General features: G+C 67.0%; 46 protein-coding genes and 4 pseudogenes (1 of these 50 running past the window's edge). 25 read left to right on the top strand and 25 right to left on the bottom strand.

What is annotated here, in order from left to right; genetic code table 11:
- The first annotated feature begins 700 nt into the window (after window positions 1-700).
- Complete coding sequence (locus tag ACIQI8_RS43170; protein WP_402364094.1) at window positions 701-1,654, top strand: AraC family transcriptional regulator; 954 nt, start codon at window positions 701-703, stop codon at window positions 1,652-1,654.
- A gap of 1,244 nt (window positions 1,655-2,898) precedes the next feature.
- Here ACIQI8_RS43170 and ACIQI8_RS43175 read toward each other — a convergent pair.
- The gene (locus ACIQI8_RS43175) at window positions 2,899-3,075 is read right to left on the bottom strand and encodes a hypothetical protein (protein ID WP_402364097.1); all 177 of its coding nucleotides are present in this window, start codon (window positions 3,073-3,075) and stop codon (window positions 2,899-2,901) included.
- A gap of 778 nt (window positions 3,076-3,853) precedes the next feature.
- Here ACIQI8_RS43175 and ACIQI8_RS43180 point away from each other — a divergent pair.
- From ACIQI8_RS43180 to ACIQI8_RS43195, 4 genes are all read left to right on the top strand, one after another.
- A complete protein-coding gene (locus ACIQI8_RS43180) occupies window positions 3,854-4,681 on the top strand; it encodes a FadR/GntR family transcriptional regulator (protein ID WP_402364100.1) in 828 nt (275 codons plus the stop codon).
- Window positions 4,682-4,898: 217 nt separating this feature from the next.
- On the top strand, window positions 4,899-5,702 hold the full coding sequence (locus ACIQI8_RS43185; RefSeq protein ID WP_402364103.1) for a hypothetical protein: 804 nt from the start codon (window positions 4,899-4,901) through the stop codon (window positions 5,700-5,702).
- A 234-nt stretch (window positions 5,703-5,936) separates the two neighbouring features.
- Window positions 5,937-6,695 (top strand): DUF998 domain-containing protein, encoded by a 759-nt coding sequence (locus ACIQI8_RS43190; RefSeq protein ID WP_402364106.1) that lies wholly within the window; start codon window positions 5,937-5,939, stop codon window positions 6,693-6,695.
- 131 nt (window positions 6,696-6,826) lie between these two features.
- Window positions 6,827-7,663, top strand: a complete 837-nt coding sequence (locus ACIQI8_RS43195) for an oxidoreductase (RefSeq protein WP_402364109.1) — start codon at window positions 6,827-6,829, stop codon at window positions 7,661-7,663.
- A gap of 554 nt (window positions 7,664-8,217) precedes the next feature.
- Here the strand turns inward: ACIQI8_RS43195 and ACIQI8_RS43200 are convergent.
- The 4 genes and pseudogenes from ACIQI8_RS43200 to ACIQI8_RS43215 all read right to left on the bottom strand — a co-directional run bounded on the left by ACIQI8_RS43200 (window position 8,218) and on the right by ACIQI8_RS43215 (window position 9,927).
- A complete protein-coding gene (locus ACIQI8_RS43200) occupies window positions 8,218-8,586 on the bottom strand; it encodes a helix-turn-helix transcriptional regulator (RefSeq protein WP_402364112.1) in 369 nt (122 codons plus the stop codon).
- A 174-nt stretch (window positions 8,587-8,760) separates the two neighbouring features.
- Window positions 8,761-9,087, bottom strand: a pseudogene (locus ACIQI8_RS43205) (hypothetical protein); the annotation flags it as partial.
- Window positions 9,018-9,179: a cupin domain-containing protein gene (locus ACIQI8_RS43210; RefSeq protein ID WP_402364114.1), complete on the bottom strand. Its 162-nt coding sequence runs from the start codon at window positions 9,177-9,179 to the stop codon at window positions 9,018-9,020. The gene ACIQI8_RS43210 and the pseudogene ACIQI8_RS43205, both read right to left, overlap by 70 nt.
- A gap of 133 nt (window positions 9,180-9,312) precedes the next feature.
- A complete protein-coding gene (locus tag ACIQI8_RS43215; protein ID WP_402364117.1) occupies window positions 9,313-9,927 on the bottom strand; it encodes a helix-turn-helix domain-containing protein in 615 nt (204 codons plus the stop codon).
- Between the two features lie 85 nt (window positions 9,928-10,012).
- Between ACIQI8_RS43215 and ACIQI8_RS43220 the strand changes: the two genes are divergently transcribed.
- Entirely contained in the window at window positions 10,013-10,918 is a 906-nt protein-coding gene (locus ACIQI8_RS43220) for an oxidoreductase (protein WP_402364120.1), read from the top strand.
- A 125-nt stretch (window positions 10,919-11,043) separates the two neighbouring features.
- On the opposite strand, the gene ACIQI8_RS43225 is transcribed toward ACIQI8_RS43220, so the two are convergent.
- The 3 genes from ACIQI8_RS43225 to ACIQI8_RS43235 all read right to left on the bottom strand — a co-directional run bounded on the left by ACIQI8_RS43225 (window position 11,044) and on the right by ACIQI8_RS43235 (window position 13,619).
- Window positions 11,044-11,751, bottom strand: coding sequence for an alpha/beta hydrolase (locus tag ACIQI8_RS43225; protein ID WP_402364123.1), 708 nt, complete (start codon window positions 11,749-11,751; stop codon window positions 11,044-11,046).
- Between the two features lie 117 nt (window positions 11,752-11,868).
- Window positions 11,869-12,852, bottom strand: a complete 984-nt coding sequence (locus tag ACIQI8_RS43230; protein WP_402364125.1) for a zinc-binding alcohol dehydrogenase family protein — start codon at window positions 12,850-12,852, stop codon at window positions 11,869-11,871.
- Window positions 12,853-13,013: 161 nt separating this feature from the next.
- Complete coding sequence (locus tag ACIQI8_RS43235; protein ID WP_402364128.1) at window positions 13,014-13,619, bottom strand: malonic semialdehyde reductase; 606 nt, start codon at window positions 13,617-13,619, stop codon at window positions 13,014-13,016.
- A 183-nt stretch (window positions 13,620-13,802) separates the two neighbouring features.
- Between ACIQI8_RS43235 and ACIQI8_RS43240 the strand changes: the two genes are divergently transcribed.
- Window positions 13,803-14,396, top strand: coding sequence for a TetR family transcriptional regulator (locus ACIQI8_RS43240; RefSeq protein ID WP_402364131.1), 594 nt, complete (start codon window positions 13,803-13,805; stop codon window positions 14,394-14,396).
- 358 nt (window positions 14,397-14,754) lie between these two features.
- Entirely contained in the window at window positions 14,755-15,984 is a 1,230-nt protein-coding gene (locus tag ACIQI8_RS43245) for a hypothetical protein (protein ID WP_402364134.1), read from the top strand.
- A gap of 86 nt (window positions 15,985-16,070) precedes the next feature.
- Here the strand turns inward: ACIQI8_RS43245 and ACIQI8_RS43250 are convergent, their stop codons facing one another.
- From ACIQI8_RS43250 to ACIQI8_RS43295, 10 genes are all read right to left on the bottom strand, one after another.
- Window positions 16,071-16,427 carry a nuclear transport factor 2 family protein gene (locus ACIQI8_RS43250; protein WP_402364137.1) on the bottom strand — a complete coding sequence of 119 codons (357 nt, stop codon included), beginning with the start codon at window positions 16,425-16,427 and terminating at the stop codon, window positions 16,071-16,073.
- A 753-nt stretch (window positions 16,428-17,180) separates the two neighbouring features.
- Window positions 17,181-18,017 (bottom strand): alpha/beta fold hydrolase, encoded by an 837-nt coding sequence (locus tag ACIQI8_RS43255; RefSeq protein ID WP_402364140.1) that lies wholly within the window; start codon window positions 18,015-18,017, stop codon window positions 17,181-17,183.
- Window positions 18,018-18,060: 43 nt separating this feature from the next.
- Entirely contained in the window at window positions 18,061-18,999 is a 939-nt protein-coding gene (locus ACIQI8_RS43260) for an alpha/beta hydrolase (protein ID WP_402364143.1), read from the bottom strand.
- A gap of 252 nt (window positions 19,000-19,251) precedes the next feature.
- Window positions 19,252-20,271: an ABC transporter permease gene (locus ACIQI8_RS43265; protein ID WP_402364146.1), complete on the bottom strand. Its 1,020-nt coding sequence runs from the start codon at window positions 20,269-20,271 to the stop codon at window positions 19,252-19,254.
- 37 nt (window positions 20,272-20,308) lie between these two features.
- On the bottom strand, window positions 20,309-21,859 hold the full coding sequence (locus ACIQI8_RS43270) for a sugar ABC transporter ATP-binding protein (RefSeq protein WP_402364149.1): 1,551 nt from the start codon (window positions 21,857-21,859) through the stop codon (window positions 20,309-20,311).
- 2 nt (window positions 21,860-21,861) lie between these two features.
- Window positions 21,862-22,824 (bottom strand): sugar ABC transporter substrate-binding protein, encoded by a 963-nt coding sequence (locus ACIQI8_RS43275; protein WP_402364152.1) that lies wholly within the window; start codon window positions 22,822-22,824, stop codon window positions 21,862-21,864.
- A 426-nt stretch (window positions 22,825-23,250) separates the two neighbouring features.
- The gene (locus tag ACIQI8_RS43280) at window positions 23,251-23,916 is read right to left on the bottom strand and encodes a GntR family transcriptional regulator (protein WP_401728182.1); all 666 of its coding nucleotides are present in this window, start codon (window positions 23,914-23,916) and stop codon (window positions 23,251-23,253) included.
- A 7-nt stretch (window positions 23,917-23,923) separates the two neighbouring features.
- Entirely contained in the window at window positions 23,924-24,493 is a 570-nt protein-coding gene (locus ACIQI8_RS43285; RefSeq protein WP_402364155.1) for a VOC family protein, read from the bottom strand.
- Window positions 24,490-25,029 (bottom strand): VOC family protein, encoded by a 540-nt coding sequence (locus ACIQI8_RS43290; RefSeq protein WP_402364158.1) that lies wholly within the window; start codon window positions 25,027-25,029, stop codon window positions 24,490-24,492. The genes ACIQI8_RS43285 and ACIQI8_RS43290 overlap by 4 nt, the downstream gene beginning before the upstream one ends.
- The gene (locus tag ACIQI8_RS43295) at window positions 25,026-26,264 is read right to left on the bottom strand and encodes an alpha/beta fold hydrolase (RefSeq protein WP_402364161.1); all 1,239 of its coding nucleotides are present in this window, start codon (window positions 26,262-26,264) and stop codon (window positions 25,026-25,028) included. The genes ACIQI8_RS43290 and ACIQI8_RS43295 overlap by 4 nt, the downstream gene beginning before the upstream one ends.
- 204 nt (window positions 26,265-26,468) lie before the next feature.
- Here ACIQI8_RS43295 and ACIQI8_RS43300 point away from each other — a divergent pair, with 204 nt between their 5' ends.
- Together ACIQI8_RS43300 and ACIQI8_RS43305 are read left to right on the top strand one after the other, a co-directional pair.
- Window positions 26,469-28,646 carry a thiamine pyrophosphate-dependent enzyme gene (locus ACIQI8_RS43300; RefSeq protein WP_402364164.1) on the top strand — a complete coding sequence of 726 codons (2,178 nt, stop codon included), beginning with the start codon at window positions 26,469-26,471 and terminating at the stop codon, window positions 28,644-28,646.
- A gap of 50 nt (window positions 28,647-28,696) precedes the next feature.
- Window positions 28,697-29,974 carry a 2-oxo acid dehydrogenase subunit E2 gene (locus ACIQI8_RS43305; protein ID WP_402364167.1) on the top strand — a complete coding sequence of 426 codons (1,278 nt, stop codon included), beginning with the start codon at window positions 28,697-28,699 and terminating at the stop codon, window positions 29,972-29,974.
- A gap of 52 nt (window positions 29,975-30,026) precedes the next feature.
- Here ACIQI8_RS43305 and ACIQI8_RS43310 read toward each other — a convergent pair whose 3' ends face one another.
- The gene (locus ACIQI8_RS43310) at window positions 30,027-30,392 is read right to left on the bottom strand and encodes a hypothetical protein (protein ID WP_402364170.1); all 366 of its coding nucleotides are present in this window, start codon (window positions 30,390-30,392) and stop codon (window positions 30,027-30,029) included.
- Window positions 30,393-31,486: 1,094 nt separating this feature from the next.
- Here ACIQI8_RS43310 and ACIQI8_RS43315 point away from each other — a divergent pair.
- From ACIQI8_RS43315 to ACIQI8_RS43330, 4 genes and pseudogenes are all read left to right on the top strand, one after another.
- Window positions 31,487-31,959: pseudogene (locus ACIQI8_RS43315) on the top strand (DUF6192 family protein); the annotation flags it as partial.
- Complete coding sequence (locus ACIQI8_RS43320; protein WP_402364469.1) at window positions 31,940-32,212, top strand: DUF6192 family protein; 273 nt, start codon at window positions 31,940-31,942, stop codon at window positions 32,210-32,212. The pseudogene ACIQI8_RS43315 and the gene ACIQI8_RS43320, both read left to right, overlap by 20 nt.
- A gap of 100 nt (window positions 32,213-32,312) precedes the next feature.
- Window positions 32,313-32,621, top strand: coding sequence for a hypothetical protein (locus tag ACIQI8_RS43325; RefSeq protein WP_402364173.1), 309 nt, complete (start codon window positions 32,313-32,315; stop codon window positions 32,619-32,621).
- Window positions 32,622-32,711: 90 nt separating this feature from the next.
- Window positions 32,712-33,527, top strand: a pseudogene (locus ACIQI8_RS43330) (IS5 family transposase).
- 71 nt (window positions 33,528-33,598) lie between these two features.
- Here the strand turns inward: ACIQI8_RS43330 and ACIQI8_RS43335 are convergent.
- Window positions 33,599-34,303 carry an HAD family hydrolase gene (locus ACIQI8_RS43335; protein ID WP_402364176.1) on the bottom strand — a complete coding sequence of 235 codons (705 nt, stop codon included), beginning with the start codon at window positions 34,301-34,303 and terminating at the stop codon, window positions 33,599-33,601.
- Window positions 34,304-34,668: 365 nt separating this feature from the next.
- On the opposite strand from ACIQI8_RS43335, the pseudogene ACIQI8_RS43340 reads away from it, so the two are divergent.
- A pseudogene (locus ACIQI8_RS43340) lies at window positions 34,669-35,509 on the top strand (IS5 family transposase).
- A gap of 257 nt (window positions 35,510-35,766) precedes the next feature.
- Here ACIQI8_RS43340 and ACIQI8_RS43345 read toward each other — a convergent pair.
- On the bottom strand, window positions 35,767-37,278 hold the full coding sequence (locus tag ACIQI8_RS43345; RefSeq protein ID WP_402364179.1) for a carboxylesterase/lipase family protein: 1,512 nt from the start codon (window positions 37,276-37,278) through the stop codon (window positions 35,767-35,769).
- 650 nt (window positions 37,279-37,928) lie between these two features.
- Between ACIQI8_RS43345 and ACIQI8_RS43350 the strand changes: the two genes are divergently transcribed.
- Entirely contained in the window at window positions 37,929-39,383 is a 1,455-nt protein-coding gene (locus ACIQI8_RS43350; RefSeq protein WP_402364182.1) for an MFS transporter, read from the top strand.
- Window positions 39,384-39,433: 50 nt separating this feature from the next.
- Here the strand turns inward: ACIQI8_RS43350 and ACIQI8_RS43355 are convergent, their stop codons facing one another.
- Window positions 39,434-40,030: a PadR family transcriptional regulator gene (locus ACIQI8_RS43355; protein ID WP_402364185.1), complete on the bottom strand. Its 597-nt coding sequence runs from the start codon at window positions 40,028-40,030 to the stop codon at window positions 39,434-39,436.
- An 89-nt stretch (window positions 40,031-40,119) separates the two neighbouring features.
- On the opposite strand from ACIQI8_RS43355, the gene ACIQI8_RS43360 reads away from it, so the two are divergent.
- From ACIQI8_RS43360 to ACIQI8_RS43400, 9 genes are all read left to right on the top strand, one after another.
- Window positions 40,120-41,739 (top strand): AMP-binding protein, encoded by a 1,620-nt coding sequence (locus tag ACIQI8_RS43360; RefSeq protein ID WP_402364188.1) that lies wholly within the window; start codon window positions 40,120-40,122, stop codon window positions 41,737-41,739.
- Between the two features lie 44 nt (window positions 41,740-41,783).
- The gene (locus ACIQI8_RS43365) at window positions 41,784-42,362 is read left to right on the top strand and encodes an SDR family oxidoreductase (RefSeq protein ID WP_402364191.1); all 579 of its coding nucleotides are present in this window, start codon (window positions 41,784-41,786) and stop codon (window positions 42,360-42,362) included.
- Between the two features lie 9 nt (window positions 42,363-42,371).
- Window positions 42,372-42,599, top strand: a complete 228-nt coding sequence (locus ACIQI8_RS43370; RefSeq protein ID WP_402364194.1) for a hypothetical protein — start codon at window positions 42,372-42,374, stop codon at window positions 42,597-42,599.
- A 74-nt stretch (window positions 42,600-42,673) separates the two neighbouring features.
- Complete coding sequence (locus tag ACIQI8_RS43375) at window positions 42,674-42,976, top strand: NIPSNAP family protein (protein WP_402364197.1); 303 nt, start codon at window positions 42,674-42,676, stop codon at window positions 42,974-42,976.
- Window positions 42,977-43,318: 342 nt separating this feature from the next.
- Window positions 43,319-44,404 carry a hypothetical protein gene (locus ACIQI8_RS43380; protein ID WP_402364200.1) on the top strand — a complete coding sequence of 362 codons (1,086 nt, stop codon included), beginning with the start codon at window positions 43,319-43,321 and terminating at the stop codon, window positions 44,402-44,404.
- A 51-nt stretch (window positions 44,405-44,455) separates the two neighbouring features.
- On the top strand, window positions 44,456-45,628 hold the full coding sequence (locus tag ACIQI8_RS43385; RefSeq protein WP_402364203.1) for a DUF5624 domain-containing protein: 1,173 nt from the start codon (window positions 44,456-44,458) through the stop codon (window positions 45,626-45,628).
- Between the two features lie 63 nt (window positions 45,629-45,691).
- On the top strand, window positions 45,692-46,531 hold the full coding sequence (locus ACIQI8_RS43390; RefSeq protein WP_402364206.1) for an alpha/beta fold hydrolase: 840 nt from the start codon (window positions 45,692-45,694) through the stop codon (window positions 46,529-46,531).
- Between the two features lie 58 nt (window positions 46,532-46,589).
- A complete protein-coding gene (locus ACIQI8_RS43395) occupies window positions 46,590-47,204 on the top strand; it encodes a TetR/AcrR family transcriptional regulator (RefSeq protein ID WP_402364209.1) in 615 nt (204 codons plus the stop codon).
- 344 nt (window positions 47,205-47,548) lie between these two features.
- The gene (locus ACIQI8_RS43400) at window positions 47,549-49,225 is read left to right on the top strand and encodes an FAD-dependent monooxygenase (protein WP_402364212.1); all 1,677 of its coding nucleotides are present in this window, start codon (window positions 47,549-47,551) and stop codon (window positions 49,223-49,225) included.
- 731 nt (window positions 49,226-49,956) lie between these two features.
- On the opposite strand, the gene ACIQI8_RS43405 is transcribed toward ACIQI8_RS43400, so the two are convergent.
- The 3 genes in view from ACIQI8_RS43405 to ACIQI8_RS43415 are tightly spaced (at most 15 nt apart) and all read right to left on the bottom strand, a layout consistent with a single transcriptional unit that may run on beyond the window.
- Entirely contained in the window at window positions 49,957-54,345 is a 4,389-nt protein-coding gene (locus ACIQI8_RS43405; RefSeq protein ID WP_402364215.1) for an FtsK/SpoIIIE domain-containing protein, read from the bottom strand.
- Window positions 54,346-54,360: 15 nt separating this feature from the next.
- Window positions 54,361-56,358, bottom strand: a complete 1,998-nt coding sequence (locus ACIQI8_RS43410; RefSeq protein WP_402364218.1) for a metallophosphoesterase family protein — start codon at window positions 56,356-56,358, stop codon at window positions 54,361-54,363.
- Window positions 56,355-57,671, bottom strand: partial view of an FtsK/SpoIIIE domain-containing protein gene (locus tag ACIQI8_RS43415; RefSeq protein ID WP_402364221.1) — the 3' end only. The gene runs 3,843 nt beyond the window's last position; 1,317 of the gene's 5,160 nt are visible here — the last part of the coding sequence; the start codon falls outside the window, past its right edge; the stop codon is at window positions 56,355-56,357. Before ACIQI8_RS43415 ends, ACIQI8_RS43410 begins: the two co-directional genes overlap by 4 nt.

The following is a 57,671-nucleotide window of genomic DNA, read 5'->3' on the forward strand; positions in this document are numbered from 1 at the left end:
GGTGTGGCGGTGCGCCCTGGCCCCCCCCCCCCCGCACCCCCCCGGGCCCCCCCCCCCCCGGGCGGGGGCCCCCCCCCCCCCGGGGGGGGGGGGGCCCGGGGGGGGCCCCCCCCCCCCACTGCTCTGCCGAAACAGCCGACACCCGCTGGGAGCTCCTCGCTGACGGCGTGCCGGTGAACGCCGGGCGGCCCGGTGCCACTTCCAGTACCAACTGCCGTACCGACAGACCGCGTTCGGCGGCCGGCTCGCGCCAATTGCGGATCAGCGCCGCCTTACTGGTGCGGTGCGCGATCGAGATCGTGCCGCGGGGGGGGGAACTCGCCCTCTCCGGGATCGATGTCGGGCAGCGGACCGTCCGTGTCGTGGGCCGTGGGGCCCGACATCCTGGGCTCTCCACGAACTGCCGCCTACGTCACCGCCGTCGACGAGGCTTTGGAGATCGACAGGCCGCCCTGGCGCCCATCTCCCGGCCCAATTCGGGCGGGGCGAGCGGTCAAGAACGGCCAGGAGCAGCCGGGCACCCTCCACAGCCGACGGAGTCCCTCGCTGGGCCACCACATTCCAGACAGGATGCGGCGACGTCTCGTTCCGACTGAATCCGCCGTCAGATGGAGAAAAAAAAATGGGCAAATCAACTGTCAGTGGGCGACGGTAACATGCACCGTCCCTCGTACGGTCCGCAGGCGCAGGAGGCCAGGATTTGCTGAAGTTCCGGACGACGGATGTGAACGAGGCTCGGCAGGTCATCCATGAACACTTCTACGCCAACTTCATCGACGTGCCCGACGGCGGCGCCGATTTCATGGCCCGGTACGACATCGCCGCGCTCGGTCCGCTCACATTCGGACGACTCTCCTTCGGCGAAGAGGTGCGCATACGGTTCGGCGAACTGGGCTCTTACCACGTGGACATCCCGCTTGGCGGCCACCTGGCCTGGCGTCAGGGAACGCACACCACCGCGGTGGCGACCACCGAGAACGCCGCCGTCTTCCAGCCGCACGGAGACACGGCCCTGGATCGAGTGAGCACCGACTGCTCCATGCTGGCGGTGAAGATCGACCCCAAGGCCCTCAACGATCAACTCGAACGCCTCCTCGGCCGACCGCTGCGCACCCCGGTCGTCCTCGCGCCCGAACTCGACGTGGCGCACGGCGCGGGCCTGAGCTGGGTGCGGATGATCCGCGCGGTGTTCGACGGGATGCAGACTGGCGGCCTGCTCACCCGGCCGATGGTCGCTCGTCCGGTCGAGGAAGCCCTGCTGACCGGGCTCCTCCTCGCTACTGGCCACCGCTACCGCGACGAGCTCGACCGACCAAAACCCGCTCTGCGCCCGGGCCCCGTCAAGCGTGCTGTCGAGGCCATGCACAGCATGCCTCAACACCCTTTCACGGTAGGTGAGTTGGCCGTGCTCGCCGGGGTGAGCGTGCGGCGACTCCAAGAAGCCTTCCAGCAGTACGTCGGCATGACCCCGCTGGCCTACCTCACGGACATCCGCCTCACCCGCGCCCATGACGAGCTGCGCCGTGGCACACCGGGCGAAGTGAAGGTGAGCGAGGTCGCCCATCGTTGGAGCTTCGACCACCTGGGCCGCTTCGCCTCCCGCTACCGAGCGCGGTTCGGCGAGTTGCCCTCACAGACCCTGCGTTCCGGGTGACCACGGCCCACGCCATCGCCCCGCGCTGTGCGGACAACAGACGCGCTCAGCGGATCGTGCGCAGCGGCAACCACGCCGTAGATTCCTGGTGTTCGCGCGTCCTCTTCTTCCGTCCGCCGCGCGGACACCGGTCGGCCCATCCCCACCCTTTCGGGCCGGTCACCGCCCGGCGGCGTCCCCCGACAACCGCGGGCGGGTCGGCAGCGCACATGTGGCCTGTACCCCGCCACGGTGAACTGTCGACACCGCAAGGTCCGGGCCGGTGTCGGCGCCGGCCCGGACCTTGACCGAACCGAAGGCACACCGACGAGACAGAACTCCGCGTCCAGACATCGGACGGTGCCGGGTTCGCAGTCATGACAAAGAAGTCGGAGGTCGGCAGGGAGGCCAATTGGGCCCGACATGCGCATGCGTTCACGCGCTCCCGTCTCCCAGGCCGACGGGGCAGAGCGCCTGGGCGTAGTGGAACTGGGCACCCGGGACAGGCTTTCGAGTGACGGGACTCCACCGGCATGAGGGATTGTGATCCGGGGATTCGATCAGTCCGCTCATCTCGCTGAGCACTCGGTCGAACTCCGTCAGCGGATTGCGTGGCCGGCCCAGGGACCTGTCTCGTCGCCCGCTGGGGGTCATGCGAGCCAAGCGGACTCCTTCGGACGCGTGTGGCGGGAGGTGCCGGTGCCACCGGGCGCGGCCATGTGACCCAGGTGGCGGTGCACGAAGTGGATGCTCATCGCGCCTTCACCAACCGCGGAGGCCACGCGCTTCACCGAGCCGCAGCGGACGTCGCCGGCGGCGAAGAGCCGCAGGACCGGTGCAGAGTGTCAGCCCAGCACCCGAACAGGTCGCTGTAGCCTCGCCGGACGCGTCAACCTACTCCCCCACTGGTGCTCCACAGGGGCAGGTCATCGCCCGGTCCCCCTCGAACAGGTGCCCTAGATGCGGGCCTGGGAACGGTAGCGGGCCCACGACCCGAAATTTTCCCGACCACGCATCCAATCCGACAGCGCCGCCGCGTCCAGCGAGAACCGAGTGGGCATGCGTGCCCGGAGCCACGGACGGCGAAGCGGCCAACTACATGTAGTGGGCGTAGCGGGCGGCAACAGCCTGGCCGGACGGGCAGAAAAGTAGGACGGATTGGACCTGGTTGGCCGTCCGCAGAGTGACGGGAAGCCGTTCATCCAGGCGGGTCTGATTCCAGTTCATCTTGGTCAAGGCAGGACTTCGGATGCCAGTTCACGGGGTTACGGCTGGAGAGCGCGGGCCTGATACCGATCGGCCGCCGCGCAGGGGCGGGCCGTCGCAGCTCCTTCGCTGCCGGTGATCCAGCTCATCTCCAGCATGTCGATGAACCGTTCGTCCCCCGCGTCATGGAAGCCGCTGACCTCATCGACGGTGAAGGCCGAGGCCTTATGCAGCACGAGGCGCGCGGGTGCGGTGCGGTGTTCGCGCCGATAGGTGTCGGGCGTGGAGCAGGAGGCGGTGTGCGTCGGGACGGGCCAGGTGGGGCTGGCGGTCCGTGCGACTGATCCGTGCCGGTCCTCCTTGCACGATCACTCCGCCTCCACGTTCGTTGATGACCTGGGCAACCGCGGTGCTCAGGGAACTGCCGTCGTCACTGCGGTAGAACGCGACGCCCACGTAGCAGTCGTACTCCCCATCCTGAGCCGCTTGGTCACAGCCACTCGTTGATGGCCGCGACGGTTGAGTTGGCCTCGCAACTACAACCACTTCGTCTGCGAGCGGCCCACGACCGTGTTCATCCGGACTAACCTGACGCCGGAACCTTTATAGTAGGTTCCTTTCTAATGTCCTCCAGGCAGCCCTACCAAGACAGCACGGGAGTCGAAGACCGTGATCTGGGGCGCCAGGGCGGCTTCGGGGATCACAGGATTGCCTGGGAGCATCAGGACTGCGCCGGGCACTGTCCAGTCGAAGCACACGCGCCTCCCTTCTGGAGTCGTTCCCGGTCCTGGTCCCGTCTCGACTGCTGCGCAGAGAGTGGCGGATCGTCCATAGCGTGACGAAGGAATCACTGGCGCCTCGCCGACGTAGCCGCCCCGCACCCTCCCCAAATGCACTTCGGAGAGCAGGCTGTCAATGGAGCCCGCGACCGAAGGACAGCAGGCATGCGGTGCTATGGTTCATCGACCTACCAAGTAGGTAACAACGTTCGGAGTACTTCGGGGAGTCATGTCCATGCCTGAGACACCCTCACGGATCTTCCGCGGGCGAGTCGCCGACCAGATCGTCGAGGACCTGCGCAGACAGATTCTCGACGGCACACTGCCCGACGGCTCACGACTGCCGTCCGAACGCGAACTCGCCGCCTACTACGATGTCAGCGGTCCCACCGTCCGTGAGGCGATCCGGGTCCTGACCGCGATGGGTTTGGTCAACACACGTAACGGCAGCCGAGCGGTAGTCACCGCACAGGGCGACACTCTGCTCGCCGTGTCTATCGCCTCGTTGGTCCAGGTCGAGAAGGTCAGCGGAAGGGAAGTCTTCGGTCTGCTCGGCGCCCTCCACGCTTACGCAGCGGAACTCGCCGCCACTCATGCGAGCGATGAGGAGGTCACCCGCCTGCGGGAAGCGTCACAGGCGATCCCTGCCAGCGAGGGCGTGGCGCCGACCGCCACGGCCTTGCGCGAGTTCTTCGACACGCTCTCCACGATCTCGCACAACCCCCTGCTTGCCGCCCTGTGCCGGTTCATCACCGAGATGCAGATCGAGCTCGCAGTAAAGCTTGCCGGTAGCGACAACCGCGACTTTGTACAGGTCGTGGGCTCGCTACAGACTGAGCGCATGCGGATAGTCGCCGCCGTCGCCTCCCGGGACCCCCGACACGCGGCCAGCGTGGTTCGTGACTACCACCGACTGGCCGTCGAGCAGATCACCGAGGCCCGCAAGGCCGCTGGCGACAGTCCCGTTTCAGGGACCGGACTCACCGAGGCACTGACCTCGTGGCTCAGGGCAAATGTCACTCTGGACGGCCAGACATCCAACCCTCGGGGCAGCCTTCTGTAAGGCAGTCACCATCCGCGAGGATGTCCCGATCGGAACGGCCTTTTCCCATATAGCCTTATCCGTTCAGCGCCCGATCAATTCTCCAATCAGGGCGCAAACAGCCGATCAAAGCGGTCCCGTCACCGCCGATCGGCCATTTGTGTTACATCGCATCGGATATTTTCTACACATAGGGAACTCTTAAGTAAACTCAATTCCTCTCACATTCTCGACAGGAATGATTTCACTGGTATCAAACCGACCGAGGAGCCACCTCATGAATGCAATTGACCCGGCAGGCCCGCCGGGCGACGGCGACGCAAGCGCCACCGCCAACCGCACGCATCGAAAGGGGCAGCTGAAGAACAAGAAGACCCTCCTGATCGCCGGTGCGGTACTTACCTGCGCCTTGGCCGGCTTCGCCACGGTGGGTACTTCAATGGCCTCCACCCCGTCAGCGGATCCGTCCGCGGCCCCCTCGGCCCTTCCCACGGACGGCGGCCAACGGAGCGACCCGGCCGACGGCGGTGCGACGGGCATCGTCCAGTCCAAGTCGTCCTCGGGCTTCACTCTGAAGACAGCCACCGGCGTGACGGTCACGGTCAGCGATACCGCGTCCACGACATTCACGAAGAGCACCCACCGTGCATCGGCCAAGGAGGTGAAGGAGGGCACCAGCGTCCTCGTCCTGGGACTGGTCGACAGCGCCGACATCACAGCGTCCAAGGTCATCATCCAGCCACACGGGGACGGTGGAGCAGCCGCCGCCGAGAAGGCCGGCGTGATCGCTTTCCAGCAGGGAACGCCCTCCCCCGCGAAGTCGGAAGGCACGATTCCTGACTACACCGAGGGTGAAGGCACCGTCGTCAGTGGCTCGACCGCCGACAAGGCCACCCAGGCCGCGCAGGCCGTCGTGCCGGGCGGTATCGCCGACCGGGTCGTCAAGCTCGATGACGGGGAGTACGAGGTGCACAACATCAGCATCAACTGGCCACACCACGTCTTCGTGAACAAGCAATTCAAGGTAGTCGGCTGGGAGTAAGAGGCAGGTCCCACGGGCCTGGGCACCACTGACGCGCCGCCCCCGACAATTCCCTGCGTCGGGGTCGGCTTTTCGGCCGTCTGCCCCCGCTGACGAGGCACGCTTCTCACCCGTACGGCGTGACGCAACCGTGACCTGCAGGCCGGATTGTTACCCCCTTTCCTCATTCCCGAGTGGTCGGCGCCCTGTGCCGGACGTACGTTGGAGCCGACTGGAACAGCGGAAGGAAATGTTATGAGTACAGTCAGCCGTAAGCATTTTTCCTGGATCTGGGGAGGGCTCGTCTTCATTGTCACGACTCTCCAGTATTTCGCGGCGCAGATCCTGGTTTCGGCTGCCTGGAAAAACCCTTCATACCGCTGGAATCGTAATTACATCAGCGACCTGGGAAACACCGCCTGCGGTGACTTCTCGCTCGCCGGACATGTCTCCCGAGTCTGCTCGCCCAAGCATGGCGTGATGAACGCGTCATTCATGCTGTCCGGTGTGCTACTCATTGTCGGCGCACTGCTGCTGTGGCGCCTGTGGCCGCACACCAAGCTTGCCCGGGTCGGTGAATACCTGCTGCTGCTCGCCGGCCTCCTGAAGATCGTAGTGGGCCTTGCCCCCGAAAACAGGAACCTCTCGCTGCACACCCTCGGCGCCACCAACCTCGTGATCGGCAGCGTCGCGGTCCTGCTGCTGAGCCTCTCGGTGCGCCGCAGTCACCCCGCGGTGCAGTGGCTCGGCATCCTCACCAGCGTCGTCGGCCTCGTCGGCGGCACCCTCTTCACCATCTCCCAGCGCGCTGGGCACAGCCCGATCCCGGGGCTCGGCCTAGGCGGTCTGGAACGCTTGGCGGGCTACCCGTTCAACCTGTGGATGGTCGGCATCGGTCTGCTCGCCATCGCGCGCGCTAGTGGGGAATCCCTGCGTTCCCGCTCGCATGCAGACGACGCAAGCGGCGTTCCCGTCGGCCCCGAATCACGGCACGCGCACCGCGCGGCCAAGTAGCCTCCGGCACCCGACCGGTCCGCGCAGAGCCATCGCGCGATCACGGGACGAACCGAGTGCCGGATGCCGGGCCGGTTGACCAAACCCTCGAAGTCAACCGGCCCGGACACACCTGAACAGGAAGGAGTTCCGTGAGCGTTTGGCTGGTCACAGGAGCCTCTCGCGGCCTCGGCGCGGAAATCGTCGCCGCCGCTCTGGCCGCAGGACACCAGGTCGCCGCGACAGCGCGCGACGCCGCTGCCATCGAGGCGCGTATCCCGGATGCCGGCACGTCCCTGTGGGCGACTTCCCTGGACGTCACCGACGGCGCCCGGGCCACCACCGTGGTCGAGGAAGCCGTCGCCCACTTCGGCCGTATCGACGTGGTGGTCAACAACGCCGGGCGCGGAGTCCTAGGTGCGGTCGAGGAGGTCTCGGACGAGGCCGCCCGGGCGGCCTTCGACACCAACGTCTTTGGCGCCCTGAACGTGCTGCGCGCCGCCCTGCCCGTTCTGCGTGCCCAGCGCTCGGGGCATGTCATCAACATGTCGTCGGTCGGCGGGTTCGTCGGCAGCGCGGGCTGGGGCATCTACAACTCCACCAAGTTCGCGGTGGAGGGCTTCAGCGAGGCCCTGGCGCGCGAGGTCGGCCCCCTCGGTATCTCCACCACCATCGTGGAACCCGGATACTTCCGTACCGACTTCCTCGACGGTACGAGCCTGCACACCGAGACTTGTGTCATCGACGACTACACGGACTCGGCCGGTGCCATGCGCCGGACCGCCGAGACCGTCAACCACGACCAGCCCGGCGACCCCGCGAAGGCGGCGGCGGCCATCGTGCGGATCGGCGGGAAGGCGGACGCCCCACTCCGTCTGCAGCTCGGCCCGGACTGCTACGCCCGTGTTTCGGAGAAGCTCAGTTCCATGGCGGCCGAGCAGGATCGTTGGAAGGACGTCGCGTTCTCCACGGACCACGACCCGTCCTGAACTGCGGGGCCCCGCTCGCGGCCCCGCGAACCGACGGCACGCTCGTGGCCCCCTCGGTGGGTTGGCCGTCCGCCTCGCTTCGTGCCGGTCCCCGCCGGCTACCGGCACTAACTGGCCCTAACAAAGCCTTTGGACATGGCGGTGGGTGATCAGGCAGACAGCGAGTCCGAGGAAGGCCTCGTGGATGCGGCGTCTCGCCGGCTGGCTGATCATCAACGCCCGTTGACAATCCGGCAGCGCCTCCCGCCTTCCTGTGCCCGGCAGTAACCCCGCCGCGGCTGCAAAAGTAGTTACTCTCCACGCGGCCAGGGGCCTGCGCCAGGGTTCCTGGTCAATGGGACGTGTAAGCCGTGCCAGGTCAGTTCGCAGAACCGCCGTCCGCACCTCACTGGAAGGTCATAAAGTTTCCTTCCAACGATTCGCCCGAGCGAAGCAGTCAGAGGTGTTGACAGAGCGCATTCCACCGAATTTGCCACGTCTGGCCCTCACTTGAGGCCGTTCCAACTTAACCGTTCCGACATTCCCAGGCCCAATCACAGTATCCGCGGGTGGTCTCAGCTCCCCGCGCAGGGTGGGCCACGGATGTGCCTGGCAAGCGCGCCCCTCGCTCGGTGTGCATCCGGGCATGGACCCGCGTCACGGTGGGCGACTTCGGCCGGTTCCCGCTGGAGCGTGGGTCGGTGGGCGGCGCGCCATCGGCCGGGCGGGAGGCCGTGCGTGCGGCGGAAGGCGGTGGCGAACGCGAATTCGTTGGTGTAGCCGACATCGGCCGAGATGGTGGCCAGGGTGGCGTCGGTACGCAGGAGTGCGTCTTCGGCATGTCCCATCCGTAGTCGGGTCACATAGTTGCCGGGGCTCTGCCCGATGACCTCCTTGAAGGCGGCGGCGAAGCCGGCCCGTGACATGTCAGCAGCGTGGGCCATGGTTTCCACCGTCCACGTGCGCTCGGGGTGTTCGTGGACCGCATGGACCACCCGTGCAAGCCGCAGGTCGGCCAGCGCCCGAAACCAACCGGGTGCCTGCTCCTGTTCCTGCTGCCACCAGGTGCGCAGGGCATAGACCAGGTTGAGATCCAGTAGCCGGTCGAGCAGAACCTGCTGTCCGGTTTCCGTTTCCTCAGCCTCTGCGGCCAGCAGGCTGATCGCGTCCGATGCCGGGGGCTCTGCGCTTGTGCTGGGATACGGGCGAATCGGGGCAGTGATTCCAGCAGACTCTTCCCGACGCTTCCTTCCAGGATGTAGGCGCCGCAGAGAATGTGGGACGCCGGTCCCGGCCCCTCGTCGCTGCCGCGGCGGCGGGCGTCCGTAATCGTCTCGATGTCCGCGCCGACATCGCTGACCAGCTGATACGGGTCTCAGGGGGTGGAGAGGACGACATCGCCCGCGGTGAGCCGCACCGGCACTTCCTGGGATGTGGTGAGCCAGCCTGTGCCGTCAAGAAGGATGTGCGCGGTCAGGGGTCGCAGCCCGCTGAATCCCAGCCCCCAGGGCACCACTCGACGCAGGTCGGAGAACACCGCACCACGAGCGCGCGCACGAGTGAGCTGGAAGCTGCCGCCGCATCACTGGGTTCCTGAATGTGACCGGGATTCACATCAACCACGTCATACTGCGTGCCCGTGGCTCCCTTTGACTCGAAGCCGTCCCACATCACTGACCGCGGGACCGATCCGCCACAAGATCCTCGGCCACACGTTCAGGAGAAGCGAGCGATCGCAGGGCGAGAGTCACCCACCTCTCTCGCTCCTTCCGAGATGTCTGGGCTGTGGGCGCGTGGGTCAGCAGCAGTTCCACGTCGCTCATCGTGACGTCGGCGCGGAGGTCACCGTCGCGGTGTGCTGCGGCGATCAGGTAGTTCATGGCCGACTCCGCCTGGAGCTGGACTTCGGGCGGGAGACACGGGCCACCTGCCGGGCCCAGTTCGCGGAGTAGACGCTCCTCGTTGGCGTCCACCACCGCCCGGCGGAACAACGCCGCGAGCTCTGCGTATCCGGCACTGCGTCCCGCTTCGACCCTGCTCACGGCCTCGGCGTGCGTGCCTTCGATCTCGGCGCCCAGTTCGGCGAGCACAGCTTCCATCAGGTTGCTCTTCGCGGGAAAGTGGCGATACACGGTACCCACCGCGACCCCGGCCTCGCGGGCGATCTCATCCATCTCCACGGCGAGCCCCCGGGTCACTATCAGCGACCGTGCGGCCTGCGTGATGCGCGCTCGGTTGCGAACCGCGTCTGACCTCAACCGTGCCCCACCGCTTGTGCTCGCCATGCCGACAGCGTACCCGTGACTTGCACAAGGTGAACCGATGGTTCACTATCTAACCTGAATCGCTGGTTCATGTTAGGAGCGCGCAATGGTAAGCTGGAACACGTCGGACATCCCCGACCTGAAGGGCCGCACGGCCGTGGTGACGGGCGGGAATACGGGGATCGGCTTCGAGACCGCCAGGGCCCTGGCGGAACACGGAGCCCAGGTGGTTCTGGCCTCACGGAACGTGGACAAGACCAAGGCTGCCGCCGCTCGCATCGCCGATGAACTGCCCGGCGCCAGGCTCGGCGTCGTCGGGCTGGACCTGAGCGATCTGTCGTCCGTGCACGCCGCTGCCGAACAGATCAAGGCCGAATTCGGCAACCTGGACCTGCTGATCAACAACGCGGGCGTAAACAAGGCCGCCGGCGAAACCCGCGATGGGATCGAGGGACAGTTCAGCATCAACCACCTCGGCACCTTTGCCCTGACCGGCCTTCTGATCGAGCAACTGCTGCCGGTTCCTGGATCACGCATCGTGACGGTCAGCAGCATGGTGCACCGAATGGGACGTCTGGACCTGTCGCACCTCACTTCCACAGGCAACGACAACAAGGACTACGCCCGCTCCAAGCTGGCCAACCTCCTCTTCACGTACGAACTCTCCCGGCGGCTGGCGTCCGTCGGCGCTCCCACCCTGGCGGTCGCGGCGCATCCGGGTATCGCCAGCACCGACCTGTCCCGCCAGCAGGCTGCCCCCGGCCTCGACGCGTTCGCCAACAAGGTGCTGGGCCGCACCGCCGCGCGGGGAGCGCTCCCGACTCTTCGAGCAGCGACGGACCCCACCGCCGAGGCCGCCGCCTTCTACGGGCCGGGCGGCTTCCTCGGCGTCTTCGGCGACCCTGCCAAGATCCGCTCTGCCGGCGCTTCTCACGACAGGGATCTTCAGCGCGGCCTGTGGGACTTGTCCGAACGCCTCACCGAGGTGACCTATCCCCTTCCGGCCCTCTGACCAAGTTTGCCCCTGCATCCGGTCCTCACGTTCGAACGGTCCCGCGCTCAGTCCATGTTCACCGGGCTCCGCGGGCCGGACCTACGCACTGCCCGGGATCCCTCGATCCGGCCCACTGAGCTGCGTCAGTCCCCCGACGACACCGCCGTAAGGACCTTCCTCAGCACCGCGGACAGTTCAACCGGGGCAGACAAAAACGGGGAGTGGCCGGACGCCAGCCACTCGACGTTCGCCGCATGGGCCGACATCGACTCCTGGAGGGCAGGCGGGATCGCCCCATCCCTCTCGCACACGACGTAGGTGGAGGGAATCGTCCTCCACGCGGCCCGGCTCACCGGCTGCGCGAAAGACCGCAGACTCTGGTCGACCAGTTGACCGAGGGCGGCCTCCGCGTCCGCGTCCGACAGATCGCCGTACAGGGACGTACGCGGATCATCGATCAGTGGGAAGACCCCGCTCAGGTCCTCGGGCGCGGGCAGCCCATGGATGTCGTACATGGACTCGTTCTCGGCAGGCATGTACGCCGCGAGATAGATGAGATGTACGACATTGGCATGATCGCCGGCCTCTTGCGTGACCGGGATGCCGCCGTAGGAGTGAGCGAGAACGGCCACCGGCCCCTCAATGCTGCGGAGTTGCTCACCGATGGCGGCCGCGTCCTCGTAGACGCCGGCGGTCGGGATGCTTTGCTTGCCGGTGCTGGGGAGGTCCACCGTCCGGCTGTCCCATCCCTCGGCAGTGAGTACCGCCTGCAGTTCCGCCCAACAAGAGGCGCGGTGCCATGCCCCGTGCACCAGCAGCAGCGTGGGGCGCCCGTCATACGTCTTTTCCACGGATGTCTTCCTCGTTCGTCGTGAGTGCCGCGTGCCACGTGTGCCTTTGGCAGCGAGCAACCGCTCCCCGGACGACGACCAAGTCGCCACTCCGCAGATCCGGTGCCCGCGTGTCGTTCATGCAGAAGTCCCCGATGCCACACGCTCTGGGATGAGGACCACTCTCTGTCCGGTCGCCAGTTGCCGGTTCCAGGCCTCCTTCACCTCGAACAGCGGAACGGCAACGGCCTGCGTGCCAACGTCCACTTGAGGCAGAAGCGCGATCAACGACCTCAGTGCGGCATCCACCCGGTCCGGAAAGGCTGATCCGGCGCCGCTTCCCCGGATGTCGACGTTGATTCTGCGCAGGACATCCGACTGCAAAGCGATGGACGGTCCGGCCATGGACCCGACAGCCACCCACCGCAGCAACCGGGTGGGGTCTGGACGTCCGTCGGCGACAGCGGCCAGAGCCACCTCGGCCGGCTGCCCCCAGAGGTAGTCGATCACGGCATCGACGTCGCCGGCGACGTCACGGAGAGACGCAGCGACCTCCTCGTCACTCGCGTCGAGGGACACCGTGTGGTGAGCCCCCATTCGGGAGAGCTCACCCAGCGCTTCTGCATTGCGCCCGACGGCCACCACTTTCTCGGCGCCGCGCAGCAGCGCGAGTTGTACGGCCGCGCGGCCCGCGTTGCCCGTGGCTCCAAGGACCAGTACCGCTCCCCCAGCCTGCAGTCCGGCCCGTTCGTACAGGGCCAGCCACGCCGAGATCATCGGGTTCACCAGGGCTGCCGCTGTCGCCGGGTCGAGCCCGTCGGGCAGTGGAATGAGCGAGGACCGCGGTGCCACGGCCCTCTCGGCCATGCTCCCCTGGGGCGGCACAAGCCCCGAGAAATAGACCAACACTCCCGACTCAGTGCGTCCCACGCCGTCGTATCCGGGAACGAGTGGCAGTTGGTCTCCACTCGTGGGGTGCTTGCCCGCCGCGACAGCACGCACCAGAGGGTGCAGCCCAGCGGCGAGAACATCCACGACGACTTCCCCGGGCGCTGCTTCAGGATCGGGAAGGGATTCATAACGGGGTGAATCGCCGAAGGCGTGGACGACGGCAGCGTACATGCACGTTCTCCTGAGGTGCTGGCCGGACGACGGCGGTTGTCTGCGAGGACTGGATCCCCGGCGACCAGCCAGACCTGACTGGTCGTCATGGACCAGCGCTCAAGGTAGGACCGACCCGTACGCGACAGGACGTCAACTGGCACGGTCGGCTGGACCACCGCTCAGACGGTGGACACGATCTCGTCGTAGTCGAGGCGCGGCAGGCGCGGGTGGTAGGAATCCTCCTGCGGGAAACCCAGGGCGATCACGGTGAGGACCGTGTGGTCCCCCTCGGGGAAGAAGACCTTGTTGATGCCGACGGCGTCGTAACCGGTCATCGGCCCGGCGGCGAGCCCAGCAGCGCGCACACCGACGATGAAGTACGCGATCTGCAACGCAGCGTTGAACTCGGCGGACGCCTCGCGAAATTCTCGGGCAGCGAAGATCGTGTCCTTGGCATCCGGGAAGTGCGGCACAAGGCGAGGCAGCTCCTCGTGGAACTCGTAGTCGGCAGCGAGGATCGCGATTACCGGCGCATTGAGTGTCTTCTCCTTGTTCGGCTCGAACATGTGCGAGACCAGGCGCTCGCGTGCCTCGCGGGAGCGTACGAGCACGATCCGCAGAGGTTGCTGATTGAACGAGGTCGGGCCGTACTTCACCAGCTCATGGATGGCGCGCAAGGTGCTGTCGGGCACCTCCTCACCACTGAATGAGTCGGCCGTGTGGGCCTGGCGGAACAACTGGTCCTGTGCTGCGGAATCAAGTGTCAAAGCGTTGGGGGTGGTCATGGTGCACCTCGATTGATCGATTGCGCGACGGGGCATAGCTCGCCGGCTGAACGGCGGGGCCGGATCCCAGCGAGGGCGGCGCCTTCTCCGCAAGATAATGAACAAGCGGTCATTAGACCCTAACGCCATCCTCCGCTAATGACCACTTGGTCACGAGGGTGATGGGTCACCTACTGTGAGCCCATGGACAAGCCGACGAGTCCCGCACCCGCACCGACACGGAAACGCGTCCGGGATCCCGAGGCCCATCGAGCAGCGATCCTGAACGCGGCCCGGGACGCGTTCACCGAATACGGATACGCACGGGCCACCATCCGGGAGATCGCCCGTCGGGCCGGTGTCACGCACGGGCTCGTGATGCGCCACTTCCAGTCGAAGGAGAACCTCTTCGTCGCCGCGGTCCCAGGCGCGCGCGATGTGGAGCAACTGGTACAGGGAGACCCCGACACCCTGCCGGCACGTATCGCCCAGGGCTACGTGGCCCGAATGGAGGAGGGTGCCGCCGGGGACCCCTTCGTGGCCCTCATTCGCAGTGCCGCTTCCAACGAGGAGACTGCAGTCAGGCTTTACAACGCCATGCACGAGCGCAGCATGGCCGGCTACCTGCGGGCCGTCACGACACCCGACGCGGAGATCCGGATCGAACTCCTCGCCGCAGAGCTCATCGGCGTCACGTTCAGCCGCTACGTCATCCGCCATGGACCCCTCCGGGACCTTTCGACCGATCAACTCATCAGTCACCTCACTCGCGTCATCCGCGCCATCCTGACCGGCTGAAGACTGCCCCCCGAGACAGGTCGGGGGCGCCACCTTCCCACCCAATGGATCCATTCAGGTATACAGAGTCGGGCCAGCATGGCACAAGGCCTGGAATTAAGGTTACGTGACTCTTACCTATGGATCCATACTCTGTAGAGTGTCACGCACCGCAAGCCGGAGTCCTGCCGAGCCGTCGCGGCCTGCATCGCGCCCCCCGCCACCTTCTGCCCCGTCGTTTGGCGGAGGTGGTCATGAGCCGCACCACGTGGCCTGCCCCGAGCAGGGCGTCACAGCCCTCCCACCACCTGGCATCAGGACAGCGTCGCCATTGGGCTCGGAGCGGCACAGCAGAGTCACTGAACCATGAGGAGACAAGATGACAACGTCAGCTCAGCCGGCACCCTCAGAAGCCGGCCCAGCGGAGACCGCCTCCGCAGAAGTCATCGGCACAGCCCTCTACCAGGGCAACACCTACCGTCTGATTCACGAGGTGGCGCGCGATCTGATCTGGCTCGACCACACGACCGACTACCTCGACTGGGCGGACGGCGTTGCCTGGGCAAAGAGCCTCAATGTGGGCGGTGTCCTTGCCTACCAGCTGGAGCCCGGCGTCCACGTCGAGTGGGACGGCGACTGGCGTCTGCCCGCTACACCGCACTCCGCGTACGAGTTCGGCTACGACGGCAAGTCCACCGCCGGCTTCAACGTGACCAGCAGCGACCTGGGCCACCTCTACTACACGACGCTGGGCAACAAGGGGAACCAAGGCACCGACGGCGCCTTCCCCCAGCCGGATGCCGGACTGAAGAACACCGGGCCGTTCGAGAACCTGAAGATCGACTTCTATTGGCAGAACGAGTATGCCGAGCATCCGTCTCTCGCCTGGTTCTTCGGCACCCACATCGGCTACCAGGGTGACGACGAGAAGGACTGGCCCTTCAACTACGCGATCGCCGTCCGCGGCGGGCGAGTTACCCGCACCTCGCTCGAATCGGTCGGCACCGTCACCTACGAGGGCAGCGAGTACAAGTTGATCTGGGACGAGGCGCAGAAGCTCGTCTGGCTGGACTACACCTCGGGATTCAACAACTGGTACAAGCAGACCGAGTGGGCCGCAGGGCTGAACTCCGACGCCGTACTGACGTACAACCTGGACCCCGCCTACGAGATCTCGTGGACGAGCGACTGGCGTCTGCCGGCGACCGAGGACGGTCCCGCGCACTACGGGTTCGATGGCACCACTCTCTGCGGCTACAACACGCAGAACAGTGAGTGGACCCGGCTGTACTACAACGCCCTGGGCAACAAGGGCCTCCAAGGCTTCGACGGCAGCATGCCGGATTTGCCGTCTCCCTCCGACCAGCCCGTGGACGAGAACGGTGCCTTCGACTTCGCGGCGGCCTTCGGCCAGATCTTCTCGAACCAGGATCTGTTCGAGAACCTGAAGGCGGAGCACTACTGGTCCAGCACCGAGTACGGCAGCTATCCGGCCAAGGCTTGGTACGTCATCACCGGCGTGGGCTATCTGGGCGCCATCAACAAGCAGTTCCACTTCAGCTTCGCCATGGCGGTGCGCTCGGCGGAGATCCGGCGTAGGACGGTGTGACGCTGGCGGCTGCCCGGCTCGTCCGGGCAGCCGTCACGGGTTGAGGTCGGTTCCGGGGGCAGCTGCGGGTCCACCGCTATCGCGGGTCAGACCTCGTTGTTCCACATGCGGAACACGGTGCAGCGGCCGCTCTTGTCGAACGTGACGGTCCAGAGGTTGGCGAAGGTGCCGAGCTCTTTGTAGCGGCCGGTACCTTCTATGGCTGCGGTGTCTCCGTTGAGGGCGAGCAGGGACCAGTCGAATTCCCAGCCCCCTTCTTGCCAGGGTACTCGGCTCTGCCAGCCGGCGACGATGGCATCGCGGCCGATCCAGTCGGTTTCGTAGGGCCACTCGTGATACTCGGCCCGCGGGGTGAACAGGGCGGCGATGTCCTTCTTGCCGTTGCTCGCCCAGGCCCGCACATACCCCTCGACCCAGTTACGCACCTGTTCCTCGGTCACCATGAGCACAGCTGCCCTTCTGTACCGGGAGGCGTGTTGTTCAGCGGTGGGCGCCCAGGCGGACGACGCGTTGGCAGACGTGCGCCTCGAAGGCCTGAGAAGTGGGGAGTGGCCGGGTACATCATGCTCGTTCCTTCGACGTCTCGGCGGCCTCATGAGTGGACCGTCCGATTGCGTCAGCATGGACCCGATCTAGCACAAGCGGCAGGGGGGCTCGTCCTGGGTGCCCCACTCCTAGGACCAAGGTCGCGGTGCTGGCGGATGTCAGCGACGACTTCCTACATCCGCCCGGAACAGGGCCGCGAATGCCACTCCTCCGCCCAGGTCATCGATCTACTCGGCCGTGCCTTGTGCCTGGACATCGATGTCTGCTGGCATCCCTGGATTCTGCTGGCGTGGCAGTTTCGGATCATTGAGGCCAGCATCTTTCGATTCGCGACGTGCGGGCGTACGGTCTGTCCTGCCCGCGAAGGGGGCCCACCGCCTCACTCCCCCAGGAGCGACGGGTGTGTGGTGAGGGCACCAGACACCACAGGGAAAGAGCTGCGCTGGCCAACACACGCGTTCGCGCTCCCTGACCCGAACCCGCCCTGGAAATAGACCCATTTGGCGAACAGAAGGTGGAACCGGAACCAGCCGAAACTACAACCCCGCGCCATTCAGCGCCCAGCCGACGAGTGGGTCACCAAACCAGCCGAGGGAGTCACCGGATTCCCTGAGCCGGGTCCGCCTCCCGCGACGGACCCGGCAGAGCACCTAGCGGGACTTCTCCACCTGATCCAGGAATTCGAGGAGGCGGGGCAGGACCACGTCCGGGACTTCCAGGATGGGGCTGTGGCCGATCTTCTCGAGCCGCCACAGGGTGGCGTTCGGCAGGTGCTCGACCATTTCGTCCTGCCACGGGACAGGACGGGGCTTGTCCTCCTCGCCGGAGACGATGAAGACGGGAGTGCTTATCTGCGGGAGCAGGTGCACCGCGGTGCCGCGCTCGATGACACCCGCCATGGCGGGTCGCAGCGTCTTGGGTACCTCGGCGATCCGCGACTCCCACAGTTTGACGATGTCCTGCTTGGCAGGGTCGTTGCGGGTGGTGGCGCCGAACATGATCTCCAGGGTCTCCTGCAGCACGTCGCCGACGAAGCCCTGACGGCCGACGTTGTCGACCCACTCGCGGAAGACCACCAGCTGATCGGCGGGCTCGGCACAGGCGGACGACCCGAGGACGACCATCGACTTGATCAGCCCAGGCCGGGCCACGGCCAGCCGGAAGCCCACATCGCCGCCCATGGACTGCACGAGGAGGTGCACCTGCTCAAGGTTCAGTGCCTCGGCCAGAGCGATGACGTCAGCAGTGACCGTGTCCAGATGAATGAAGTCACCTTCGGCCGCCGCGCTCCTGCCCTGACCGCGAAAGTCAGGGCGGATGACTCGGTACTTGCCTGCAGCGGCTTCTTTGAAGCCCTCGAACATGCGGCCGTCGAGGAACAGGGAATGGAGGGCCAGAACGACGGGGAGGTGCTCCTCACCGGTGTCACGGACGAACAGCTCCGTTCCGTTGACCTTGACCTTCTTCTCGTTTTCGGTGCTGCTCATGGGATGCCTCTCACAACGGCGGGAAAGGAAATGGTGTCTGTGGCTAGGGCAGTTGGGCGGCGAGGAAGGCGACAGCGGACTCAAGGGCGGCGTCGGCATCCTTGAGGTCCTCGGAGAACAGGTGCCACACGTGCGGCATACCGGGCCACACCTCAAGGTTCACCCGCACCTGGGCTGCGGCCAGGTGCTCCGCCAGACGGATGGCGTCGCTGAGCATGATCTCGCGCTCACCGATCTGGATCAGCACCGGAGGAAGGCCGCCGACATCGGCGAACACCGGTGAGGCGAGGGGGCTGTTCAGCGGGCTGTCGCCCATGTAGCTGAGAGCCATGGTGCGGAGAGCCTCCGGGGTGCACAGCGGGTCCGCCTCGGCCTTGGTGACAATCGACGCGCCTGTGTGCTCCAGATTGGCCCAGGGAGAAATCGCCACCGCCGCGGCTGGGAGCGGCAGCCCCGCGTCACGGGCTGCGACCAGCAACGCGACGGACATGGCGCCGCCGGCCGAGTCACCTGACACAACGATGGAGCCGGCGTCGTAGCCCTCCTTGAGCAGGGCTTCGTAGACAGCGAGGTTGTCGTCGATCGCGGCCGGGTAGCGGGCGTCAGGAGCCAACCGGTAATCGGGGATCACGGCCTCGGCACGCAGACCGCTGGCATAGCGGCCCACCAGCCCTCGGTACCCGCGGGGCGCCCCGGCCAGGTATCCGCCGCCGTGCAGGTAGAGCAGGGTGCGGCCGGGGACAGTCTCGGCGGGTCGCGCCCGCGTCACCGGAACGCCGTTGGCCTGATAGTCCTCGTAGGTCACGCCGTCAGGTGCGGGAAAACGCGATACGAACCAGTCGGCGTATGCCGCGCGCGCGGCAGCGAGGTCATCGAAGCGACCCGCCTTCAAGGCGTCCAGGGCAGCTCCGAGCTTCTCGATCCAGGGCTCCACCAGGGGCTCGAGTTCCGGAGGGGGAGGGGTGTTCGCGGACTGCGTCATGGCATCAGCCTTCTCAGACAAGTGGCAGGACACGCGGCTCGCGTCATCCTCGGCCAGTCACTACTCCTGACCACACTGACACTTCATGGATCCACAGACAATGCTACGTTTCACTTTCGTGACGTTCTAATGTCTCAACCTGCCGCTTCTCACAAGATGTAGAGGACAGATTCAGGAATGGATCCACACGGAGGAGTGATGGTCGTGATCGGCAGGTGGACAGGACCACCGGTGGCGAGTCGGCGCGCCCGGTCAGCGCCGTGTCGAGGCGAGCAGCATGCGTCGACTGGTGCTGCTAAGGGCGGTAGCGGCCACCAGGATCCCGCCCTGGAAAAGGAACTGGACGTAGGACTGGGCACCGAGCAAGGACAGTCCGTTGAAGGTGACGGTGACGATGAGGACGCCCACGAGCGTGCCCAGGATGTGGAAGTCACCGTCCCTGAGTACGGACGCACCCAGGAAGACCGCCGCGAAAGCGTTCAGCAGATAGCCGTCGCCGGCAGTCACCTGTCCGCTGCCGATCCGTGCCGACAGCAGGACGCCCGCCAGCCCCGCGCACACGCCGCAGATCACGAAGGCGATCACGGTGATGCGCGCAACCCGAACACCGGCCATGCGCGCGGCCACCTGGTTGGTGCCCACCGCTTGCATGTGGTGCCCGAGCAGCGTGAAGTTCAGGGCGACCCACAGGCCGCCGAGAACTACCGCGGTGAGGATGATCGGTGCGGGGACACCCAGTACCGACGCACGCGCGATGTCCGTGAAGGGACCGGGTTTGAGGGTGATGGGTGTGCCGTTGGAGTAGGCGTAGTTGATACCCAGGAGCATGGTGCTGGTGCCCAGGGTGGCGACGATCGGGTCGATGCGCAGCTGTGCGACGAGCAGGCCGTTGACCAACCCGATGACTCCGGCGGCCGCCAGGGCGAGCAGCATGGCGGCGAACCAGGGCAGTCCACTGCGCTCCAGGAAGCCGACCGCGAGGATGCCGGAGAGGCTCACCACTGAGGCAAAGCTGAGGTCGAACTTGCCCGCCACCAGTGGCAGGGTGAGTCCCCCGGCGACGATGGCCAAGGTGGCGCTCTGATTGAGGACGTTCAGGAGATTCTGACCGGTCAGGAAGGCCGGGCTGGCCGCGCTGAAGCCGATCAGGAGAAGTACGAGGACGCCGGGGGTTCCGTACCTGCCGGTCAGGAGCAGAATGCGCTGTGCGTTGCCCGGTGCGGCCCCCTGCGCAGCCGACGCCTTCGCGGCTTGTTCGATGGTGCCTTCCATGGCGGGGTTCTCCAGTTTCTCGATCGCGCGACGCGGATCACGCGTAGCAGAGGTGCAGCATGTTGGGGACGGTGATCGCGTCCGAGGTCAGCTCGCCGACGATGTGGCCTTCAGCCATGACGAGTACGCGACTGCATTCGAGGAGCTCTTCGAATTCCGAGGAGATGACGAGGACGGCTGATCCGGACTCGTTCGCCTCACGGATCCGTGCGTAGATGTCGGCGCGAGCGCCCACGTCCACGCCCCGGGTAGGTTCGTCCAGGATCAGGATCTTCGGATCGGTGGCCAGCCAACGGCCCATGACGACCTTCTGCTGATTGCCACCGCTGAGGCCGACGACGGGTCTGCGGGCATCCGTTGTCTTGATCCCAAGAGCGCGGCAGGTGTCGTTCGCCCCGGCCCGGGACAAGCGAGGCCGGATGAACGGCAGCCACTTGCGAACGCGCCAGCGATCCCACACCGTGATGTGGAGGTTGTCCTCCACCGAATGCGTGAGGAAGAGCGCCTCCGACCGCCGTTCCTCGGGGACATAGGCAACGCCCCGGTCAATGGCCTGGGTGATGGAGCGGGGCCGGTAGGGCTTGCCGTCCAGCACCATCGTGCCGCCGTCCGGGCGGTCGGCACCGAAGATCAGCCGTGCCAGCTCCGTACGTCCGGAGCCGACCAGGCCGGCGATGCCGACGACCTCGCCCTCGTGAAGGGTGAGGGAGACGCCACGGACTGTCCGGCCACGGCTTACGTCCTGAAGACTCAGGGCGACCTTGGTGTGCTCGGTCGGCTCGAACGCCGTGGCCCCGGCGCCGGGCGTGACCTCATGACCGACGATGGCACGCACGACCGCTTCGCGTGTGACCTCCCTCCGCGGTAGAGCCAGGGACACCGATCCGTCCTTGAAGGCGGTGACCCGGTCGCACACGTCCGTCACTTCATCGAGCCGGTGGCTGATGAACACCACAGCCACACCGGAGGCGGCCAGCTCTCGGGCGACCTCCAGGAGCTTGGCCGCCTCCTGGCCATCCAGTGAGGCGGTCGGCTCGTCCATGGCGATGAGGGCACGGTCTTCGACCAGAGCCCGCGCGATGGTGACGAGCCATTGCTGGTGAACAGTCAGTTCGGAGACCGGAATGTCGAGCCGGAAGTCGATACCGACCCGGCGGGCGACGCGCAGCACCGCGTCGGGTACGCCGCTGAATCGTCGCGGGCTCAACATCGAACCCTCGTGACTGCCGAGCATGATGTTCTGCGACCCGGTGAAGGACTTCACCAGGTTCAACTCCTGGTGGATGAAAGCGAGTCCCAGGGCCGCCGCGTCGGCGGGGCCGTGGATGCGGGTGACCTGGCCGTCGACGAGGACGTCGCCCGCGTCGGGCTGCTCAAGGCCGGCCAGACAGCGGATCAACGTGGACTTGCCGGCGCCGTTCGCTCCGACGAGCCCGTGGATCTCGCCGCGCCGGAAGGCGATGTCGATGCCACGGAGGGCGCGGATGGCGCCGTAGGACTTCGCGAGACCCTCAACCCGGAGGAGAGGTTCCACCTGGGCAGGTGGTGCCGGCTCGCCCGCACCGGGGGCCGCCGCTGCTGTTGTCATGACTACTTCCTCAGCTCGGGGTGTTCAGCGAGGAAGGCGTCGACATTGGACTTGTCGACGATCTTGTAGTTGCCGTCGATCTCAACCGGCTTGAAGTCGTCGGGAGCGGCCCAGTACTTCTCCAGCAACTGGGCTATCTCGCGCCCCTGGGACGGCCCGTCGATCCACTCGGTCGCGGTCAGCTTCCCTGCCTTCACCAGGGACAATGCCTCCGCAGTGCCGTTGAGACCGTAGGTGCTGACATCGGTACGGCCGAGCTGCTGGAGGGCAGCGGCGGCACCCGTGGCCGGGTCGTCGAAACAGGCCCACACGGCGAGCTTGCCGCCCTTGGGGTGCGCCTGCGCCCAGGCCTGGGTCGCCTTGTCCGCCGACTCAACCTGGCCCGGGATCGTGATCTGCTGGGCGTCCACCTTGATGTCCGTCTTTGCCACAGCGTCGTCGAGGGCCTTCTCACGGCGCTGGCAAGGCAGTCCGGGACGGTAGCCGAGGGCCAGCAGCGCACCCGTGCTGCCGAGGTCGTTCATCACCCGCTTCGCCATCGGCTCCCCGATGGAAACGTCCGCGGCGATGGGCACGCCCGGGCCGAGGCCGCCTCCCCAGTTCGCCACAGGGATGCCCGCGGACTGTGCCGAGGCGACTCCCGATGCCAGGGCGTCAGTGGGGAACACAGAGATGGCGATCGCGTCGACGCCCTTGGTGGCCAAATTGGTCAGGGCCGTGTTGGCGGAGTCGACGCTGCCATTCGCGTCCACCTCCGTCACCTTCCAGCCCTTGCTCTTGCCATAGGAGGCAATGGCGTCGAGGGCACTGTTGGCATAGACGTCCGACCCGGAGAACCGGATCAGTCCGACCGTCTTGGCCCCTCCCTTCCCTGTGCCGGTCGCTCCGGCATTGCAGCCGGCAAGAGCGGCGGTCAGGACACTGGAGAAGACGAGGGTCGTGGCGACAGTTATGCGGCGTTTCACGGCGCGCTCCTTCGGAAAGGCGGCGGAGTTGGCGTACGCAACGGCACGAGCAGGAACTCCGCGGCCTGCGGGTAAGTCCCGGGTGAAAGTCCGGGCGGGCGCGTTCTCGTCGCCGAAGCCGGGTGAGCCATGAGCGACAACGCTGGTGAAGGGGATCCCCTCCGTGTCGAGGCGACCCAAATGGATCCATCTGTGAAGACCCTTTGACGATTCCGAGAATCTCTCCAGAATCAACCCACGTCAACAGGCACGAAGGATTCACCAACATTACGATTAAGTAACATGATCAACTCCATGGATCCATATTGGCGCCATGTCATCGGTGTCGCCAGCCGCCGCAGGAGCTCACCAGGGCATGCGAAAACGGCGGGCTGTCCCTACAGCCCGCCTGGAAGTAGACGCAGTTTTGTCAGCCGATGGGTGTCATCAATCGACGAACAGCTCCGGATGACGCGAGAGCGCGAGCCGCGTACGGCGAATGTGTCCTGCCAGAAAACGTTCGGCGTCGACGGGATCGCCCCGCTTGATCGCCTCTATGATCAGCCGATGCTCGAAATTGATCAGCTCACGCCCGGTCGGATCAATGAGGTGGGCGTATGCGCGCCGGTAATGCTGGGTGGTGTTCCAGAATCGCCGAACCATCGTAAGGAGCTGTTCAACGCTGCAGCCTGAATAGGTGATCAGGTGGAGCTCTCTGTCGAGGCTGAGGAAATGGTCGACATCATTGTTCGCCTCGATCTCACGCTGGATCTCGTCAAGTCGCGTGAAGTCGTCCGAGGTGAGGTTCGGCATCGACTCACTGAGGGCCAGGGGTTCCACCCGCTCCCTCAACTTGTATGTCGCCTGGCATTCGGCGAGGTCCATTTTGGAGACCCACGCCCCACTGTTCGCTTTGAGGACGACCAGGCCCTCGGACTCCAGGATCCGCAGAGCCTCACGGACCGGCAGCCGGCTGGAGCCGAAGGACGTGGCGACCTCTTCCTGCATGATCCTCGCACCGGGGCGCAACTCCCCGCCGAGAATTTGTTTGCGCAGGGTGTCGGCGACCCTCTGACTGGCGACCGAGGACGATCCGTCGAGGCCTGCGGGCATGATCTTCCTAACGTGGCGACTGATCCGGCATCTCAGGTTGCCACAATCTCACCCCTTGCCGTTCACTCTGATCAAGTGCTCCTTCATACGCCTTGCCGTCGGGGAAGGAGACGAGTTCCAGCTGCATGCCCCAGGGGGCGAGGAAGTACACCCACCGCTGCCCCTTGCTCGGCCCGGTGCTGTCGGTGGGCTCCCCCAGCACCGTCACCCAGTGAGACCGCAAGTGGGCAACGGCGGCATCCAGGTCCTGGACGTAGAAGGCCAGGTGATGGCCACCTATGTCGCTGTTGCGCGGCGGGACGGGATGCTGGTCCGGGGATTCGTACTGGAAAACCTCGAAGTTGGGGCCGTTGGCACAGCGGAAGAAAGCCAGGCGGTCCATCACTGCTCGCGGGTGGACGTTGAGATGGTCGGTCATCCAGCTGCCGTCGGACTGGAAGGGCCCCAAGGTGTAGACCAGTTCGCATCCGATGACCTCGGTGAAGAAAGCCGTGGCCGCTTCCAGATCGGGCACCGTGAAGCCAATATGCTCGACGCCCGCCAGTCCCGGCAGGCCTCGCGGGGCGACCGCCGTCATCGCAGGCCCCGGGGCAGTGGCTCGGATGGCCTGCGATGCCTGGGGACCTCGATCGCCTCGATGATCAGGCCGACACTGGCCTGAGTGTCGAAGTAGGCGAACCCGCCGTCGCCGTCCTGCCCGTATCCGCTGCCGGACTGCAGCAGACCGACACCGCTCGCGGTCACCTCATTGATCGCCGTCTGCGCGGACGGAACGCGGAAGCCCAGATGGTGAAGGCCATAGCCGTGCTCACTGATCCACTCCGTGTAGATGCTCGGCCCGTCCAGCGACTCGATCAGTTCCACCTGCGGGGCGTTCCCGATGAGAGCGACCCGCATCCTGAACGTGCCCGGCCCACCGCGGTAGGTCAGCCGAGGAACACTGTCGGGCCCATAGGTGTACACGAGCCAGTCGTCGGACCCCAGGATCGCCGACCACGTGGCCATGCCTGCCGCCAGGTCCGGCACGAGGATGCCGACCTGGGCCACCGGCAGTCCGGCCAGGGGCGCGGGCAACACTCCGGGACCCGGCAGGCCGGCCGGGAGGCCGCTCATCGCAGAGTCTCCTTCACGAAGTCGCGCACCGCCCGGTTGAACTCGACGGGATTCTCGATCATGGGGTAATGGCCGGTACCCTCCAGCACCGCGATGCGGCTCCCGGGGATACGGCCGGCGACCTGCTCGACCATCTCCTGAGGGACCAGCCAGTCGGCGTCACCCCGGAGCAACAGCACCGGGCTCTCGATTCGACCCACCTGATCACGCCGGTCGAATCCCGCGTAGCCGGTGAGGTCCGCGGCGATCACCTCCGGACAGACGCGGCGCAGTTGCCACACGACCTCACGCGCCCGGTCGGGAGGAGTGCGATGGCCGGTCATGGAGCGGGACCAGCCCTCCAGGATCTGCGCTCCGTTCAGCAGCAACATCTCCAGCAGCGTGTCGCTGACGGTCGGCGTGTAGTCGGAGCCCTCCGCCGAGATGATCGCGCGGTAGAAGTCCGGCCGTCGGGATGCCAGTTCGAGGACCATGTTGCCGCCCATCGAGCACCCCACGATGGCCGGGTTCTCCAGGCCCAGGGCGTCGATGAACGCCTCGTTGAAGTCGGCGTGGTCACTGATGTCACGAAAAGCGCCCTCGTCCGGTTCGAGGGTCTTGCCGTGGCCGGGTGCGTCGAGGGAGATGACGCGGAATTCGTCCGACAGTCCCTCCACGACGTGGCGGTACATCAGGGTGTCCTGACCCGCCGCGTGGATGCAGACGATCGGAACGCCCTCGCCGGCCTCCTCGTAGTACGTCCGCAGGCCGTTGACCTCGATGTACCGTCCGGTGAGTGCGGTGTGTCGGCCGGTCTCCGGGTCGGGAGAGTACGGACCCGGTTGGGCCGCAGGTTTGCCGGCCGTGGACAGTGCGCCGAGCAGACGCCACATCGCCTTGACGTTGCGCATGGCGGAGATGCCGTCGCCCTCCACCGTGATGCGGCCGAGGCCCGGCGATGTGCCCTCGAACCAGTCGGTCCGCCCGTCGATCACTCGGCGCCATTCCTCGTCCGGAGCGACGACCGTGATGTCGGCGCCCTGCGGATGGGGTCCCGGTCGCACGGAGATGGCCCGGCCGTCGCGAGTGTCCACCGTCCAGGAGGTGTGGTCACTGCGGAGCTCGATGCGAGCGGGGAAGTACTTGGCCGCCTCCGTCCACTGGGTGTCGGCGTTGAGTTCGGCTCGTACCGCCTCCCACCAGGAGTCCTGCTCGAACTCCTTGAGGTCGCCCGGGCCACTCGTTGTCTTTGACATGACCATCCTCCATTGGATCCATGCTCTCTCAACGCAGACCATCACTCTCTTAACGTGCCTAGTCAATGCCTTGCCCTGCAATGCTTAAGTAACATAATGATAACCTGACCTTGATTATGGATCCATTCGGCGGGACGGTGAAACACCGCAAGGGCTGGGTGTTCGAGCCCGGCCGAGCCATGTGCTCCTGTCCTGGAGGCGTTCGTGCCCACACACAAGAAGCTCAGCCCAGCCGCCCCCTGGGTCGAGGTCGTCGCAACGCGGAAGGACTGGGACGCGGCCGATCCAGCACTGCTGACCTCGATGTTCGCCCAGACGCTCCTCATCAGGACCTTCGAGGAGTACGTCCTCTCGCTCGCGTCGCAGGGACTGGTGCACGGACCCGCCCACTCCAGCATCGGCCAGGAAGGCGGCGCTGTCGGCTCGGTGCTCACTCTCACCGGCAGTGACTACATCAACGGCTCGCACCGTGGGCACCACCAGTTCCTTGCCAAGGCGCTCGGCTACGTGGCTCCCGACGGGATCGACCTGCGGGCTCCTCTGTCCGAGGCGGTACGCACGGTGCTCTCCCGCAGCCTGTCGGAGATCTGCGGTCTCGCCGACGGGTTCTGCCGCGGGCGCGGCGGATCCATGCACCTCCAGTGGCGCGAGGCCGGGGCCATGGGCACCAACGCCATCGTGGGAGGGGGGGTCCCCCAGGCTGCCGGGTTCGCATGGTCGGCCCGGCACGCCGGCACGGACGACGTCTCCGTCTCCTACTTCGGTGATGGCGCTGTCAACATCGGATCTGTTCTGGAGACCCTCAACCTCGCCGGGGCGTGGCGGCTCCCCGTGTGCTTCTTCATCGAGAACAACCAGTACGCCGTCTCCACCCACGTGGACGAGGTCACCGCCGAACCGCGACTGTCCGCACGCGGGTTGGGCTTCAACATCCCCAGCTGGCGCGTCGACGGGATGGATCCACTCGCTGTGTACCTGGCGACCGGCGAAGCGGTCGCCCACATGAGGGCGGGCCATGGCCCCACGGTCGTCGAGGCAGATGTCTACCGCTACTTCCACCAGAACGGCCCGTTCCCCGGCAGTGCCTTCGGTTACCGCAGCAAGCAGGAGGAGAAGGAGTGGCGGGACCGCGACCCTCTGGCACTCCTCACGTCCCATCTGGTCCGCCGGGACATCTTCACCGAGACGGAACTGGCTGAGTGCACAGCGCGCGCCAAGGCCGAGGTGGAGGCCGTCGCGAGCGAGCTTCTCGAAGCGAAACCCGACGGCAAGCCCGGCCAGCAGCAGATCAAGGCGAAGCTGTGGCCTGACCCCGATTTCCGGGACGTGGGTATTCGCGGAGACCTCAGTGAGTTCGACGGGGTGCGGACCGCCGATCTCCCCTCCTTCAAGGGCAAGTTGGAGGAGCGCAAATTCATCGACGCCGTGGCTGAGGTCATGGGACGGCGCATGGCCGAGGACGGACGGATCATCGTGCTCGGGGAGGACGTCCACCGCCTCAAGGGCGGTACGAACGGCGCCACCCGCGGCCTCGCCGAAGCGTTCCCAGGACGCGTCCTGGGAACGCCGATCAGCGAGAACGCGTTCGCCGGCCTGGCCGGCGGTGTCGCGCTCGAAGGGCGGTACCGGCCCGTGGTGGAGTTCATGTACGCCGATTTCATGTGGGTGGCCGCAGACCAGCTGTTCAACCAGATCGGCAAGGCCCGCCACATGTTCGGGGGAACCAGCGACGTGCCCCTCGTCCTGCGCAGCAAGGTCGCCATGGGCACCGGATACGGCTCCCAGCACTCGATGGACCCGGCTGGGATCTTCGCCACCGCTCCGGGCTGGCGCATCGTCGCGCCGTCGACACCCTTCGACTACATCGGATTGATGAACAGCGCGCTGCGCTGCAACGATCCAGTCGTAGTCCTGGAACACGTGGACCTTTACACGACCGCGGGCGAGGTCCCGGCGGACGACCTGGACTTCTGCCTGCCCGTGGGCAAGGCCGCGGTACGGCGCGAGGGTTCGGACCTCACCGTGCTGACCTACCTGGCCATGACGAACCACGTCCTGGAAGCGGTGGAGAGCAGCGACGTCGACACCGAGGTGATCGACCTGCGCTGGCTGGACCGGGCGAGCATCGACTGGGAGACCATCGGCGCGAGCATCCGCAAGACCAACAACGTCCTTATCGCCGAGCAGGGAGCTGTCGGCACGTCCTACGGCGGGTGGCTCGCGGACGAGATCCAACGCCGCTTCTTCGACTGGCTGGACCAGCCTGTCCAGCGCGTCACCGGAGGCGAGGCGTCCCCGAGCATCAGCAAGGTGCTGGAGCGCGCCGCCATCGCCCAGACCGACGAGGTCGCCACAGAGCTCAAGAAGATCACCGGTCGCTGAACCGCCGACATCTACGCAACACGGAGGAAACCATGGCTGAGCTACTCCGCATGCCGGAGGTCGCAGCCGGTTCGACAGCAGCGGTCCTGTCCGGCTGGCCGGTGCCCGAGGGGGCATCGTTCCACGCGGGTGACGCACTCATGATCGTCGAGACCGACAAGGCCGAGGTGGACGTTCCCGCAACCGCGGACGGGACTTTGATCAAGGCGCTCGTTCCCACCGGTACCGAGGTCGAGGTCGGCAGCCCTATCGCGGTGATCGGCGCGCCAGGCGAGGAGGTGGGGGACCTCAACGACCTTCTCGCGGGACTGGGCATCGCGGGGCCGACGGAGGCCAAACCAGCCGTCCGGCGAGAGGTTCCCGAAGCCGAGCCGACCACCGAATCCACCGCGTCATCGGACACCGCACTCCCTGCCAACGGACGCATCTTCTCCAGCCCGTTGGCGCGCAGGTTGGCTCGTGAAGCGGGAATCGACATCGGTACCATCCAGGGAACCGGTCCGGGCGGCCGAGTCGTCCGCGACGACGTCAACGCCGCCATCACCAACCGGCCCCCGCAGCCCGCCCCCACCGCTGACGATCCAACTCCTGCTGCCCCCTCCCTACCCCCTTCCGTTTCCCGTTCGACGCCCCCCAGTGTCGGTGCGGCGTTCGAAGTGGTTCCGCACTCGCGGATCCGGCGGGCCATCGCCGGCCGACTGGCAGAGAGCAAGCAGACTGCTCCTCACTTCTACGTCAAGGGACAGATCCGCGTCGGTGAGCTTCTCGCCCTCCGCCAGCAGGTCAACGCGGACGGCGACGTGAAGATCTCGGTCAACGACCTTCTCATCAAGGCCATTGCCAAGGCTCACGCCCAGGTACCCGAAATGAACGTCATCTGGACGTCTGACGCGGTCCACCGTTTCCACACCGTGGACGTCTCGGTCGCCATCGCCACCGAGGGCGGGCTGGTCACACCTGTGCTGCGGGCGGTCGAGTCACTCTCTCTGTCGGCCATCTCCGCCCAGGTACGCGCCTTCAGCGAGCAGGCCCGCCACGGCGCCTTGCGCCAGAGCGACCTGGAAGGTGGGTCGATCACCATCAGCAATCTCGGTATGTACGGAGTCGAGGAGTTCAGCGCGATCATCAATCCGCCGCAGGCCGCCATCCTGGCCGTGGGCACGACTACACGGACCCCTGTAGTCGCCGAGGACGGCAATCTGGAGGCGGCGGACGTCATGACGCTGACCCTCTCGGCCGACCACCGGCCTGTGGACGGTGCCTTGGCGGCCCGATGGTTCGCCGCCCTGCGGGAGAGCGTCGAGAAGCCCGTTCGACTACTGGTCTGAAAGACCCCTGCTCCGCCCCTGGCCACGGCAAAGGGACGGAGCAGGGGGGTGCTCAGGACGAGGCCGGCGCTGCGGTGGTCTTCCATGTCTGCCGCGAGGCGTCAGCCTTCGTGCATGTGCTGAAGATGAGAGCTCGGCGATACCAGGGCTCTCCCGATGCCCGGTCCCCTGCCTCGAATGCCTCGTTGCCGATGGTCAGGCGCTTCGACGAGTCCAGTACCGCCTTGATCTTGCCGGATGCGGTCATGGCCACCTGCTGCGGGGCAGCACCTGTGCAGTCCTCGGCCACGCTGGACGCGTCTTCGTGCACCTCGGTCTGCGCGCCGATGGCGACCACTTCCAGGCAGGCGTTGAGTCGCGTGTAAAGGATCTTTCCTGGCTCCCCGGTCAGAGATGAGCGGGATATGCGCTGATCCATGGTGATGATCCCGGACTCGGGCAGCCCGGTCTTGCAGGTATGCGCTTCCAACGGCCAGGCCGCTTCACGGTGGTTCGATGTCTCCGGAGCTGGGATACCCCGGGATGTCCAGGCAGAAGTGCCGCGGCTCCCCCAGCTCGGCAACGAGCTGCACCATGATCTCGTCTCCCGCAGTGGATGCCTGGAGTCTGTATTCCGCGCCTGCCCGCAATGTTGCGGCGGGAGCCATGTCGTCAGCAGGACTGCTGTCTGTGAGAGCGCTTCCCGCCATGGCACCGAGCGCTGCCACTACGGCGCTAGTACGTAAAGAGACCTTCGCCATTGCTTCATCTCCTTAGTGTTTTTGAACTCTGGTCGTGAGGTGCGTACGGCTGGATGATCTGGTTCGTGGCGGATGGCGGGGGGACTCGGCGGTACTGCCGGGAGCGTGGTGGCATGCTGCCGGTGTCGTGATCGCGATGCAGTGGGGTGAGCTCGCGGAGTGCCCGGTGTGCGGCCGTTCGGGGACGGTGGGTGTGGAACCCTCAGCCTCGGCGGTGTACTGCTCGGACCGCTGCCGGGTGCGGGCCTGCCGGCAACAGCAGGCGTCGCGGAACGGCGTTACGGAAAGGGCGTAGGAGAACGCCTCGCTGTCACCACCAACCCACCTTGTTTCGCAGGCAAGTTGAGGGCAGATGGTGCGTGCTTCGAGCGCCCCCGATTCACGCGCTGCCTCCACGTGTCGCGCCCGCGCCACCGTGAATGGTGACCGGGACCGGCTGCCTTCCTCGGCCACGTGTGGGTGACCGGGCCCGCCCCAGGACAAGGCGGTGACCATCATGACCGACCGGATCGGGAACGTCACCCGGCAGCGTTACGAACAGCACGTCACCCAGCCCAAAGACCTGATCGCGCAGGTCGCCCGCGCGCAATTCGCCTTGGGCGACATGGCGCTGGAGATCGAGCCCATGAGGGCAGTGGGCGGGTCGATGCCGAACGGCACGGAGGACCTGTTCACCGTGACGGAGTCGCTGCAGATGTTCGCCGACGACATCGGGGGGGAACGCCGAACTGTGGAGGACTGGCGCTACACCGCCAACCGGTGGCCGAAGGAGATGCGCAAGGAGGGCGTGTCGTTCACTGTCCACCGCATCCTGGCCTCGGTCGTCGACGAGGGCGAGCGGTGGGCGGCGATCGAGGACGCCCCTTGCAACCCACGTGCCGGAGCCCGGCAGTGGACGCCGGACGGCGCCAAGCGGGTCGTCGGCCAGCGGGTCGAGCGTCCCGTGACGGTCGACGCGAAGGTCCAGGCCGTCGCCGACCTGACCCGCGACGATGAGGTCGCCGCCCAGGTGGCGCCGGACTGTTTACCCGGCCCGCGGTCACCGAGCACGTCACGCCTGCGGAGAAGATGCGGGTCGTCACCGAGCTGACGAGGGATGACAGCGTCGCTCAAGAGCTGACTACCAGTCTGCTGCGTCGGCCGACGGTGGCCCGGACGGTGATGCGGGACCGTACGGCCCGCATGCTGGTCAACCGGGCCCAGTTCGACAACTCGGAGGAAACGCGTGAACGGATCAGGGAGACCACCCCGGCCGTCCGCAAGATCGAGCACACCATCGAGTACCTCGACCTGGTCGGCTCCTGCCCGCAGCTTCGTTGCCACTCTCGGCCGACTCGTCCCCCAGCTGCGCGGGCAGGAGTTCACCAACGACGAGCGCGAGACGGTGAGGCGGCAGATCGGCCGGGTCCGCGCGGCGGCGGACTGGCTCGAAGGAGCCCTCGACAACGGCGAGTTCACCCTCGACGAGCAGCTGGCCCAGCTCCTCAAGGGCGAGTAGACGATGGCCCGTCGCACCGGCCAGCCGCTGGATGAGCACTACGGCGACCTGGTCCGCGTCGCGCTGATGGAAGCCAGACGGCCTGCACACCCTCCAGCTAGTGGCCGCCACCCGATTGAAGAAGTCCCAGGTCCAGCGCGGAATCCGGCACCTCCGCGACGTCGGCGCCGCGGAGAACCTCGCCCCCATCATCTGGCGGCGCAAGGCCGGCTACATGTTCTCCGACGGCCCCGCGGACTGGATTGAGCACGAGAAGAAACCGCTCGCGCAAGTCCTCGGCCGCCACACCCGGATGATCACGGGCACGCTCGCCCCGCACCTGGCTCGCTGCCCCGACGACGAATGGGCCCAGCTGGTGGCCGCCCAGCTCACCGGGGTGTCCGCGACCCTCGCGCAGCTCTCGAAGTAACCCCCGTCCACTCCCTCCCTTCTTCAGCTTCCCGACGAGTCCGCCACGCCGAGCCCTGTCCGCCCGCGCCGTTATCCCTCCGACACCACGATCGTCGAGTGGGCCCTTCTCGAACCGCTCCTGCCCGTCCCGGCCTGCCAGACCAAGACCGGCGGACACCCCGAGAAATGGCCCCGACGGCAGATCATCGACGCGATCCGATACATCGTCGACAACGGCGCGAAGTGGCACGCTCTGCCCTCCGACTACCCTCCGTGGGAGACGGTTTACGAGTTTTTCGCCCGATGGAACCACCGCGGCGTGGTCACCTACATCCGTGACCAGCTCCGCCGCCGGCTGCGCACCGGCCTAGCACGATGCGCCTACCCGGTCACGCTGATCAGCGACTCGCAGTCGGTCAAGGGCGCCTCCACGGTGAGCCGGACCACGCGAGGCTTCGACCCCGCGAAATTGATCAACGGGCGCAAGAGACATCTCGTGGTCGACACAAAGGGTGTCCCTGTGATGATCATGGTGACGCCCGCCGACATGCAGGACCGCGACGCCGCCCGCGAACTGCTCTGGCGCCTTCGCCTCACGCACCCGCAGATCACCCAGGTCTGGGCCGACGCCGCCTACGTCGGCCAGCTCGTCACCTGGGCCGAGGACTTCCTCCACATCACCCTCAAAACCGTCTCCCGCCCCAAAGGCGCCAAGGGATTCGTAGTCCTCCCGCGCCGCTGGCGCGTCGAGCGCACCCTGGGATAGATCATGAACGCCCGCCGCAACGCTCGTGACTACGAACGCCTTCCCCAGCACAGCGAAGCCCACCTGAACTGGGCACTCATCACCCTCATGGGCGGCAGGCGGCTCACGAGGAAGAAGCCTGCCCACAGCTGGACGAAGAAGCCGGAGCCCGCCAGTTGAGCCGACCTAGGACGACTCTGCGTCCTCTCCCGCAACTCCGTGCGTCGACCCGCTCACCTCCGGCGGCAACATCATCGAGGCTGGAACCGATTCCTGCCGTCTTGCTCAGGCGGGGGTACGTGCCGGGCAGGCTCAGGCCTGCTGAGGGCCTCATGAGGGTTGTCGAGTGAAGGTGCACCGAGGTGAGCTGCGATGCGGGCGAAAGTCTGCTCGTTGCCCTCGAACAGGTGAGCCTGCATTCCTGCCGCGCGGGCAGCCTCGACGTTGACGTTGTAGTCATCGATGAAGAGACAGTCCTCCGCGCGTACTTCCAGACGGGCACACGTCATTTCGAAGGCCCGCGGGTCGGGCTTGCAGACGCCGATTTCGTGGGAGTAGAGGATCTGTTCGACCAGTTCGTTGAACTGGTACATCGCTGTCTCCAGTTCACGCGCTCCCACGAAGCTGTTGCTGAGGATGCCGAGCCGACAGTGGGATCGCAGCCCTCGCACATACTCGATGAGCTCCACGTTCGGCGTCCCCAGATACTCAGTCCACAGATCGGCCATGAAGGACTCGACCTGCATGGCATCAAGGCCGAGCCGGGCACCGACCTCCGCCCGCACTTCTATCTCGCTGATTGTCCCGACAGCCCCGGCTCGCCAGACATCGTCGAGCCGCTGGTCCGCGCTTCCCACCGGTAGTCCGAGCCGCTCGTCCCATTGATCCAGCCACCCTGTCCGGGGCGTGATCTCCAGAACTCCACCGATGTCGAGAATGACGCAGCGCGATTCCATTCAGGGTCTCCTCATCCAGTCTCCGACCAGGCCGGGCCCACTTGGTCTGCTGACCTGGTTGCCCTGCACACTGTCGACCTTCACCTTCGGACAAGGTCAAGGCCATGAGGTTGTCGGTGGACGACGGACCCCTGCCGGTCCAAAAACACCCACTTAGAGTGTTTCATCTTTTTTGCAGTGTTCTGGACAGGTATTGGTGTCCGGTCGAGTAGGGTCGATGGGCTTGATGGGGCCTTGGTTACGAGAGAGGCGATCGACTGGGCGTCTTGGTCTGCCTGCTCCTGTTTCATCCCAAGGCGCCAGTTACGCGCCGTATGCCTCGAGCGCCGGCACGAGCGCCCAGGCCTGATGGGTAGTCCCGGATCATGCCTGAACGCCGCCGTTACCCGAGTGATCTCTCCGATGCCCGGTGGGAGTTGGTCGAACCAGTCCTGACGGCCTGGCGGTCCGAGCGCCGCGGCCGCGGCCTGGACATCGGCCGCCCGCCGGACCACGACCTGCGCAGTCTGCTCGACGCTGTCCTCTACGTGAACCGGACCGGGATCCCGTGGCGTTATCTGCCGCACGGCTATCCACACTGGAACACCGTCTATGCCTACTTCGCCCGCTGGCAGGAAGAGGGCGTCTTCGACCAGCTCAACGCCCTCCTGCGCCGTCAAGTCCGCAGGCGGGAAGGCCGCGAGGAAGAACCGACCGCCTGCGTCATCGACTCCCAGAGCATCAAGACATCCACCAACGTGCCCCGCCGCCGGGCAGGGTATCGACGCTGGCAAGAAGATCGTGGGCCGCAAGCGGAGCATCGTCATCGACACCGTCGGACTCCTCCTCGGAGTCCTCGTCAGCGCAGCCAGCGTGCAGGACTCCGTCGCCGGCCAGGCCCTCATCGAGAAGGTCGCCGCCGAGCATCCCACTGTCCGCAAGGCCTGGGTCGACGGCGGCTACCGTCAGCACCTTGTCGAACATGCGGCGACCCTCGGCATCGACCTGCACATCGTCCGCCGCGAACCCGCCACCAGGGGATTCACGGTCCTGCCCCGACGCTGGACCGTCGAACGAACCCTGGGCTGGCTGATGAACCACCGCCGACTGGCCCGCGATTACGAGGCCAAACCGCATCGCTCCGAAGCCATAATCCACCTCGCAATGATCAACCTCATGACCCGCCGCCTCACCGCGGAATCCACCCCGACCTGGCGCGGCACCTAAACCGCCATCAACCCCGCAATCCAGGATGAAACAACGGGAGAAAACGCCCTCTTAGGATGAGCGCGACGCGTCACCCCACCGCGGCTCTGCCACCGCGGCTCTGCCACCGCCCAAGCGGAGCTCAGGTTCATCTCGGGTTCGCGGACAGCAGTCGGCAGTGGGGTGGCAGCGCCGCGAACGGGTTCACGTTCAGAGACCGTCGACACAGGTCATCTCCCCTGCCCCACAGGGAGTGTTCGGCGCCCTGACGACAGGCTCTACGGCAGGTCCAAGGTTCCGAAAGCGACCGATGCCCAGATGTCGTGGGAGGACTTGATCGGCAGCGCCCGGTCCACAGCCAGCCCCTGTTCCGGATCACCCCAGACACGGGTGGTCCGCTGCTCGTTGTCGAAGGCGTGCCAACCGGGCCGACCACTGCGAGCGAAATCCGTGAGTGCCTGCCGGACGTGCGCGCTGAGCTTCTCTTCATAGGGCGAGAACCCCTGCGGATAGAACATTCGGTCGAGTTCGCTGCCAACAGCCCCGAAGACGAGGGGCGCTTCGGCTCCGTGGGGCGTCGCATCGCCCGCCGACGAGATCGGGTGCGCCAACTCGTAGAGGTGGGCGCTTCCCCCTGCTGCGGCCTGCTGCTCGGCCAGGCGCACCACAGGCATGCGGAAGGTCCAGTCGGACATCACCAGTTCGTAGAGAGCGCCCGCGTCCAGTCCGGGGTGGGCCGCGCGGTATGCGGCCAGAGCGCCGGAGGGACCCAAAAGCTCCAGGGCGCGGTCCAGTTCGGGCTCGCCCGGACCGGTGGATTCTTCGCCGGGTGTCGGAGGGCCGGCCAGGAGCTGGAAGAACCGGTACTCGTCGCGGTTGTAGCCGCACAACAGATCAATACCGGCCGCGGTCCCAGCCGCAAGGGCCGTGAAGGGGTCGGCGGGCAGGGAATCGCCGTCGACGACCGGCGAGTAGATGGTCGGCATCAGCGCCATCTGCCCCCACGTCTGCGCGTAGACGCCATGCCGAGCCTGGAGCTCGAAGTCGGTCCGGGCCACGTCCTGCGGTGACCTGCGTGCGAAATCGTCGGCCACCGGTTTGCAGCCCAGGTCCGCGGCCACCTGCCCCGAGATCGTCTCGGCCAGTTCCGGAGTGAGGTAGCTGACCGCGGGACTCATCAATACGGCGCGGCGAAACAGGTCCCGGGCTGTCGGCATGACCAGGAGCGCGGCAAGGGCATTCGCGCCGGCGGACCCTCCAAACGCAGTCACCTGGTCGGGGTCGCCCCCGAAGGCTTTGATATTGCGCCGGACCCACATGAGGGCGGTGATCTGATCGAGCAGTCCCCGGTTGTCGGGTGCACCCTCCAGGCGAGCGAAGCCTTCCGCACCGAGCCGATAGTTGAGGGTGACGACCACGACGCCGTTCTCCGCGGCGAGGTGGCTGCCGTTGCAGCCGGGGTCGGCGCCAGTACCGATCAGATAGGCACCTCCGTGGAGCCAGACCAGGACGGGGAGCCCGGCCGCGCCGGGATCGGGCGTCCACACGTTCAGTGTGAGAGCTCCGACGCCGCTGTCGTCCTGGCTTGCCTGGGCCGGCCCCTGCCAGGGCAGGAACTGGGACACCGCGGGCCCGAACTCCATGGCGTCCCGCGTCCCGTCCCAGCGCTCGGCAGGGACGGGAGCGCCGAAGCGCCGACTCCCGGTCGGCGGCTGCGCGTACGGGATTCCCCTGAAAACGCTGACGGCACCGTCGGACGTGCCGCGCAGGGCTCCATCGGCCGTGCGCACGACGGGAAAGTTACTCATGTCTCAGCTCCTGAATGTGGCGGTACGGCCGCCGGGCACATGGCTCCTGCCTCCAAATCCGAACGCGCCTCCGCCCAATTGATGCGCGGAAGGCACAGCTCATGGTCGGCAGTCGGCGCGACGGATACAGACTGTCGCCGGCCCGCAGAGGGTGCGATGAGTGGAGATGACCGACAAGTGTTCGGGGTCCAAGGTCCAGCAGCCTCGTCGTGGTGTGGGCATGCGGCGCCGAAGTGGAGGTCCGACACCACCGGAAACAATCAATGGATCCATATGCACAGATCTTGACGCGCTGGCAAACCAAGGTTAATCGTAATGGGCAGTTGAGGGAACCCTAGCTCTCGATCAGTCATCTGGCCCGGCACCAGATGGATCCATTAGCCGTAACCGCGGCTGGGTATGCACTCCATTCACCGCGCCACGGGCGGCCCCCACCCGCACTCCTCACCCAAGCCGCGGCAATGCGTCCGCCGAAGGGCCGTCAGGAGCAGGGAGTCCACCTGCCCACGACAGGCCCATGTCCTCCCCCGCGTTCTGCATCCCGCTCTGGTCGTCGAGTCATCGACAAGGCCGCGGGGCGTGTGATTCCGCACGCCCCGTCGTACCCCGCAGCGTTCCCGAGAGGACACGCCATGGTTCACACTCCAGCACCGCAGGCAGGGCCGGAGCCACTTTCCGACGCCTCACCGACCGGGGCACGACCACGCAGAGGGCTCTTTCTAGCCCTGCTGTGGCCCGCCCAGGTCCTCAGCGCCTCCAGCGTCATCACGGCCTTCGCCCAAGCCGATGTGGCACAGCACTTCCATACTGCGCACATCGCATGGTTCGGACTCGTATACAGCCTCGTCGGCACTCTGCTCACACCGTTCGCCGTCAGGTTCGGCGACATCTTCGGCAAGCGGCGCACCATGCTCGTTCTCATCACCCTCGGCCTGCTGGGCGACGTGATCACCGCGCTCGCCTCCACCTACGGCACCCTCCTGGCCGGGCGTGCCGTCGCCGCCTGCTACGCCCCTATGGCGGCGCTGGTCTTCGCGACCGCCCGCGACGTCCTACCCCCGCGCAAGGTCGGTCAGGCCAGCGGCGTCATCGGTGCCACTCTCGGAGCGGTTGTCGCCGTGTGCCCGGTGATCGCCGGCTGGCTGATGGACGATTTCGGCTTCCGGGGCGCACTGTGGTTCGTCACCGCCGTGACAGCTGTGGCCCTCGTCCTCGTGTACCTCTTCCTCCCCGAGACGCCGCGCCGTAGCCGCGGCGAGCCGTTCGACTGGTGGGGCGGCCTGCTTCTGGGGGGCAGCATCAGCGCCCTCATCTACGCCATCGGCCAGGGCGCCGTGTGGGGTTGGACGGATGCCCGAATCCTGGGGCTGATCGCCGGAGCTCTGGCGAGCCGCGTCGCTTTCGTCCTGGTGGAACGGGCCGTCGAGCATCCCATGCTGGATGTACGGATGCTCATGCGCCGTAGGGTGAGCACCGTTCTTGTGGCCACTTCGCTGGCGCAAGGGACGGCGTTCACCGCCGCCGCCATCATGACCGTGGTCATCCCTCTGTACCCCCGCATTCCGAAGGTCTCGGACGGGCTGGGCTGGACGGCCATGCACAGCGCCCTCATCGGACTGCCGGCGGGCATCGTCCTCTTCCTGGCCGGCATGGCCGCGGGACTCGCCTCGCGGCGTGTCGACCCACGGCTGCCCTGGCTTCTCGGCCTGGCCCTGACCGTCGTCGGCATGCTGCTCCAGGCCTTCCACCACCACGACGAAACGCAGATCATCGTCACCGGGGTTGTGGCTGCCATGGGTATGGGCATGATCTACGCCAGCGTGCCCATCCTGGTCGTAGGAGCCGTTTCCGCCCGCGAACAAGGAGTGGCCAGCGGCATGTCGCTCATGCTGGTAGGTCTGATGACCGCCGTGGCAGCCCAGGTGATCTACACGGTCATGGGGCAGCACTCCGTAGTGGTGAAGGGCACCGCCTTCTATCGCGACGCGGGCTACCAGCAGGCCTATGTCACCCTCGCCGCGTTCGTGGCACTCGCGCTGCTCCTCTCCCTGTTCATACCGAAGCCGCACCTACCCGACGAGGTGTGAGCACCCTTTGACAGACGCAGGCTGGATCGAGGATCCGCGGCCGGGGGCGCTCAGCGCGCCCCCGGTGGTGGGTTCTCGGCAATGTCCTGCCAGAACGCCACATAGGTTTCGGCGAGCGCGATGCCCAGGCGCAGGGGCGCCATGCGCCGCTCCCTCCCCTCTTCCGATCGCGTCCTGAGGATGTCGGCGTACACAGCGAGGCGCTCCCGGTACAGATCGATCTGTTGCCGTGCGAGCGCCTCGAGTTCCTCAGTGGACAGGAACTCACTGAAGAACAACTGCATGACAGCTGTGTCCCGCATCTCGAAGATCTCCTGCGGCGCTGTGCGCAGCCAGTGTTCGAGAGCGGCCCGCCCACTGTCCGTCAGGCTGTAGAGCAGGCGGCGGCGTCCGCCCTCCTCACCTTGCTGAGCGAGCAGTCCGGATGCGGCCAGCCGCTTCGGCTCGCTGTAGAGCTGCGAGTGCGGAAAGGGCCAGAAGTAGCTGATAGAGCGGCCGGCCGCCCGTTTCAGGTCGTAGGGCGTCGAGGGTCCACGAAGCCCGATGAGCCCCAGGACCAGATACGACGTGGCGCTCAGCCTCGTCGCGGGCTCGTCCTCGCCCGCAGACAGTGCGTGTGGCAGCGGATCACCGGGGTCGACGTTCATTGACATAGTCCGTTTCGGATCGTACGTTTCGGACTATGGTACCAACTCGCTCGCGCGAGTTCACGGGTCTTGGCAGCGAGGGAGATGTCATGAGCTTCGATGACAGGCACCAACCGATCACTTCGTCGTACTGGCCCGCAGAGCAGTCCGTCGAGGTACTTGACCACACCATCGGGCGGGCCCTGAGCCTCGCGGCGGCCCACTGGGCCCGACGCACCGCCCTAGTCGACGGGGCCTCGCAGCAGGACGGCCGCCGCTGGACGTTCGAGGGCCTTGAGAGAGACGCCAAGCGGGTGGCGCACGCTCTGCTCACACGCTTCTCGCCCGGTGACCGTCTCGCCGTCTGGGCGGCCAACTGCCCCGAGTGGGTCCTACTGGAATTCGGAGCCGCGCTCGCCGGCCTCACTCTCGTGACGGTGAATCCCGCTTACCGCAGCTCAGAGCTCGAGTACGTCCTGCGTCAGTCGAAAGCGCGCGGCATCGTCGTACAGCCCGAGCACCGTTCTCGCGACCTGTTGCACGCCGCTGCCGCCGCGTGCAAGGAGTTGCCGTGGCCCTGTGAAGTGATCTCGCTCGACGAGTGGCACAGCTTCGTCCGGAGCGGTGCGCAGGACGGTCCGTTGCCCTACGTTCGGCCCGGAGACACGGCGCAGATCCAGTACACGTCCGGCACGACCGGATTCCCGAAAGGCGCGCTTTTGACCCATCGGGGGCTGGCCAACAACGGACGCCTCTACGCGCATGCGATCGGCGCCGGGTCCGACGACGTGTGGATCAACCCCATGCCGCTCTTCCACACCGCAGGGTGCGGTCTGGTCACCCTGGGAGCTCTGCAGACCGGTGGCACCCACGTGCTACCGGCCGGTTTCGACGCCGGCGTCATGCTCGACCTGTTCGCCGCCGAACACGGCACAGTTCTGCTCAGCGTGCCCACCATGCTCATTCGTATGCTCGACGAGCAGGCGTCAACTCCACGCGACGTGTCCTCCTGGCGGCTCGCGACCCTGGGCGGCGCACCCGTACCGCCGGAGCTGGTGCGCCGTGCCGAGCGGGAACTCGGCGTGGGGGTAGGGATCGGCTTCGGACAGACGGAGACCTCGCCGTACATCACCCACACCCGGCCCGACGATCCTCACCCGCAGTGGTGGGAGACGGTGGGCAGGCCCCTGCCGCAGATCGAGGTGAAGATCGCGCATCCGGTCCACGGCAGCACGCTGCCGCTGGACGAGGTCGGCGAGGTCTGTACTCGCAGTGTCTGCGTGATGCAGGGGTACAACGAAGATCCCGAGGCCACGGACGCCGCACTCGACTCGGAGGGCTGGCTCCACACCGGCGATCTGGGGTCCCTCGACTCCCACGGATACCTCCGGATCCAGGGGCGTCTCAAAGACATGATTATCCGCGGGGGCGAGAACATCTACCCCCGCGAGATCGAGGACGTGTTGTTCGCCCACCCGGACGTCTCCGGCGCATGCGTCATAGGACTGCCCGACGAGGAATGGGGCGAGGTCGTCGCCGCCTTCATCTGCCTGCGCCCGAACGCCTCCGCGGACGCCCGGGCACTGTCGACGTACTGCCGGGAACACCTGGCGTCGTTCAAGGTGCCGCACGTGTGGGAGTTCGTCGCGGAGTTCCCTCAGACCGCTTCCGGGAAGATCCAGAAGTTCGTACTCAAGGAGCGGCTTGTCCACGGGTACGGCGCGGTCTGAAGCCCAGCCGCCTTGCCCCCAACCCTCAGATCCAAGGAACCGCAATGACCTCGCTCAGGGACAAGACCCTTTTCATCACGGGAGGCAGTCGGGGGATCGGGCGAGCCATCGCCCTGCGCGCCGCGGCCGACGGAGCGCGGATCGCGATCGCCGCGAAGACAGCCGAACCCCATCCGAAGCTGCCGGGGACGATCCACTCGGTGGCCACAGAGATCAGGGATGCCGGCGGAGAAGCGCTGCCGCTCGCTGTGGACATCCGCGACGAGGAGCAACTGGCCGAGGCGGTGAAGGAGACCGTCCGCGCCTTCGACGGCATCGACATCCTCGTCAACAACGCCAGTGCGCTATTTCTCGCGGACACCGCCAACACACCCATGAAGCGCTTCGACTTGATGTTCGACATCAACCTACGGGGGACGTACGCCGCGTCGCAGGCCGCTCTTCCGCACCTCTCGAGAGCGGCCAACCCTCACATACTGACCCTGTCCCCGCCGCTCCAGCTCAACCAGCAGTGGTTCGCCGACCACTGCGCCTACACCATGTCCAAGTACGGAATGAGCATGTGCGTGTTGGGCATGGCCCAGGAATTCCGCTCCAAGGGCATCGCGGTGAATGCTCTGTGACCTCGGTACATGATCCAAACAGCTGCCAGCAGCATGCTTGCCGTCGACCCCGAGGGGTGCCGCTCCGCCGACATCATGGCCGACGCCGCGCACGCCATCCTCAGCCGCGCGAGCAAGCGGTGCACGGGGAACTTCTATCTCGACGACGAGGTGCTGACGGAAGAGGGCATCCAAGACTTCGATCACTACCGGCTGCATCCCGCGACACCCCTGATCCCCGACCTGTTCGTGGCATAGAGGCAGGTACCCACGCCATCCGCCGCCCCGAGCAACCGCGCTCGGGCCGCGTTTCCCCGAGTACCGGAGCGAAAATGATCAGCGTGCACATCCGCTACGAGATCGAGCCCGAGCGTGTAGCCGATTTCGAAGAGTACGGGCGCCGATGGATCACCCTCGTCAACCGCTTCGGCGGTACCCATCACGGCTACTTCCTCCCCAGCGAGGGCGACAGCGACGTCGCCTACGCGGTCTTCTCCTTCCCGAGCCTGGCCGAGTACGAGACGTACCGCATCGCCAGCAGCACGGACCCGGAGTGCCAGGAAGCCTTCGAACTGGCCCGGCGAACCGGCTGCATCAGGCGCTACGAGCGTCGGTTCCTGCGCCCGATCATCTGACCAGGTCCCCGCCGTACCCATCGCCCACCCTGCGCGCAAGCGGTGGGCGATGAAAGTCGGCTGCCCGCCCGACTGGTCGTGAGGAGTCACCTCTCTCCGGTTTGACTCTCACGGCCACTTTTGTGAATATGGATTCAGATTCATTTATCGGGACGGTGCGACCACCGCCGCCCGGAGGACAGGCCACGCGACACGTCGCTGTCGTGGCCCATGACCTGGCCGCATTGCGGCACCGTGAATCCGGTCGATGGTGCCCGGGCCCGTTCATCTCGCCATCCGCACTCTCCGCAGCGGACCGGCCGTCACCAGACCGCCGACCGCGCAGGGCCACAGGGAGACAACATGCCCACCCATCTGACCGAAGTGGCGTCCATCCCCACGTCCGGTGCCCGGGCCGTCCAGCCGTTCGACCTTGGTGATCGGCAGATCCTTGCGGTCCCGCAATTGGCGTATGACGTTCCGGGGACCGACGCCAACATGAACGGCGGCGACAGCGACACCGTCACGCTGCTGCTGGAGCGGAAGGGCGCCGGCTACGTGCCATGGCAGACCGTCCCCGCCCCCGGCGGAGAGGACGCCGAGTTCTTCCGTATCGGTGACCGCGCCTTCCTCGCCATTGCCAGCATCCGCCGTGGCTCCGGCCCCTACCAGTTCACCATCGACTCACAGGTCTTCGAGTGGAACGGAAGGACCTTCGAGTCGTTTCAGAAGTTCGAGGGCTTCGCCGCCAAACAGTGGAAGCACTTTGAGATCGACGGGCAGCATTTCCTGGCTCTCGCCCAGGGCGTGACAGTGCCCGGGCATGAGGACGAGAACCGACCGTCCGTGATCTACCGCTGGGACGGCTCCTCGTTCACGCACTTCCAGGACATCGACTCCAAGTGGGCCTACAACTGGCACGCCTTCGCCGTCGACGGGCACCAGTTCCTGGCTCATGCCGATCATGTGCAGGCCTCGGTCCTGTACCGGTGGACGGGTCAGCGGTTCCAGGCCTACCAGAACCTGGCCGCCGATCACGGGCGGGCCTTCGCTCACTTCGAGCGGGATGGCGTGACCTACCTGCTGGTGGCTCGTCTCCTCGGTGAATCGCAGGTCATGCGGTGGGACGGTGAACGCTTCGTCACACACCAACTGCTGGAGCAGCCCGGCACACGCGAGTTCGCGGTCGTCCACGACGGCGACGTCCTCTTCGTCGTACGCGTCAACTTCATTCTCGGCCCGCAGACCAGCCCCACCACAGCTCTCAATTCCCAGCTCTACCAGTGGCGCGAGAACCGCCTGGAGGTCGTCGAGGAGTTCGCCACCACTGGTGGTACGGACGCCGCGGTCATCCACGACGACCAAGGAATCCTCATCGCGGTGTCCAACGCCCTCGCGCCCGACGCCCGGTTCGCCGCGCGCACGGTCCTGTACCGCTTCACCCACTGACATTCCCACCGACGCACGTCCCCTCCCGACCGGCCGCGATGGAGCCTGCTCATGACCGCATCCGAAAGCCCGGAACTCGTCGACCTCTTTACCACCTACACCGCCTCGCCGAACAGCATCGGCTCCCACCTGACGCATACGGCATCGCGCACCACGAAGGACGACCCGCTGCTGGTGGCCACCTCTGCCGACTTCGCGCTCTATCCCGGTAATGGAGAGTCCCCGACGGTAGAAGGCTTCCGCCTCTCCACACGTGGCTTCAAGGAACTCGCCGGCATTTCCCACCTCGGCCCGGCCGTTGCCAGCCTGGTCCAGCTCCACCACACCTACGGGGACGAGTCGTGGCGGAGCGAGGCGCAGCGCCTGTTGGACCAGGTCGACCGCGGGCGGGAAGCCAACAGTCCTGAACTGTGGCGCGGCACCATCGCGGTCGAGGCCTTCCGAGGGCGCGAGCAGGCCATCGCCGACATGGCCGACTACAGCTTCGCGATGACCGCCCGCTATCTGCGCACCGCACTCAAAGACAGCTCCTACCTCACGCCTCGGACCTTGCGTGATGACTACCTCAACGGAGGCGACAACAACTCCCCCACGTCGATCAACAAAATGATGATCGCGACGTTCTTCCTGACCGCCATGGACACAGCCCACCGCATGATGAAGTGGTTCGACACCAGGAAGATCGACTGGAACCGGGTGATGGTGATCATCGCCGGCAAGCAGGGTCGACCGACCGCCGGCGTCACCTGGAACACCTCCAGCGTTGCCACGGTCATCCGCGGGGCCTCCCGGTACAAACTCCCGATGGAGCGCATGTACCTGGCCCCACACGCCCGACAGTTCGCCACCCCCACGGACGGTGATCTGTCCGAGGTCACCTCACTCGAACAGCCATTGCGGCAGCTGTGGACCAACCTGCGAGCCACCGTGGAACTCGGCGACCTGATGTTCGCGGGGCTTCCGCGTTACGCCCCAGATCATCTCCTCGCTCCCGATGTCGACGACCCGTCCGTCACCGAGATCAGCGAAATGCCCACCATCCACGACCACAACGACTGGCGCGCCATGACCACGCGCCTGCGCATGGTCTTGGAGGACCCGCGCCAACTGCTCTCCGGATGCGTCACCGACTACGCCGTCAGCCAGCTCGTGGAAAACGACAACGCCCCCAGCAAGGTGCTCGTCCCCGGCCTCGACGGACTCACGTACCCCACCAACCTTTGAGGCCTGAGGCCTCTCATCCCTCCCGAAACCCCTCCCGCCTTTCTCTCCCCAGGAGCGCCACCGGTGTCCGCCCTCCTCCTCGACCAAGCCCGACACCTCGACGTGCAAGGCGGCCGTATTGCCTATTACGAGTCCGGCACCGGCCCGCACACCATCGTCTGGGTGCACGGTCTGCCTCTGGACTCCCGCAGTTGGTCCGCACAACAGTCATTCTTCGACAGCCGAGCGCGAAACGTCTTCCTCGACCTGCGCGGCTACGGGGCATCCGACAAGCTGCCGGCCGACTGCGACAGCGTCACCAACCTCTACGTGGCCGACCTGGCTGCCCTCATCGAGCATCTGGGACTGGACAACCCGCTGGTCGTCGGATTCGCCTCAGCCGGGCATGTCGCCCTGCGCCTCGCCGCGCAACACCCAGCCCTGGTGGGCAAGCTCGCCGTCCTGAACGGATCACCCAAATTCCGCCGGAGCGACGACTGGCCCTACGGGTTCGACGAAGAGAGCGTCGCGCTGTTCACCGAAGCAGCCGAAAGCGGGATTGAGGATCTGACCGACTTGGTGATCGACCCGGCGGTCGTACTCACCGATGTCGAGGCCGAGCGAGCTGCCGAACTCGGCTCGCAGTGGAAGGACATGAGCCACAACGCCGGCGTGGACACACTCCTCGGCTTCTTCAACAACATCTCCCTCGATGACGACCGCCACCTGCTGCCCGACATCAAGGCCCCGACTCTGCTGATCACCAGCACACTCGGCCAGGAGGTGCCCTCCGGGGTCTCCCTGTACATGCGGAACAGGATTCCCCATGCCCGCCTGAGCGAGGTGCCCGGAGCCGATCACTTCCTCTTCGCCACACGCCCCGAGCTGGTGAACCACCTTCTGGCGTCGTTCCTCCATGCCTGACCGACACAGGGTTCCAGCAGGCACTGCAGAGCGCCGAAGCCCTAACAAGGGAGCGAACATGGCGCAGACACCGAAGTCGCAGCGCACCGAGACGGATCTCAAGGAGGCAGCCAAAAGGCTCATTCTCCGACTGGGCTACGCGCAAATGAAGATCACAGACATCACGACAGAGGCAGGCAAGTCAGCCGGCTCGCTCTACCGGTACTTCACGGACAAAGACGACCTCATGCGCTCCCTGGCCGAGGACTTCCTCCAAGCCCATCAGCAACGTGCGCACGCCACTTTGGGCGCCACACACCGTCTTGACACGCGCGCCGATATCCGCGCTCACGTCCAGGCGTACTGGGACAACTGCTCTGCCCATTTCCCAGCCATGATCGGCATCTTCCAGGCAGCCCAGGCCAACGATCAGTTCGCGGACACATGGGCGCAATTGCGTGAACACCACGTCGCCATGTGGTCGGAGCACCTCCAACAGAACCGCGGCCCCTGCCCCCGTATCCGCCTCACAGCCCAGGCAATCGTCTGCATGCTCGAGTCCTTCTGCTACAGCCAACTCCAGGCAGGCGTGCCCGCCGACGGAGGCACGGCCGCAGTCGAGACGCTCACCAATCTCGTCTTCTCCGGCATCACCCAGCCTTCTCAGCTGCCCTTCAGCGGCACGCGCGCCTAAGCCGGCACAGGGCCAGTCCGAGTACCTCGCGTCGGGCCGTCCTGGGCAAGGTCCCAGGCCGCCAGCCCAACCGCGCCCTACACCTACGAGGAACTGTGCCCTCCCATGCCACATGCTCCGGCCGTCCCCAGCGACGACCGGTTGTTCAATCGCGAAGCCTTGTGGATCCATGGATTCACGAACCTTGACAGCCCGCCTTAGAAGGTTAACGGTTATGCCTGATGAATGGAGGAGCGATCCCCCTCCTATCTCGATGAGCAGCTCGCATGGATCCATACCCGGGATCGCAGGCTGTTGACGCGCTTGCACTTCCCCTGCCCGCCGCCCTACGCCGAAGGATCGCCATGAGTAACCTGCAGCACTGTGACGTCTTGATCATCGGTGGCGGGCCGGTGGGTCTGAGTGCCGCTCTGCAACTGACCAAACAAGGAGTCAACGCCTGGTGCGTTGAGCGTCGTACAACGCTGTCCAGGCATCCCAAGGCGGGTGGGATCCACGCCCGGACGGTCGAGCTGTTCCGCCAGTGGGGCATCGCCGATGACGTTCTCGCGGCGGCCCTCCCTCCGCACCGTGGCGAGGGCTTCAGTTGGACGACCCGGCTCATCGGCGGTATCCACCTCGGGCACGTGATGTTCGATGACGACCCTGGAGAGCGCGCGGAATCTGCCGAGGCCAGCCCGGAGGCCGGTTGTTTCACGCCCCAGGACGATGTGGAGCCGATCCTTCTTCAGGCCCTGCTTCGTGCGGGCGGGCGCTACTCCTTCGGCACCACGGCCATGGTCCTGGACCAGGATGATGACGGCGTGACGGTCGCCGTCACCAGCGAACACCTCACCCAGACCGTTCGCGCGCGCTATGTCATCGCCGCCGACGGCGTACGCAGCGCCACGCGCGACGCCCTGGACATCACGGAATCCACCAATCCCGTCTTCGGCGAGTCCGTCGGCGTCTACTTCCGCAGCCAAAGGCTCACTCAGCTCACCGAGACCAGTCCGTACGCCTTGTCCTGGGTCATCAACGCCGACATCGTCGGCTCCTTCGCCCGCATAGGAAAGGAAGACAAGTGGATCTTCAATTTCGGACGTGATCCGCAGCTCCCCGACAGCGCATACGACGAGTCCTTGTGCGTGGCCCGTCTCCGCGAGGCCTCGGGTGCCGCCGCCGCGGACATCGACGTGATCAGCATTCTGCGGTGGCAGCACGAATCGGCAGTCGCGGACTCATGGCGGTCCGGACGCGTGTTCCTTGCCGGCGACGCCGCACACCGCTTCCCGCCCCACGGCGGGTTCGGCATGAACAGCGGAATCCAGGACACGGCCAATCTGACCTGGAAGCTTGTACGGGTTCTCCACGGTGTTGCCGACGAATCCCTGCTGGACACCTATGAGCAGGAACGCAAGCCGGTCGCCGAATACAACATCGACCAGTGCCTGCTCAACACCGAGCGGCTCAAGTCCACCGGGTTCATGGGGTCAGACCCGAGCGAACTCGCCACGATCGAGCTGCCGGAGGGAGAACCGGTGCGTCGACGCATCGCGGACAGCGTGCCCGCCCAGCACGAACAGTTCCGTTCACAGGGACAGCAGTTCGGCTTCATATACGAGTCCACGGCGGTTATCGGCGACGGTACCTTGCCGCCGCGCTCCACCGTCAGCGACTACCGCCCCACAGGGCATCCCGGAGCCCGTGCACCACATCTGTGGATCGACTACCCAGCGGGTACGCCCCGGTCCACCATCGACCTCAACGACGGCGACTTCCTGGTGCTCGCCGGACATGCCGGGCAAGCCTGGAGTACGGCCGCCAACGCGCTAGGTCTGCGTTGCGTTGTGATCAGTCAGCGCATGACAGCGGCTGCCGGCACTTCCTTCGAATCCGTCTACGGCATCGCCCCCTCGGGAGCTGTGCTCGTCCGCCCCGACGGACACGTCGGCATGCGGGTGCATACCGGCCCGTCGGACCCCAAGGGGGTTCTGCGCGCAGGGCTCGACCGGATCCTCAAAGGCCGGACCGACGCCTGAATGCCAGCTAGGGGGCCCGGGACGTATCGCTGCCCCCGTGATGCGGGCCGCCAAGGATGTCGTGGATGTGGACTTCACGCTCGACGGGCTGGGCGAGCCGGGGTGCGCCTGAACGGCCCGGTGACCCAGGAAGGTCATAGGTGGGCCTGTTCCTTGCTGAGGCACCGCGCGACGAACAGGTCTCCATCTGTCAGGTGCCCCCCTGCCCGTCTGCGGCACGCGAAGTCGGGCGATGCTCGCTGAGCCAGCGTCGCTCCACGGTCAGATGGGGTGCCAGAAGGTCGTATTCCACACTGTAAGTCGGTGCCGAGTGGCTTTCCCCGTTCCAGGGTGAGGGGTAACGAGGGCCCGACGGCTTCCAGATGCTCCAGGGGTCATGCCGAAGCCCTGCGTCCGTCCGCCCGGCGGACATTGGCCCGGCAGCCCCGCGCCACCCCGTAACACCATGGGAGCACCTCATCGCGTCGGGCAGGGACCAGTTCCTGAGCCCGGGTAAATGGTCGACGCGACGCCGAAGCACCGGCATCGTCGCGGACAGGACGACCTCGACCAGGTCAACTCGCCCAGTTCCGCACAGCCGCCCGCTCCCTGACCACCAGGAAAACACCGTCCCCGCCCTCAGCGGCACCGGCATCCCCGACGACTGACAAGCGACGGCTCGAACCTGCCCAGGTACGTCCGCATCTCCCCCCATCCCAAGACCGTCGACGCCGTCAGCTCAACGGGCGCCGCTACAAGGGCGTCTGCGCCTCTGACGCCGACGGGACCCGCACCGACAGGAGCTTGCCGTCGCCGAGGTGCAGGAGGCCTTTGCCGGGCTGCACCGGATGGCCCGTCGAGCTCCGGAAGATCCGGTGGCCGATGTGCTCTCCCGACGAGGTCTGCTGAGGCGACAGAAGGAGTCCCCGCCGGGCCTTCGCCGCCTCGACCTGCCAACCGGAGAAGCCCGCGCAGACCTTGTCCTCGTCGCCGCCGAGGACAAGGGCGAGCCCTCGGGCAGAGCCGTACTGGATCAAGTCCCTGAGGGAGGGGGCGGCATCACAGTCGTGGAGGATCTCCGCGTCGTCGACGATCACCACGATCGGCCGCTCCGGCGAGGCCGACGCCACCGCTTCCTCAACCGCCCCCGCCCTGAGCTCGGCGCCGGTGAACAACGCCAACACGCCTTCCTGCACAGCCAGTTCTCGCAGCGGCGAGGGCAGCGGCGTCGCCACGACCAGGCGTGCGCCCTGTTTGAGGCCGGCGCGGGCCATGGTGAGCAGGGCGGTGGAGCGGCCCGATCTCTGGGGTCCTGCGACGACGAACGCCGGGACGCCGACAGCGAGATCGGGACCGTACCCCGTGAGCTCGTCCCCGCCGACGGCGGACAGTGTCCAGCGGCGGGAACACGAACCCTCCCGGTCGCGCAGCCGCCACGCCTCGTCGAAGCTGATGCGGTCCGGCAGGGCGGCGACGGCGAACGGGCGCCGCTCGCGCGGCACTTCGGCGTCCCGGACGGTCGTCGCCCGGCCGATCGCGGCGAGCGCCTCGGCCTGCGACTGGTCCGATGGGTCCTCGGTCAGCAGTGCGAACTGGGTCTCGGTGCCGAGTTCCGCGCGGAGGGCCCGGCCGGGGGGCATCCACTCCGGCACCTTGCGCGACGAGACACCGATCATGGCGTAGTCGGCACGATCCGTGAGCCGCAGCGCGTACTTGTCCTCGGTCAGGGTGGAAATCCGGCCGGCGAGCAACTGTCGGTCGCCGGTGATGACGACACATATGCCGACGGACGCGCCTTCCCGCATCAGGGTCAGCAACTCGTCCGTCAACCGGCCGTGTTCGTACTCGCCCAGGGTCGAAGTCCAGCCCTCCCAGCTGTCCAGGAGGACGAACAGGTACGGCAGCCGCCGCGCCGGTTCGACGCCGTCACGCTGTTCGCCGATGTCGACGAACCCCTGCGCATCCAACTCGTCCTGGCGGCGCGCGAGTTCGTCCGTCAACCGGGTAATGAGCCGGTCGACGCGCTCGGTCTCGCGGCGGGTCGTCACAGCCCCGCAGTGCGGGAGTGCGGTCAGTGCGGCCAGTCCTCGATTGCCGCAGTCGATGCCGTAGATGTGCACGTCGGCGCAGGAGTGGGCACCGGCCAGCGCCCCGGCGATCGTCCGCAGGACCTGGGAACGGCCGGAGCGCGGGGCGCCACCGATCAGGACGTGACCGAATCGTGCGAAGTCGATACGGACCGGGCGGCGGAGCTGCTGCGCGGGCAGGTCTTCGGCTCCGAACGCCACTGGGGAAAGGCCGCCGGGGCGCCGCTCGGCGTCCTCGTCCGCGGTCCCGTACTCGGCCTCGTCGAGTGACAGGACCTCGGGCAGCGGCGGTAGCCACGGAGCGAACCGGGGCTGGATGCCGAGCGTCGCGTTCGCCTCGCGGACCGCGTCGACCAGCACGTCGAGGTCGGTGGTGGCTCCGGCCCCCCAGTCCGAGTGCCTAGCTGGTGCTGCCAGGGTCCGCCCGAGGTCGGTCCAGGTCAGCGGGGCGACCCACGGGGCGCGGAGGGCCGTATCCTGGTCGCTGGGGCGGAGTTCGCCGACGCGCGCCGACTGGAACGGGATGAGTGACGCCTGGCCGAGCCGGGCATAGGCGCGACCGGGCGTGGACTTCGGGATCGTCGCGGCTTCCGGAGAGCCGACGATGTCGAGGGACTCACCGGGGTCGGCCACGCGCAGGGCGATACTCAGATTGGTGTTGGCACGGATCTCGGCGGAGACGACACCGCTGGGCCGCTGCGTGGCGAGCACCAAGTGGACGCCGAGAGAGCGACCCCGCTGCGCCAGGTTGACCACGCCCGAGATGAAGTCGGGCAGGTCCCGCACCATCGCGGCGAACTCGTCGATGACGACGACCAGCCGTGGCAGTGGCTCCCGGTCGCCCGGATCCCGCCGCCGCAGGTCGTGGTAGTCCTCGATGTCCTTCGCGTCGGCCCTCGCCAACAGGCCCTCGCGGCGGCGCAGTTCGGCGGCCAGGGAATCCAGGAGCCGTTGGACGAGATACGGGTCGAGCTCGGTGACCGTGCCGACCGTGTGCGGAAGCCGCACACAACTCTTGAACGCCGCACCGCCCTTGTAGTCGATGAGCACGAACGTGAGGTGCTCGGGGGAGTTGGCGAGGGCGAGCGAGGCGACGATCGTCTGCAACAGCTCCGACTTCCCGGAACCCGTCGTACCCGCGATGAGCGCGTGCGGCCCGTCACGGCGCAGATCGATACCGAACGGGCCGTCGTAGGTCTCGCCGATGACGGCCACGGTCGACGGAGCTCGGGAGGTCCACCGCTCGGCGACGGCCGATCCGGTGGGCGACGCGAGGTCGAGCACGTCGAGCAGGCGGGAACGGTCGGGAAGCACCGCAGGATCGAACTCCTCGCGGACGGCCTGCAAGGGCGCCAGGGAGCGGGCCAGTTGGGCGCACCATGCCGGGGACACGAAGTCGGGCCGGACGTCGTCGACCCGGGAGGAGTCGGTGGACTCGACGCGGAGGCGAAGTGCCGACCGGCCGGTGGGTTCCCGGTGTTCGGCGACGACCGTGGCCTGGCACTCGCCGGGCAGGAACAGCTCGTCCTCCTCCAGACACAGCACATGGATGCCCAGGGCGGGCCCCTCGTGCATCAGCAACGTCGTACCGGGCATGGCCCGCAGCCGCCGGGCGCCGTCGAAGACCACGACGACGTCCGGCGCCGGCGCGTGAGCGTTGTCGCCGCTCCCCCGCGCCCGCTTCCGCGCGTGGAGGAGACTGACGAGTTCGGCTATACGGACCCCCACGGTCTCCGAGTCCATGCCGAGGGCGGTGTTGGCGTCGGCGCCGCCGACGGGGCGGGCATGGGGCAGCCATCTCAGCCAGTCCCAGGACTCCTGCGCGTCACGCTCCGTCAGTACGCAGACGCGGACGTCGAGGGGACTGTGCAGTGCGGCGATCTGGGCCACTGCCCAACGGCCCAGTGCGCGGGGAGAGTCACCGGGGCCCGCCACGCCGATCACACCGAGCCGGCGCAGCGGGAGGGTGACGGGTGAGTCGCCGGTGCCCTTGACCAGGCCGGTGCCCACACGCAGTTGGAGATGGTCGCGATCACCGGGGCGGCGTTCCCACAGCCCGGCGCGGGGGTCGGCGGCGAGGGAGAGCACGGCTCCGGGTGACGGGGCGGCGCGGCGCTGCCGGACCAGTTCGACGCGCAGTTCGTCCTGAAGTGCCTCCGCCTCCTCCTGCACCCTGACCTGGCTGGAGAAGTAGTACCCGCCGGCCGTCGCGGCCAGCGCACTCAGCACCCCGGGGAGCAGGAGATACCAGTCGCGCAGGAGTGCCCAGCAGACCACCGCGACGACGAGCACCAGCACCATGGGCGCCTGGAAGGTGATCCGCCTGCGGCGAAGGGCCCGTAGCCGAGCACTGTGCGTCCGCGTGTCGACCGGATCACGCCGCACGCTCTTCGGCGAAGCCGCCCGCGGGGGCCGCTCGAAGACGAACCCCCTGCCGTCCTCGGACCGGCGCGGAGCACCGTCGGACGGCACGCAGGCGACGAGTTCGAGCAGCGTGCCGCCCACCGCGAGTTGCCCGTCGAGGGGCCACACGCCGCTCTCACGCAACCGCACCCCGTCCAGCACGGCGAGCGCATCGGCGTCACGCCCCCGCACCGTGCAGCCGCCGTCCGCCCCGACCGTCAACGTCAGCGCCAACTCGGCCAGTTCAGGATCGTCGATGCACACATGCGCCTCGGCCCCCCGCCCGATGTCCGTGTGCCCGAGCCCCAGCCGGTGCACGGCTCCGGCGTCCGGCCCGCCGATGACGCGCAGTTCGACGATGCCGGTCACCTCACGGGGCGGACAGCCGGCGGGGGTGTGCAGACTGACGACGCACCCTTCCGTCAGCGGCGACCGGGCCAGCGGCGTCGCCGCGTCGACGACGAGTCCGTCGACGTGGACGACAGGCGCCGTCCGGTCACCGCCCTCCCCGCGGTCACCGCTCCCCCCGCCGAGCAGGACACGCTCCAGCGCGTGAGCGACCTCCCCCACGGGTGAGGCGGGGTCGGCGTCGAGGACGACGTCGGCGGAGTTCCCGTCGCGGGGATCGACGACGGTGAGGGTGAGACGCACCGGAGCCCTCCTTCGTCAGTTCCGCGGGGAGCGGTCGGCGCCCAGCTCGTCGAACGCGCACTCGTCGGGATCTCCCGGGCGGAAGGCGAAGGCCAGGTCCGCCTTCCACTGGCCCTGGCGCCAGCGGACGGTGCGTACCGCCAGGGAGTGGCCGTCACCCTCCCTGGCGATGAAGACCTCGTTGTAGCCGTTCTCCTCGTTGGAGTGGATGCTGGCCAGCGCCGGGGCGCCCGCGATGCGGGTGGTCCAGGGCCGGTCGCGGTCGATCAGCCGCTCCGAGGCGAGGAAGCCGAGGTGGGTGTGTCCGTGCAGCACCAGTGCGGTGTGCGCCTCGGCGAGGGCCGCCTTGGCCTGCCCGGCGTTCACCACACCGGCGTACGGCGCCACTTCCACGGCGGGCACCGGGGACAGCGGATGGTGCACGACGGCCAGGTTCACGCACCCTGTCTCCCTGCTCAGGCGTCTGAGCACGGGATGGGCCACGACGCCGGGGTCGTGGCGTTCGAGTCGCGCCATGAGGTCGCTGATCTGATCGCCGTCCTCGGACTGGGCGAGTTCGGCGAGGAGTTGGCGTACGCGGTCGCGGTCCTCGTTGCTCACCGGCTCGCCTCCCGACTCGGCGGAGCCGAGCAGCGCGACCCGCAGGCCGGCGTCGGGGTAGCGGACGTACAGCCGGCGGTCCTCGTGCTTGTCCTTGTCCAGGTCGGGGTGCGGGTACGCGTCGAAGGCCCGCGCGAACCACTCGTGGCGAGCGCCGGGCCGCGGGTCCAGGCACCGGTCCCACGACACGTCGTGGTTGCCGCCCACGAGCAGGATCCGCGGGTCGGCCCGTCGCAGGTCCGGGTGGTCGCTGAGGAGTCCGGCCAAGCGGTCCAGCCAGTCGAGGGCCTCGCGACCGTACTCGTCGAGCGGACGGTCGACCAGGTCGCCGGAGACGATGACCAGATGCGGTGCCCTGCCCTGTCCGGCCAGGTGCTGGACATGTTCCAGATAGCTCTCCAGCGGGGTTCCCTCGCCGGCGAGCCGGGCGAGGGCGGCACCCGCCTGGGTCCGGTCCTTCTGGTCGACGTTGGACCGCAGCCGGCCGCCGAAGTGCAGGTCGGACACATGGTGCACGCGCAGCACCGACGGCAGGTGGTGCGCGATCACGGGGTCGGCGGCCACCGGGCGCAGCACCTCCCGCATCGTCTGCGCGTCGTGGGCGTCGGAGGTGAAGTGGAGCCCGGCGTCGCGCCATCGTTCACGCCGTATGACGGCACGGTGCGTCGCGGACATGCCGTTGTGGAACCACTGGTCGATGTAGCGGTGCTGCGGATGGTCGGCCTCTTCGCCGGCCCTGCGGGAGAGTTCGGCGGGATCCGTACGCAGGTCGGGTTCGGCCTCGGCGGTCTGGAGGGCGAGTTCCAGCAGGAAGGGCGTGAGCAGCCAGCCGGGTTGCTCGGCCCGCAGCAGGGCCACGACGCCGTGCGCCCACTCGGGGGCCCGGTCCGCCATCCACGCGGCCTCCTCGTCGGTGACCGCAGGCGGCATCCGTACGTCCTTGAGGGCGTCGACCCCCAGGTGCGGGGCGAGCAGCTCGTACTCGGCGGGCGTGGCGAAGACCACCGGTACGACGCCCTCCTCCCGCAGCCGTCCCAGTCCCGCGGCGAGCGTCCCGGGATCTCCGGCCCGTCTGCCCGACGGGCCGATGGCCGGCTCGTCGACCAGCACCATGTCCACGTCGCCGAGTTGCGGCCGGGCGGCCTTGCCGTTCGTCAGACAGTTCAGCCCCGCCCTGCGCACGTCGGAGTCGTTGCGTACGTCGACCAGCCGGGTGAGCCCTTCGGGGCGGGCGTGCCGCACCGCGCCGGCCAGCCAGCTCTTGCCGGAGCGCCGGGGCATGACCACCAGCCAGCAGGCGTCGTTGGGCTCGTGCCGCTCCACCAGCGGTGCCGCCCACTGGGGTACCCGTGTGCCGCGGAACCTGATGTCGAGGCTCGGGTCGAACGACCGGCTCGGCCGGTAGTGGTTCATCGGTGCTGCTCCTCGTCGTGCAGTTCCTCGTACGCGTGCCGGATCCAGTCGAAGAAGGGCCGGTCGGACAGCCATCTGTTCTGCGGCAACAGCAGGCCCACGTCGCGCAGTTCCGTCCCCTGTGCCCGGCTGAGGTCCCTGGGCTGTCCGCCCCGGGCCCCGAGCAGGGCCTCACGGGCCGCGGGGCCGATCTCGCTCCAGCGCGAGCGGAAGACATCGGCCTTGTTCACGAGAAGTTCCCGCTCGATGAGCGATTCGAGTTCGGCGGCGTCGTGGACGGCCAGTGTGCTCCCGGCGCGTGCCGACCGCACCAGGGCGTCGCCCACCACCTGGAGGTAGAAGGGCCAGGGTCCTACGTTCCTGAGGATGCGGTCGGCGGTGCCCGAGGGGATCTCCAGCCCCTCGTTCTCGGCGGTGCCCGTCAGGAACTCGCGGGCGTCCCGTTCGGTGAGCGGCCCGAGGATGAAATGGCTGACGTCGTTTCCGTAGCTCGACCCGGGAACCTTGCGTGCGTGGCGCAGGGCGTCGTTCCAGTCCTTGTACGTGCCGCAGTAGACGAGCCAGGCGCCGGCCTGGCCGAGGTCGCGCAGCCAGGACACCGCCGCCGGGTGGTAGCCGGTGAGCCGGCCGACCTCGTCGAGCAGCAGCACGAGCCGGGATGAACCCGTGCTCGCGGCGGCCCGGTCCATCAACTCGTCGGCGGGTCGCGGGGATCGGGCCAGCTCGGGCATGAGCCGTACGGCGAGGTCGTCCTGCGATCCGGTCCGGTCCCGGTTGGACAGTGTCACCACCTTCTGCACATTGCCCAGGCCGTCGGACCGCATGCGCTCCTGGAGTTCCTTGACGATCCAGGACTTGCCGGCCCTGCGCGGCCCGAGCAGCGCGGCGGACGCGCCGTCCCGGTAGGTGCGGTTCAGCCAGGCGAACACGTCCTCGCGGCCCACCGGCCGGCCCGCCGGTCCGAGCGAGAACCGGTCGGCCGCGAGCGCGCTGCTCCCGATCCGGAACGGCCTGCTCTCCAAGGGCACTTCGGCGTCGCGCCGGCGCGTCTCCGTCACCGTCTCCTGGATCCGGTCGGGCAGCGCGATCTGCGCTTCCACGCCGGAGCCCGCGTACAGGGCACGGCCGGGCACGACAACGGGTGGCAGCAGGTGCCCGCGCAGCCCGGCCCGCTCGTAACCGGTGCGGTCGGCCTGTCCGAGGACCAGGGTGGTGTTCCGCTCGGCGCCGCTTCGGAGCTCCAGTACCCGCCGACCGCCCGCGACGACGGGACAGACCCCGGACCGGGTGTCGCGGAGCAGGTCGAGCAGGTC

The sequence above is a fragment of the Streptomyces sp. NPDC092369 genome, from assembly GCF_044755245.1.
Lineage (GTDB): Bacteria > Actinomycetota > Actinomycetes > Streptomycetales > Streptomycetaceae > Streptomyces.

What these genes read in the sequence shown, in the direction of transcription:
- ACIQI8_RS43180 (WP_402364100.1), top strand. Translation starts at nt 3,854, where the DNA reads ATGCCTGAGACACCCTCACGGATCTTCCGCGGGCGAGTCGCCGACCAG.
- ACIQI8_RS43185 (WP_402364103.1), top strand. Translation starts at nt 4,899, where the DNA reads ATGATTTCACTGGTATCAAACCGACCGAGGAGCCACCTCATGAATGCA.
- ACIQI8_RS43190 (WP_402364106.1), top strand. Translation starts at nt 5,937, where the DNA reads ATGAGTACAGTCAGCCGTAAGCATTTTTCCTGGATCTGGGGAGGGCTC.
- ACIQI8_RS43200 (WP_402364112.1), bottom strand. Translation starts at nt 8,586, where the DNA reads ATGGCCCACGCTGCTGACATGTCACGGGCCGGCTTCGCCGCCGCCTTC.
- ACIQI8_RS43215 (WP_402364117.1), bottom strand. Translation starts at nt 9,927, where the DNA reads ATGGCGAGCACAAGCGGTGGGGCACGGTTGAGGTCAGACGCGGTTCGC.
- ACIQI8_RS43220 (WP_402364120.1), top strand. Translation starts at nt 10,013, where the DNA reads ATGGTAAGCTGGAACACGTCGGACATCCCCGACCTGAAGGGCCGCACG.
- ACIQI8_RS43230 (WP_402364125.1), bottom strand. Translation starts at nt 12,852, where the DNA reads ATGTACGCTGCCGTCGTCCACGCCTTCGGCGATTCACCCCGTTATGAA.
- ACIQI8_RS43235 (WP_402364128.1), bottom strand. Translation starts at nt 13,619, where the DNA reads ATGACCACCCCCAACGCTTTGACACTTGATTCCGCAGCACAGGACCAG.
- ACIQI8_RS43240 (WP_402364131.1), top strand. Translation starts at nt 13,803, where the DNA reads ATGGACAAGCCGACGAGTCCCGCACCCGCACCGACACGGAAACGCGTC.
- ACIQI8_RS43245 (WP_402364134.1), top strand. Translation starts at nt 14,755, where the DNA reads ATGACAACGTCAGCTCAGCCGGCACCCTCAGAAGCCGGCCCAGCGGAG.
- ACIQI8_RS43250 (WP_402364137.1), bottom strand. Translation starts at nt 16,427, where the DNA reads ATGGTGACCGAGGAACAGGTGCGTAACTGGGTCGAGGGGTATGTGCGG.
- ACIQI8_RS43255 (WP_402364140.1), bottom strand. Translation starts at nt 18,017, where the DNA reads ATGAGCAGCACCGAAAACGAGAAGAAGGTCAAGGTCAACGGAACGGAG.
- ACIQI8_RS43260 (WP_402364143.1), bottom strand. Translation starts at nt 18,999, where the DNA reads ATGACGCAGTCCGCGAACACCCCTCCCCCTCCGGAACTCGAGCCCCTG.
- ACIQI8_RS43265 (WP_402364146.1), bottom strand. Translation starts at nt 20,271, where the DNA reads ATGGAAGGCACCATCGAACAAGCCGCGAAGGCGTCGGCTGCGCAGGGG.
- ACIQI8_RS43270 (WP_402364149.1), bottom strand. Translation starts at nt 21,859, where the DNA reads ATGACAACAGCAGCGGCGGCCCCCGGTGCGGGCGAGCCGGCACCACCT.
- ACIQI8_RS43280 (WP_401728182.1), bottom strand. Translation starts at nt 23,916, where the DNA reads ATGCCCGCAGGCCTCGACGGATCGTCCTCGGTCGCCAGTCAGAGGGTC.
- ACIQI8_RS43285 (WP_402364155.1), bottom strand. Translation starts at nt 24,493, where the DNA reads ATGACGGCGGTCGCCCCGCGAGGCCTGCCGGGACTGGCGGGCGTCGAG.
- ACIQI8_RS43290 (WP_402364158.1), bottom strand. Translation starts at nt 25,029, where the DNA reads ATGAGCGGCCTCCCGGCCGGCCTGCCGGGTCCCGGAGTGTTGCCCGCG.
- ACIQI8_RS43295 (WP_402364161.1), bottom strand. Translation starts at nt 26,264, where the DNA reads ATGTCAAAGACAACGAGTGGCCCGGGCGACCTCAAGGAGTTCGAGCAG.
- ACIQI8_RS43305 (WP_402364167.1), top strand. Translation starts at nt 28,697, where the DNA reads ATGCCGGAGGTCGCAGCCGGTTCGACAGCAGCGGTCCTGTCCGGCTGG.
- ACIQI8_RS43310 (WP_402364170.1), bottom strand. Translation starts at nt 30,392, where the DNA reads ATGGATCAGCGCATATCCCGCTCATCTCTGACCGGGGAGCCAGGAAAG.
- ACIQI8_RS43335 (WP_402364176.1), bottom strand. Translation starts at nt 34,303, where the DNA reads ATGGAATCGCGCTGCGTCATTCTCGACATCGGTGGAGTTCTGGAGATC.
- ACIQI8_RS43350 (WP_402364182.1), top strand. Translation starts at nt 37,929, where the DNA reads ATGGTTCACACTCCAGCACCGCAGGCAGGGCCGGAGCCACTTTCCGAC.
- ACIQI8_RS43355 (WP_402364185.1), bottom strand. Translation starts at nt 40,030, where the DNA reads ATGAACGTCGACCCCGGTGATCCGCTGCCACACGCACTGTCTGCGGGC.
- ACIQI8_RS43360 (WP_402364188.1), top strand. Translation starts at nt 40,120, where the DNA reads ATGAGCTTCGATGACAGGCACCAACCGATCACTTCGTCGTACTGGCCC.
- ACIQI8_RS43365 (WP_402364191.1), top strand. Translation starts at nt 41,784, where the DNA reads ATGACCTCGCTCAGGGACAAGACCCTTTTCATCACGGGAGGCAGTCGG.
- ACIQI8_RS43370 (WP_402364194.1), top strand. Translation starts at nt 42,372, where the DNA reads ATGATCCAAACAGCTGCCAGCAGCATGCTTGCCGTCGACCCCGAGGGG.
- ACIQI8_RS43375 (WP_402364197.1), top strand. Translation starts at nt 42,674, where the DNA reads ATGATCAGCGTGCACATCCGCTACGAGATCGAGCCCGAGCGTGTAGCC.
- ACIQI8_RS43380 (WP_402364200.1), top strand. Translation starts at nt 43,319, where the DNA reads ATGCCCACCCATCTGACCGAAGTGGCGTCCATCCCCACGTCCGGTGCC.
- ACIQI8_RS43385 (WP_402364203.1), top strand. Translation starts at nt 44,456, where the DNA reads ATGACCGCATCCGAAAGCCCGGAACTCGTCGACCTCTTTACCACCTAC.
- ACIQI8_RS43395 (WP_402364209.1), top strand. Translation starts at nt 46,590, where the DNA reads ATGGCGCAGACACCGAAGTCGCAGCGCACCGAGACGGATCTCAAGGAG.
- ACIQI8_RS43400 (WP_402364212.1), top strand. Translation starts at nt 47,549, where the DNA reads ATGAGTAACCTGCAGCACTGTGACGTCTTGATCATCGGTGGCGGGCCG.
- ACIQI8_RS43410 (WP_402364218.1), bottom strand. Translation starts at nt 56,358, where the DNA reads ATGAACCACTACCGGCCGAGCCGGTCGTTCGACCCGAGCCTCGACATC.